The organism is Sphingobacterium shayense (assembly GCF_013179575.1).
GTDB classification, from domain to species: Bacteria; Bacteroidota; Bacteroidia; order Sphingobacteriales; family Sphingobacteriaceae; genus Sphingobacterium; species Sphingobacterium shayense.
Window position 1 is genome coordinate 1 of record NZ_JABMCQ010000007.1, and the last position, 57,671, is coordinate 57,671.

The following is a 57,671-nucleotide window of genomic DNA, read 5'->3' on the forward strand; positions in this document are numbered from 1 at the left end:
TGGAATCAACCTTGAAATACCGCCCTTTAGGTATTCGGTTTCTAACTCGATTATGTCGAGGACATTGTTTGGTGGGTAGTTTGACTGGGGTGGTCGCCTCCAAAAAGGTAACGGAGGCTTTCAAAGGTAAGCTCAGTACGCTTGGTAACCGTACGTGGAGTGCAATGGCATAAGCTTGCTTGACTGTGAGACCAACAAGTCGACCAGGGTCGAAAGACGGACATAGTGATCCGGTGGTTCTGTATGGAAGGGCCATCGCTCAAAGGATAAAAGGTACTCTGGGGATAACAGGCTGATCTCCCCCAAGAGCTCATATCGACGGGGAGGTTTGGCACCTCGATGTCGGCTCGTCACATCCTGGGGCTGGAGAAGGTCCCAAGGGTTGGGCTGTTCGCCCATTAAAGTGGCACGCGAGCTGGGTTCAGAACGTCGCGAGACAGTTCGGTCCCTATCTGTTGTGGGCGCTGGAAGTTTGAGTGGATCTGACCTTAGTACGAGAGGACCGGGTTGGACGAACCGCTGGTGAACCTGTTATGCCGCCAGGTGTACGGCAGGGTAGCTACGTTCGGAATAGATAAGCGCTGAAAGCATCTAAGTGCGAAACTAGCCACGAGATGAGACTTCCTTATAGGGTCGTTGGAGATTACGACGTTGATAGGCTATAGGTGTAAAGGTTGAGAGACCAAAGCCAAGTAGTACTAATAACCCGAAGCTTTCCACGCCGGTAGATTTCTGTTGTCTTCCTTCTTAACTTTTCTTTCAATGTTGTCATAGTTTTAAAGTGACCGAGAATGTTCTTTAAAACATAAAGATATTCAGGTGCCTATATCGGCGGTGTCTACCTCTTCCCATTCCGAACAGAGCAGTCAAGCCCGCCAGAGCCGATGGTATTGCCGTAACAGGTGGGAGAGTAGGTCGGTGCCTAATTTTATACAAAACCCCTTCAAGTAATTGGAGGGGTTTTTTTTGTGCCTTTTTTTGCTGATTAATCCTGCTGTTTTAAGCTAGCTTCCTCTACTTTTATATTAAGATTTTTACATGTCGGATCCATTTAAATGGGGTATCTTGTGTGATAAAACCGTTAGTTCTGAAAAGACAAAATCATGAGTAAAAAAGTAGCAATTTTGTTAATTATAATTTTAGTTATTGTCGGCGTTTTGGTGGCCTATCGAATAATTGATAATCGAAAGAAGACAGAGGCGCAAGGTGCCGCCGGAGGGAAGCGCAGTGAAGCAAAGGTATATGGAGTTGTCGTCCAAGGACAGCCATTTTCTGATTATCTCTCTTTAACTGGTTCTATTGAACCAAACGAAATTGTCACCCTTCGGTCCGAGATTTCAGGAATAATTGAAGAGCTGAGTTTCCAAGAAGGGACGATGGTTAGTGCTGGCCAAGTGTTGATTCGTATTAATGATGCTGAATTGCGTGCTCAGCTTGCCCAAGCGAACACACGAAATGAATTGGCTGGAGAGAATGAACGAAGAGCAAAGCTCCTTTTAGAAAAGCAAGCCATAAGCCAAGAAGAATATGACATAGCTAGTGCAGATTATAGAACGGCGCAGTCACAGATTAAATTGATCGAGGCTCAGCTTAGTAAAACGCAAGTTCGCGCTCCGTTTTCTGGAAAAGTCGGTTTAAGGAATATTTCCAAAGGCAGCTACATTACACCTACTACTGATATAGCACAACTGGTGAATATGAATAAGGTAAAACTTCAGTTTTCTATTCCAGAGAAGTATGCTAGTCGAGTTCGAAACGGTGTTACTGTAACATTCACGGTCCAAGAACAATCTCAGGAATTCGTAGCATCCATTTATGCGACTGAACCGGCCATCGACGCAAACACACGTACATTGCGGGTCAGGGCAATAGCAGACAACCATGATTACGCACTTATACCTGGAACCTTTGCCAATGTAATATTTCCACTTGAAACAATCGACGAAGGGCTTTTAGTTCCAGCGGAGGCGTTAGTCCCTGTACAAAACGGCAAGAAATTGTTTGTATTACAACATGGGATTGCAAGGGAAGTTCTTGTTGAAACTGGAGGGCGTACTGAAGCGAGTGTATTGGTTACAAAAGGTATTTCTGCGGGAGATACGATTTTAACATCGGGAGTAATGGCATTACGTGATGGAAGTTCAGTTGAAGTGGAGCTACGTTAAAATAGGAAAATATGAGTAGTTTATCGACCATAAGCATAAAACGTCCCGTTTTAGCAATTGTAATGAATCTAATGTTGATCCTATTCGGGATCATTGGTTACACATTTTTAGGTGTCAGGGAGTATCCATCGATTGATCCTGCACAAATATCCGTGCGGACAAACTATTCTGGAGCTAATGCGGATATTATAGAATCTCAGATAACGGAACCTCTTGAGAAATCTATAAATGCTATTGATGGAATTCGAAATATTTCTTCATCGAGTAATCAAGGGAGCAGCAATATTACGATTGAATTTAACTTGGGCAAGAACCTAGAAGAGGCCGCTAACGATGTACGGGATAAAGTGTCTGAAGCTCAAAGACGCTTACCCCAAGATATTGATTCTGCGCCTGTCGTATCCAAAGCAGATGCAGACTCCGAGCCAATCATTTCGATGACGGTCCAAAGCACCACCAAAAATGTCCTCGAACTCTCTGACTATGCAGAAAATGTAATTGCGCAACGTCTGCAAACCATACCTGGCGTTAGTTCCGTACAAATTTGGGGTCAACGCAAATATGCTATGCGCCTTTGGATTGATCCAATTCGGTTAGCCTCATACGGTTTAACTGTACTAGATGTTCGCGATGCACTAAATAATCAAAACGTTGAATTGCCATCTGGTAAACTGACTGGTGAAAATACAGAGCTTGCCGTCAAAACGGTGGGAAATTTAGCGACCGAAGACGACTTCAACAACATTATTATTAAAGTTGACAATAATCGAATAATTCGATTAAAAGATGTTGGGAATGCAGCACTGGAAGCTGAAAATTTCGAAACTAAGATGTCCGATTCCGGCTTCCCAATGGTAGCATTGGCAGTGATACCTCAGCCAGGGACTAATTATCTAGATATAGCTGAAAAGTTTTATCAGGAATATGATAAACTTCAAAATGATTTACCGGTTGGTTTTGAGTTGAATATTGCTATAGATAATACACAGTTTGTAAAACGTGCGGTTTTAGAGGTTGCTGAAACATTAATTATTTCAATTGTTTTAGTTGTACTTATTATTTATTTGTTTTTTAGAAATTGGGGAATCGCATTTCGGCCCTTACTTGATATTCCTGTCTCGCTAATTGCGACCTTTTTTATAATGTATCTTTGTGGTTTTTCAATAAACGTTCTTACATTATTAGCTATCGTATTGGCAACAGGGCTAGTTGTTGACGATGGAATTGTTGTTACTGAAAATATATTCAAAAAGGTAGAAGAGGGAATGTCTCCGATTGAAGCAGCGATTAAGGGCTCGAACGAAATATTTTTTGCTGTAATTTCAATTTCGATTACTCTAGCAGCCGTTTTCTTACCAGTAATATTTTTGGAAGGGTTCGTTGGGCGATTGTTTCGAGAGTTCGGCGTTGTTATAGGTGCTGCTGTTTTGATATCAGCGTTCGTTTCTCTTTCATTAACTCCTATGTTAAATGCTTATTTAATGAAGGGCGGTGAGCAAAAGAAGTCTGCATTCTATAATCGTACCGAACGATATTTTGTGGCGATGAATAGTGAGTATGAGAATTCTTTACGAGGGTTTCTAAAATTTAAATGGCTCAGCTTTGTCGTAATTATAGGATGTTTTGCTTTGATTTATGGATTTTATACTGTGCTTCCAAAAGAGACAGCTCCATATGATGATAGAAGTTATATAAGTTTACGTGCTTCAGCGCCGGAGGGGGTATCATATGATTACATGGATAGGTTTATGACGGAGTTAACCATGCTAATTAATGATTCTGTTCCTGAGAAAAAGGTCAACCTGGTTATCACTTCACCAGGGTTTGGTTCTGCTTCATCCAACAGCGGTTTTATACGACTCGGCCTTGTCGATCCGGATAAAAGGGAACGTGCGCAAGGAGAAATTGCTGATCACCTATCTACGCTTACTAAGCAGTATTCAGAGGCTCGCGTTTCTGTTTCCCAACAACCGACTATCGCAGTAAATCGGCGCGGAGGGCTTCCTATTCAGTACATCATACAAGCCCCCAACTTTCAGAGTTTGGAAGAGAAGATACCTTTGTTTATGAACGCGCTTGCTGAGGATAAAACCTTTTCGATTGTAGACGTTAATCTAAAATTTAACAAGCCGGAGGTTTATGTCTCTATCGATCGCGAGAAGGCGCAATCAATGGGTGTTTCTGTTTTAGACATAGCACAAACCTTACAAATGTCTTTATCAGGGCAACGTTTTGGCTATTTCATGATGAACGGTAAACAATATCAAGTAATGGGACAGTTCGATAAAAAAGATCGTGCCACGCCAATGGATTTAGCTGCCATTTTTGTTAAAAGTGATAATGGGCAGTTGGTTCAACTCGATAACATTGTTGAAATTGAAGAGCGGAGTAGCCCTCCACAGCTATACCATAATAACAGGTATATGTCGGCAACGGTGTCTGCAGGACTTGCGCCAGGGCGTAGTATGGATGAAGGGCTAAAGGTAATGGATGCCATTAAAGAAAAGGTTCTCGACGAAACTTTTACAACTGATCTTGGGGGTGAAGCGCGTGATTTCGTTGAGAGTGGATCCAATACTTTGTTTGCTTTTGGGTTAGCAGTTTTGTTAATTTTTTTAATACTTGCTGCACAATTTGAAAGTTTTATGGATCCGGTAATTATACTTTTGACAGTTCCGATGGCGGTAGGTGGAGCTCTTTTTTCATTGTGGCTGTTCGGGGAGACATGGAATATTTTTAGTCAGATTGGTACCATTATGCTTATCGGTCTAGTTACTAAGAATGGAATTCTTATCGTGGAATTTGCTAACCAGTTGCGAGATCAGGGCTATAACAAATATGATGCTGTACTCGCTGCATCCGAAGCAAGATTGCGTCCGATATTGATGACGTCATTGGCCATTGCGCTGGGAGCGTTACCGATTGCTCTTTCATTAGGTGCCGCATCAACTAGTCGTATCGGAATGGGAGTTGTTATCGTTGGTGGGACAATGTTTTCTTTGGTATTGACGTTGTATGTCATTCCGGCGTTTTATTTAATGCTCTCTCGTAATCGCGTGAAAAGAGTGGAATTTGAAAACTTGGAAAACTAGTTTATGAATAAATTATTATTAACAGGATTCTTTTTTGTTTTTGCCGTTATTCCTTTGTATTCTCAACAGGTTTTAACAATTGAAACTGCGGTTAAAATTGCGTTAGAAAATAATTATGATATTCGTTTATCAAAGAATGGATTGGAAGTAGCAAAGGAGAATAAGACATTCGGAAATGCTGGACTATTGCCAACGGTGACAGCGAATCTAACGCAAAGCAATAGCAGTCAGAATTCCACTCAAATTCAAAATACGGGCGTCGAACGCTCGCTCGATAATGCCAAGAATAATAGTTTAAGTTATGGGGTAAGTTTAGGCTGGACAATTTTTGACGGTATGGGAATGTTTGCTCGTTATGATAAACTTGAAGAACTTGAAAAACAAGGGCATCTCCAAGTAAAGCGACAGGTCTTAACTACGGTAGGGGATGTAATTACGCTTTATTATACGATTGTCGAGCAGAACAATCTACTGAGCGCGCTTGATTCGAGTATCCAAATATCAAAAGAGCGTCTTCGAACTGCGGAAAATCGTTTTTCAATTGGTAAAGCAGCTAAGCTGGAGGTACTGAATGTCCAGGTTAATTTAAATGAAGATATTTCTATGCGATTACGGCAAGCAGAAACTGTAAAAAACCTTAAGACGAATCTAAACAGTATCCTCGTCCGTGATCTTGATATCGATTTTGAAGTTGATAGAAATGTTAATATCGACGAAACTCTAGTTTTTAGTGAGCTTTATGAGAAAGCTAATAAATTTAATCCTGATCTTCAACTGATCTTACTAAATAGGAAAATAGCGGAATTGGATCTTAAGGTAACAAAAGCGTCTCGATACCCTACTGTAAGATTAAATAGTGGATATAATTTTTCTCAGTCTGAATCTAGTTTAGGCTTTGTGGCAAGTTCTAGGGCCCGCGGTCTGAACTATGGTGTGACAGCGAGTATGAATATTTTTGATGGATTTAACCAGCGCAGAAATGAGAAGATTGCTAAGTTGGACGTGGATAATGCCACTATTCAAGTGGAGCAACAACAACATTTTGTCCAGACTAATCTTAAAACAGCGTTTCAAACTTACTTGACTAATCTTGAATTGCTGAAACTTGAAGGTACAAATGAAGGAATAGCACGTCAAAATCTAGAAATTACATTAGCGAAATTTAATATTGGATCTATCAGTGCTATTGAATTCAGAGATGCGCAGGAGAATTTTATTGATGCTATTTCACGCTATAATGCTGCGCAATTACAGGCTAAACTTTCGGAGGTACAACTTAAAGAGTTAATCGGCGAAATCGATTTTTAGTAATTTTTTGAATTGATATTGGTTGATAATTCCTTAGTTGATAGCTTGTATCTTTTTTGTTAACAAAAAATTGAACAAACGTTTGCTTTAATTTTTTGTTTTTTTTTAGAGGTGAATACTATTATACTTGTATAAGCAAACACGAAAGTGATTCTTGCTTATAACCTTTTATAGTCTGTTTCTAGTAGTTGTAATCGGTTATCCCAATAGACTGTTTAGTTTGTTTTAAAATAGGTGATTTTAGAGGGGGCGCTTATTGTCGTCCCCTTTAATGTAAACGTTAAATTTATCTAACACATGGATTCAAATAGAAGAGATTTTTTAAAGAAAGCTACGCTTCTTTCAAGTGCTGCTATCACATTGCCGGCTATTAATAACGGAGCTTTAGCTTCGGTACCGACGTTTAATATGAGCGGGTATGCGGCTCCGAAAATCGAAAAAGTAAGGGTTGCTATCATTGGACTGGGAATGCGTGGCCCAGGAGCGGTCGATCGTATTTCTTATATTGAAGGAGCTGAAATAGTAGCGTTATGTGATAAACATGCTGATCGTGTAACTAAAGCGCAAAAAATTCTTACGAATAAAGGCTTGAAAGAGGCGAAGTCTTACTCAGGAGAAGAAGGATGGCAACAAATGCTAAAAGAGGTTGAATTAGACCTTGTGTATATTTGCACACCTTGGGCGTATCATGCGCCAATGGCTATTGCGGCTATGAAATCGGGATCACATGCAGTAACAGAAGTTCCAATTGGTTTAACTGTTCAAGAGTGCTGGGAGGTTATCAAAACATCCGAGGAAACAAAGAAACACTGTATGATGCTTGAGAATTGTTGTTATGATTTCTTTGAAATGTTAACATTGAATATGGCGCGACAAGGTATGTTTGGTGAGCTAGTTCATGCGGAAGGTGCATATATCCACGATTTATTGGATTTGAATTTCAATAAAAAAGGATATGATAATATGTGGCGATTACGTGAAAATATTAAAATGAATGGTAATCTTTACCCAACTCACGGTGTTGGTCCAATTGCTCAATGTTTAAATATCAATTGCGGCGATCGGATGACTCATTTAGTAGCAATGCAATCAAACGATTTTATGATGGGAGATACTGCTCGTGAGCTTGCTGCTAAAGACTCTTTTTACGAAGAGTTTGTTGGTAAAAAATATCGAGGCAATATGGACACGACGTTAATCAAAACAGAAAAGGGGAAAACTATTATGCTCCAGCATGATGTTACATCTCCGCGCCCATATTCTCGGATACATTTATTAAGTGGTACGAAGGGTTTTGCACAAAAGTATCCAACTGAAAATATCGCTTTTGGGCATTCGTTTATTAAAAAAGATGAGCTGGAGGGTTTGTACGATAAATATACACCTGAATTGGTGAAATTTATTGGACAGCAAGCTAAAGACGTTGGTGGTCATGGGGGTATGGATTTTATGATGGATTGGCGTTTAATCGATTGTTTACGTAATGGACTACCTTTAGATCAAAGTGTATATGATGGGGCTGCATGGAGCTCGATCGTGCCTTTAAGTTGTGAGTCCGTTGCCAAAAACAGTAAGTCGGTTAATATTCCTGACTTCACGAAAGGAGGCTGGAAAACTAATAAACCACATGATTTAACATTAAACGGTGGAGGTAATACCAAAATACGTGCTAAGGTTGTTAAAGGTCAAGGGAATCAATTGAACGTTGGCTAGGTCGGCCTTATTAAAATAAAAAAAAGTTCAGTAGTTTACTGGACTTTTTTTTGCTCAAAATTTTTCGACTATATTAGTGATATGATATCAACAACCTTGAAAATCGTTTTGGTAGGATCTGTGATCCTCGGATCCTGTCAATCGAATAGCAAGCAAAACCAAGAAACCATTTTTGCGAGTGATTCTGTCGCGGTCTGCCATACAGGACATATACCGTCTCGATTTACAAATATTTCCGACACTAGTTCTTATAATGTTGGAAAGGATGACATGAGGATGGTCCGAATTGTTGGAGGGAAATTTCAGATGGGATCTGCAAACTTCGCCGATGCACAACCAATACACGAAATAGAAGTATCCTCCTTTTTAATGGATGAACATGAAGTTACGAATGCTCAGTTTGCTAAATTTGTTAAAGAAACTGGTTATGTAACGCTTGCGGAAAGACCTTTAGACCCTAAAGAGTTTCCCGGTGTTGACCCTAAAATGTTGGTTCCTGGATCCGCGGTTTTTATGACACCTCAGAATGTGACATCTTTAAATGATCATTTGCAATGGTGGAGTTATGTGCCAGGAGCAAGTTGGAAGAATCCAGAGGGGCCCGAGAGCAACTTAAAAGGAAAAGATGCCCATCCTGTAACGCAGTTAGCCTATCAGGATGCAGAAGCATATGCAAAGTGGGCAGGCAAACGACTACCCACAGAAGCTGAATGGGAGTATGCAGCGAAGGCTGGTAAACATGTCGATGAAATGTATTATTGGGGAAGCGAAAAAAAGGAAAAAGGAAAATGGTTAGCAAATATATATCAAGGCACGTTTCCTACCAACAACACCACAGAAGATGGATTCGAGACAACTGCGCCGGTAAAGTCTTTTCCTTCCAATGCTTGGGGACTATATGATATGGAGGGTAATGTCTGGGAATGGTGTTCTGATTTTTACAGACCAGATTATTATGCGTTAAGCGATAAAATAGATCCAAAGGGACCGAAAGATTCCCATGATCCACAAGAACCCGGCGCTATAAAACGTGTGCAAAGAGGCGGGTCTTTTTTATGTAATGACCAGTATTGTGAACGATATAAAGCGGGAAGCAGGGGGAAAGGAGAACAAAATAGTCCAACAAATAATGTTGGTTTCCGCTGCGTGAAAGATCTAATAGAATGAAATTCACTGTAATGATATATTTAAGGCTCACAAATATGTGAGCCTTAAATATTCTATTAATTTAACAGGCATTTACTGCGCATTTAAGAACATTGATTTTTTCGATACAAGCTCGCGGAAATATGGATCTTGAAGATCGTCGATAAATCGAATTGCTTCTCCTGTAGATTTCATTTCTGGTCCTAATTGTTTATCCACTTCAGGAAATTTAGAGAATGAAAACACAGGTTCTTTAATAGCCCAGCCAGTTAACTTACGTTCAATTTTGAAATCTTTCAATTTGTTTACACCCAACATTACTTTTGTTGCAATGTTTATATACGGAACATCATATGCCTTCGCAATGAAAGGTACAGTACGCGATGCACGGGGATTCGCTTCTATAACAAACACCTTGTCGTCTTTAATTGCAAACTGGATATTTAAAAGCCCCTTTACATCAAGCGCTTTAGCAAGTTTAACAGAGTATTCCTCCATTTTATCTTGGACGCTTTGTGATAAGCTAAATGGTGGTAATACCGCTGAGGAATCCCCAGAGTGAATCCCCGCAGGCTCGATATGTTCCATCATCCCTATAATATGTACATCTTCTCCATCACAAATCGAATCTGATTCAGCTTCTTCGGCGCGATCTAAGAAATGGTCAATTAAGATGTGGTTTCCAGGAAGACTTTTAAGTAGGTTTACCACCGCTTTTTCTAGGTCTTCGTCATTGATTACGATACTCATACCTTGCCCGCCTAGTACGTATGATGGACGAACTAAAACAGGGTAGCCTACTTCGTTTGCTACCTTGATAGCTTCTTCGGCTGAAGTGGCGACGCCATATTTTGGATAAGGAATATCAAGTTCTTTTAGTAGATCAGAGAATCGTCCACGGTCCTCAGCTAAATCCATATTCTCGAAGGATGTACCGATTATTTTTACACCCAACGCTTCGAGTTGATTAGCCATTTTAAGGGCTGTTTGGCCTCCTAGTTGTACGATAACTCCTTCAGGTTTCTCTAATTCAACAATTTCGCGAACATGTTCCCAAAACACGGGTTCAAAATATAATTTATCAGCCATGTTAAAATCTGTTGAAACGGTTTCGGGATTACAATTCACCATTATCGCTTCATACCCTGCTTCTTTCGCCGCTATCAATCCATGTACACAAGAGTAATCAAATTCAATACCTTGCCCAATGCGGTTTGGTCCAGATCCTAATACAACGATTTTTTTTCTATCAGATACTACAGATTCATTTTCGTCTTCGAATGTCGAGTAGTAATATGGTGTTTGTGCCGGGAATTCCGCTGCACAAGTATCTACCATCTTATAAACACGATTAATTCCTAATTCTTTACGACGATTGTATACTTGATCTTCCGTTACATTACCTAATAACCAAGAAATTTGGGCATCAGAGTAACCCTTTTGTTTTAATGTGACAAAAAAGTCACGAGGTATATTATTTAGTTGGTATCTACGTAATTCTGTTTCGTATTGTACGAGTTCTTGAATTTGGACTAAGAACCATTTGTCAATTCGTGTTGCCTTTCTAATCGATTCTAATGGTACACCAAGTTCAAATGCATCTTTAATATGGAATAGGCGATCACCACTTGGGTGTTCAAGGCTATCCATAATTTCCTCTAAATTGCGAAGTTGTCGTCCGTCCGCGCCTAATCCCCAACGATTAGTTTCTAACGATTGACATGCTTTTTGAAGGGCTTCTATAAAAGTACGGCCTATCGACATTACCTCTCCAACTGCCTTCATTTGTAAGCCTAGTTCTTTATTCGCTCCCTTAAATTTATCAAAATTAAAACGAGGAATTTTTACGATAACGTAATCTAATGTAGGTTCAAAATATGCGGAAGTCGTCTTTGTAATTTGGTTTTGTAGCTCGTCTAGATTATATCCGATAGCAAGTTTCGCAGCAATTTTTGCAATCGGGTAGCCTGTCGCTTTGGAGGCTAACGCCGAAGAGCGAGACACACGTGGATTAATCTCGATTGCAATGATTTCTTCGTTTTCAGGATTCACAGAGAATTGAACATTACATCCCCCAGCAAAATTCCCTATAGAGCGCATCATGCGAATTGCTTTGTTGCGCATATCTTGGTAACATTTGTCACTAAGGGTCATACCAGGAGCTACAGTAATCGAGTCTCCTGTATGTATTCCCATTGGATCAAAATTTTCAATGGTACAAATGATAATTACGTTGTCATTTGTATCACGTAAAAGTTCGAGTTCAAATTCTTTCCATCCTAAAACGGCTTGCTCGACAAGTACTTCATGTGTTGGAGATGCGTGGAGACCTCTGTTTAATGCTGCATCAAATTCTTCTTTTTTGTGTACAAACCCGCCGCCTGTACCTGCAAGGGTATATGAAGGGCGAATAACAAGCGGAAATCCGATTTCTTGAGCTGCTTCTTTTCCTTCTAGAAAAGAGTTTGCTATTTTAGAAGTAGCAACACCCACTCCGATATCGATCATTAATTTGCGAAATTCCTCACGGTTTTCCGTCTTTTCGATGGCGGCAACGTCAACACCAATAACTTGTACATTGTATTCGTCCCACAATCCAAGATTGGAGGCTTCGATACATAAATTTAATGCCGTTTGACCACCCATGGTTGGCAGCACGGCGTCGATTTTTTGTTCTTTTAGAATGCTTTCGATGCTTTCACACGTAAGCGGCAATAAATAGACATGATCTGCAATAACCTTATCGGTCATAATCGTTGCAGGATTTGAATTGATAATGGATACTTCGATGCCCTCTTCTTTTAACGATAGAGCAGCTTGAGATCCTGAATAATCAAATTCACAGGCTTGACCAATAACAATGGGGCCCGAACCAATGATTAAAACGGAGTTGATGGAGGTGTTTCTAGGCATTATTCTTATTCAAAAAATTAATCTTCAGTGTCTTTTGTTGATCAAAGCGTCGAAAATTTGCCTTAAAATGGAGGGAATTCCGACTCCTTTGTCGGAGTGCAAAGTTACATTAATTTTATTAATATTTAGTGGATTATCTATAACTTTTAATATTTGTTTACCATTTTTTGATTCGAATGAATACAAAATCGTCAAAATTTCTAGATACCGATGTTTTTGCCACAGTTATCCCTTTTAATAAATGACAATCTCGTCGGTCATTAGATAGCCTCCTTTTGGGTTAGTCGCAATTACTTTAACGAATCGTGCCATCTGGGGCTTTACTAAATCCACCTGGAAAGTTTGAAATTGTAGTTTCGGATTCTCCGAGTTTCTATAATTTTTCACCACTTCGATTTCACGATAGTTTTTCCCGTTGTCGGATAAATAAACGTGAAACTCGTCAGGGAAATAGATACCTGGCCCAGGCAATTGCATAAAACGCATGCTTACCGATTTTATTTCTTCTCGACGTTCAAAGTCAACATAAGCATCAAAGTTTCCGACAAAGCCTTGCCATTGGAGATCATGGTAGGAGAGCCCTCCAAACTCTCCATTGGAGAGAGTAAACTCTTTTTGAGCAGCATAAACTTCCCATGGCGTGTTATAATGAATTTTTTTGTTTATCCCCTTGTGTATATCTAGCTTTATTTCTTCAATAGGACTAACTTGAACAGAGTCAATGAATGAGGCTGCTTTGATTGTACTTGTCGAACTCAATATGATAGGGTTCGTGAACGGAGTGTCGTCTGCAGTCGGTGTTGTTCCGTCAGTTGTGTAATATATTAAGGGGTTACTTTGTTCGGAAATAAGCGATACCGTGTTCGTCTTTTTTTCTTTGTCGAAAGTTACCGTGGATCTCACATTGTAGGAGGGGCGATAGTAGTTAACTTCAAGTTTTTGTAATATTTTATAATGTTCTTGAAGTCTGTGTCTAAAATCTAACCAACTCCGGTCCTCTTGATTGGTCCAATTTACTTCAGCGAGTGCGATAGCTCTGGGAAAGGCCATGTATTCGACTTGCTGATAAGTCGAAATATATTCGGTCCATAGGTTCGCTTGTGCGCCTAGAATATGTTTTGATTTGTCTTCGGGTAATCCATTAGGAATTGGATTGTAGGAATACACTTTATCTAAAGGGAGGAAACCTCCAATGGCTTCTGGTTGAGTTCGCGGATCTGTTTGGTAGCTGTCAAAATAAAGATATTCTCCAGGCGTCATTATTACATCGTGTCCCATGTTAGCCGCGTTCATACCTCCCTCTTCCCCTCGCCAACTCATAACTGTTGCCCCCTCGGATAGTCCGCCCTCTAATATTTCGTCCCATCCAATTAGTTTTCGTCCATTAGCTTGTAGGAAGTTGTCGATCTCTTTGATAAGGTAACTTTGCAGTTCTTCACCTGTTTTTAGCTTTTTTTCTTTTTTTAATGCTTGACATTTTGGACAGTTTTCCCAGTGTGTTTTGTTTGCCTCATCTCCCCCTATATGAATATAAGGTGATGGAAAAATATCTAGAACTTCGGTAAGAACATTTTTTAAAAACGTGTATGTTTCCGGGTTTCCTACACAGAATTCTGCCTGGGTATAGGCTTTTCCTGTACAAGATAATTCCGGGTATAGCGCAAGTACTTCTTCGGAGTGTCCCGGCATTTCGATCTCGGGTATTATAGTGACACCTTTCGCCGCAGCATAAGCAACAAGTTCTCTTGCTTGTTCTTGTGTATAGAATCCTCCGCTTGCATTTGGCGACCCCTGCTCCACATATTGGCGCCCATTGTTCCACCAGTCCTTCCACTTTGTGTGGGTGCGCCAGGCGGCTTTCCTGGTGAGCTCAGGATATTTTTTTATCTCTAATCGCCACCCAGCGCCATCGGTGAAATGCCAATGGAAATAATTGAACTTATAGAGAGCCATGATATCGATATACTTTTTTATAAAGCTTACTGGCATATAATGCCTAGAGACATCAAGATGAAGGCCGCGGTATTTAAATCGGGGACTGTCATCAATAGTAAGCTGAGGAAGGACATTCGCATTTTGCTCTAGTAAGCCGAGCTGCACTAATGTGTAGATTCCAGAGATCATTGCTTGTGTTTCACCAGCTTTGATTAAAATCCCAGATTCGTCGACTTGTAGTCTGTAGGCGCCGGGTTGTATTTTATCTTGGGGCGTTGCGGGAAATATTCGAATTCCAGTGTGGTGTTTTTTTCCTACTTTTTTTATCACTTCCACTTGAAGTGCGGCAATTTCGGGATAAGCGGAAAGTAGAGGTGCTAAATTTTTAAATTCTTCTGTTACATATATTGACATCGAAGACGAAATCTGTGTAGTTCCTACCCCGTATGTAATCTTATTTGGTTTCGGTATAAGATTCAATGCCTTATGTTGAGCTGTGATCGAAGAGGATATGAATATTGCGAGTAAAACAAGAATTAGATTACGCATAGCGGACACCAAATTAGTTGAGTTACAAATATCTTAATTTTTTATCAAAGGCAGTGAAGAGAATTTATGAGCATAGTTGAAAAATATGATAATGTAACTACAATCATACCTTCATGATATTAATGGAATAATGATTAACTTTGCACTATGATTGAACTACCTGTTATTCCAGTTACCCAAACTCAACGTAAACCCGATTGGTTACGCGTGAAATTACCGGTGGGTAAAGAGTATCGTCATGTACGTAATTTGGTTGACGAGCATAAGTTACATACCATTTGCGAAAGTGGTAATTGTCCTAATATGGGCGAGTGTTGGGGAGCAGGGACAGCAACTTTTATGATATTAGGAAATATTTGTACACGTTCTTGTTCATTCTGTGCGGTTGCGACAGGTCGTCCGTTAAGTGTTGACCTGGATGAACCTGCAAGAGTCGCAAATTCAGTAAAATTGATGCAAGTCAAACACTGTGTGATCACTTCCGTAGATCGTGATGATTTGAAAGATGGAGGATCTATTATATGGGCAGAAACCATTAACGCAATTCGTCGTGAAAGTCCGGAGACGACATTAGAAACTCTCATCCCTGATTTTAAAGGAAATTGGGAGAACCTAGAACGTGTGATCGCTGTTCGTCCAGAAGTCGTTTCGCATAACTTAGAAACGGTCAGAAGACTTACTAGAGAAGTGCGTATTCAAGCTAAATATGATCGCTCGTTAGAGTGTCTGCGTCGGATTTCTGACGCTGGGTTAAGAACGAAGTCAGGCATAATGCTTGGTTTTGGTGAAACAGAGGAGGACGTAATAGAGGCTATGCAAGATCTTTACGATGTAGGAGTTCATATTTTAACGCTTGGACAATACCTACAGCCGACTAAAGCCCATCATCCAGTGGTGGAGTGGATTACACCCCAGCAGTTTGAGAAGTATAAGCAAATTGGGCTTGACATGGGTTTTAAATACGTCGAGTCAGGACCATTGGTTCGCTCTTCTTATCACGCAGAGAAGCATCTATTTGATATGCAATAAAATTAGTTTAACAGTAAAAAAACGTCTCTTCATATTATTGAAGAGACGTTTTTTTTACTATTATAATATTGGATCTAATATTCATATACCGTCTCTCCCGCGATAACAGTTCGTAATGTTTTGATTGCCCTCAATTGCTCTGCAGGTGCTGTCATTATATCGTCCTCAAGCACTACGAAATCAGCGTCCTTACCCGGTTCGATACTTCCGCGCTTTTTTTCTTGAAAGCACGAAAAAGCAGCCCAAGTTGTCATCCCCCGGAGGGCCTGTTCTCTCGTAATAGCATTTTCTATTTGGAATCCTTGCTGTGGAAATCCTGTTTTATCAACACGTGCTACGGCCGCATGAAAACCGTAAAGTGGATTGAAGTGTTCAACAGGGAAGTCACTTCCTAGTGCAAGCTTGCCATATTGTTGTAAAAGATCTTTATAGGCGTAGGCCCCTTTCATACGTTCAGAACCAAGACGTTCCTCTGCCCAATACATGTCCGAAGTAGCGTGTGTTGGCTGTACAGAGGGAATAATATGAAATTTAGCAAATTTGCTGAAATCGCTAGGAGCTATAATTTGAGCGTGTTCAATACGCCAACGCCGCTTTTTACCATTTTTTAGATGCTTCCCATAGGTGTCTAGTATGAGTCTGTTAGCTGAGTCGCCAATAGCATGGGTATTTACTTGATAAGGGGAAGCGGCTAAAGTTTGTATTACTTTATCAAATTCTTCGGGTGTATGTAAGAGAAATCCTCGAGACGGGGCGTCATGGTAGTGGTCTAAAAGGCAGGCTCCACGTGATCCAAGAGCTCCATCCGCCATCAACTTGATAGATCTTATCGAGAGTCGATCGGTTTCGTAGAAACCATCATCAATTGCTCTTTTAATATTAGACGGATTTCCGGCAATCATAGCATAGTCTCTGATTTTTAACGAATCTTGCTGATAAAATTTTTTAAGCTGCTCGAGTTCTTCGAACGAAAGACCTGCATCTACGATGCTTGTTAATCCTACCGAAAAAAGCGAGTCTTGTGCTTTTCTTAGACTTAGCAAACGATCTCTTTCGTCGGAACCGGGGATATAACGTGAAACGAGAGAGATTGCGTTGTCAATCAGAATTCCAGTCAGCCGGTTAGTACTGTCTCTTCCTAAAATACCTCCCGATACGTTTTCGTTACTATCTAATTTCGATAGTTCAATTGCTTTGGAGTTTACTAGCGCAGCATGGTAATCCACACGAGAAATAAAGATTGCGGTGTTTGGGAAGTACTTGTCTAGACTATCTTTTGTAGGGAATTCATTTTCCTCCCATAAATTTTGATCCCAACCACCTCCGACCACCCAAGTTTTTTCAGGATTAGCTTGTTGATAAACCTTAAGCCTTCTAATTACTTCGTCGAACGATGCTGATCCATTTAGATCTACTTGAGCAAGTAAGTCGGCGAACATAAAAAAGTGGGCATGAGCATCGTAGAAGCCGGGGTATATGGGTTTTCCTAGTGCGTCTATACTTTCTTTTGCATTATATTTATTTTGAATACTTTCCGTACTCCCGATATCTACAAAAACACCATTTTTCACGGCAAATGCTTCAGCTTGTCGAAAAGCTGAATCTACCGTATATACTTTTGCGTTGTAGACAATAAGATCTACTTCTTTGTTTGTGGTACAGCCAATGATAAGTAATGGCAATAAAAGGAGTGATAGGTTTTGAATTCTTCTCATCCGACAATTGTTAAGTGATGTCTAAAATACGAAATAACTGTGATGTCCGTATTTTCGAGGTAAAGTATAAATAAAAAATCCTTGTCATAAAAGAAGGACAAGGATTTTTTATTCTGAAAAATCTATAAAGCGATTCTAGTAAGGATTGCTTTTTTAAAAAATTTAACAATATTCATCAAAAGCTGCAATCAAATTGTCTGCAATCATTTGTGCGGGACGACCTTCGATCATGTGTCTCTCTATCATATGAACCAATTTTCCGTCTTTGAAAAGGGCCATTGCTGGAGATGATGGAGGATAAGGTAACATATAATTACGTGCTTTATCGACGGCATCTTTTTCCATACCTGCAAACACCGTAACTAGTTTGCTGGGTTTTTTGCCATTTTCCACCGCGAATCGAGCCGCTGGGCGGGCGTTCGCTGCTGCGCATCCACAGACCGAGTTCACGACGACAAACACCGTGCCCTCCGCAGGTATTACTGCATCTACTTCATCGGCATTTTTTAATTCTTGGAATCCTGCGTCTACAAGCTCTTGACGCATCGGAGCTACTAAATATTCTGGATACATTTCGTTTTTTTTTAATGTCAAAAATTAATTAAAGTTGACTCAAGAAGGCAACCAACACAAAGGTAATGCTTTGTATTCCTTTAATCAATATCCGATCCTCAGGATTATGTCAGAATTCGTTAGAAAAGGCGCAAATTGTCTTTGAAATCAGGTAAGTAACGGTTATTTTTGTTATAGAAATAAATAAAATTATGACTACAAAAGAATCAACCTACGTACCATACAAAGTAAAAGACATAAGTCTCGCCGAATGGGGACGAAAAGAAATAGAATTAGCCGAAGCTGAAATGCCTGGTTTAATGAGCTTGAGAAAAGAATTCGGAACCGAAAAGCCGCTTCAGGGGGCACGTATCGCGGGATGCCTACATATGACGATTCAAACAGCCGTGTTAATCGAAACATTAGTTGCCTTAGGTGCGCAAGTTTCTTGGTCGTCTTGTAATATTTTTTCTACTCAGGATCACGCGGCTGCCGCGATCGCTGCTGCGGGGATCCCGGTTTATGCTTGGAAAGGTATGAATGAACAGGAGTTTAATTGGTGTATTGAACAAACTTTGTTTTTTGGACAGGAACGGCAACCGTTAAACATGATACTTGATGACGGAGGGGATTTAACTAATATGGTTTTTGATCAGTTTCCCGAACTAATTGACGGAATCCGTGGACTTTCCGAGGAGACGACAACGGGTGTCCATCGTTTGTATGAACGGATGAAAAATGGCACATTACATTTGCCCGCGATCAATGTCAACGACTCGGTTACTAAATCAAAGTTCGATAATAAATACGGATGTCGCGAATCACTAGTAGATGCTATCCGGCGTGCGACTGATTTGATGCTTGCCGGTAAAGTTGCCGTCGTTGCGGGTTATGGCGACGTTGGAAAAGGTTCCGCGGAGTCCTTACGCTCCGCAGGTGTGCGTGTAATTGTTACTGAAATCGATCCAATTTGTGCGCTTCAGGCTGCAATGGAAGGTTTTGAAGTCAAAAAAATGTATGATGCTATTAAAGAAGCGAATATCGTCGTAACCACAACAGGTAATAAAGATATTATACGCTCCGAACATTTCAAGTTGATGAAAGATAAAACGGTCGTATGTAACATTGGACATTTCGACAATGAAATCGATGTTGCTTGGTTAAACGAAAATTATGGTTCAAGCAAAGTCGAAATTAAGCCTCAAGTGGACAAGTATTCAATTGATGGTACAGATATTATTTTGCTCGCTGAGGGACGTTTAGTAAATTTAGGCTGTGCTACCGGTCACCCTTCCTTTGTAATGTCTAACTCTTTTACAAATCAGACGCTTGCACAAATTGAATTATGGACCAATCCAGATAAATACGACAAAAAAGTCTATACATTGCCTAAGTATTTGGATGAGAAAGTTGCTAGGCTGCATCTAGCACATATTGGTGTTGAGCTTGATACTTTATCGCAAGAACAAGCGGCCTACATCGGCGTAACGGTTGAGGGGCCTTATAAGGCCGATGCTTACCGGTATTAGTTCGCAAGAAATGATAAAACAAAAAAGGGCTTTACGTGGACTGTCCCAAAAAGTTAGACACTTTCTGAGGCGTTGCAACGTTCAAAAAGCCCTTTTTTGCTAAAGAAAATCGTTTGTCGCTTTTAATGCATTTGCAAACCTGTCTTCTCCTTGACCGGAAATGATTTTATATTCGGCACTTAGTGCTTTTAATTCCTGTATCCATATTTGCATGAAGTGTTCCCGTTGGTCGGGGAAATCTCGTAATGGATCGTCCTGCCAAGGCAAATCAATATCCATCAACAGGTATAAGTCATAAGTTCGTCTTTTGATTTCATCGGTAACCTCTGTAGGCGTATGACCGAAAAGATGGTCGCTCCAGATTTTTACCGTCAATATTGTTGTGTCACAGAACAAAATATGATTTGTAGAGCTTTCTAGCATTGCTTCTTCCAATGCGATTTGTCCATAAAACATATTTATTTCATCCTGCAGACTATAGTTATTGTTTAAATTTTGACAATAGTATCGTGCATACTCAGGGACACATAAGGATTTCTTTTGTGCTGCTAGTTGGTGTGCAACCGTTGATTTTCCAGTGGATTCAGGACCAACTATTGCGATTTTAATTGTTTTCGTTGTTGGCAAAATGCGTTTATCTTAGATGGGGTTCACGATGTTAATTGAGGATGAATATACAATTATAAGAAATGTGTTAACAAGATGCTCTATCAACGGGAAAAAAGGTGCTGAATTACTTTCCGTTCAGAATAGTATTTTAGAAGTCTATTTTAAAGAAATAAGGTGAATATTTTAGGTATATCCTGTGTGTAGGAAGGCAGGATAAGCTATTTGGAGAGAGTTGAATAAATGAATATTCGTCTATTGTACTATTTTGTTCGCGCAGTTGGTGCTAGCAAAAGATTCTGGTTTTGCTTTAAATCGGAATCCCATTCCGAGAATATACCCCATGGCTTCTTTTAAAGCAATATTAGATTCAAAATTTGGATTTGTATTGATATCTGCATGTACTTCTAGATCTACGTGATATCTTTCGAGTAGCGGGCACAGATCAAAAGCGATGTCAATAGATTTTTGAACTTCCGTAAGCATGCGTTCTTTGATTGTCATTCTATGACTGCTCCTGTCGCGGTGTATGAACATGAAGCCTCCTTTATGCTCGCGAAGGAAGACGATTACGGTAGCAAATTCAATAATACCCCGTTTGACTTGAGAGTCGGTACCGATATAAACTTTAAGTTGATTTCCTAAGCATGTTTCTTTTTTGATTATTTCTTCAACAGCGATGCTGATGGGATTGCGGATAATTTCTCCGTTGTAATGTTGCCAAATCATAGTCTATTTCTTTTAATATTAAAGTTATTGATAAATATTTCATGACGTGTTAATTGTCTGTTACCTTGATGTTATTATTTATAGTGCTTTATCCTTCTTTTTTACCATAAGCCAAGTCCCCTGCATCACCGAGTCCTGGGACGATATATGCTTTTGAGGTGAGTTCATTGTCTACTGCAGCGACCCATATATGTGCTTCTGGCAAAAAGGCTTGCACATGCTGGAGACCTTCTTCTGACGCGATTACGACCGCAATATGCAATTCTTTGATAGCGTAGTCAGCTAATATGTCCTTACAGCATAATACGAGACTACGTCCAGTAGCAAGCATGGGATCGGCGACGATAACAATTTTTTCATCGAGATTCGGTGTATTAGAGTATTTTTTTTGAATCTCCATTTCTCCACTTTTCTTGGTATGTCTGTATGCGGCCATGAAAGCGTTCGGTGCTCGGTCGAATACGCGTAACATTCCTTGGTGAAATGGTAAGCCTGCTCGGATAATGGTGGCTAAAACAGGTTGCTCTTCTAAAATATTGTGAGTTGCTGTTCCAAGAGGGGTTTCTACTGTTGAAGGTTTATAGCTTAAGGTCTTGCTAATTTCGTAGGCTATAATCTCACCTAATCGTTCGAGATTGTAGCGGAACCGCATACTGTCTTTTTGGATATTGACGTCCCGTAGCTCCACCATATAATGGTTTGCAATACTGTTCTCTTTTGTTAATATCGTTACCATAATATCGTGATTGAAGTGTGTTTTACGAATATACTAATTTTATGGATTAACTTTGGCGCCTTGTGTCCTTGAAATTTATCCTGCTGATAAGCCTTACTTATTAATACATACCAATTTTATCTGTTGTTTATATGCCGGGTGACCTGCTTGATAGACAGTGTAAGCAACCTTCTGTAGATTGCAAAGTCTATTTTTTTTAGTATTTTTGAGTCTGTTAAACCCCAATATATATGAAGTTTGAATTAACATCAGATTATAAACCCACCGGTGATCAACCCCAAGCTATTAAAGAATTAGTTGAAGGGGTGAATCAAGGGGAACGTTATCAGACGCTGTTGGGGGTCACAGGATCAGGTAAAACCTTCACCGTTGCTAACCTTATCCAAGAGACGCAGCGGCCGACCTTGATTTTGAGTCATAATAAAACCCTGGCGGCACAATTATATGGCGAGTTTAAACAGTTTTTCCCGGACAACGCGGTAAATTATTTTGTTTCGTACTACGATTACTATCAGCCGGAAGCGTTTATAGCGTCGTCAAATACGTATATAGAGAAAGATCTCGCTATCAATGAAGAGATTGAGAAGCTGCGATTGGCTACGACCTCGTCATTAATGTCGGGACGACGGGATATTGTAGTTGTGTCGTCTGTATCTTGTATTTATGGTATGGGTAATCCCGAAGATTTTTCGCGCTCTATCTTTCGTTTTGCTATAGGGATGACGGTGAGTAGAAATGCATTCTTACATCGTTTAGTAGAAATTCTTTATTCGCGAACAACGACGGACTTTAAGCGAGGGACGTTTCGCGTTAAAGGCGATGTAGTTGATATTTTTCCGGCATACCTGGACTATGCGTTCCGTATATCATTCTTTGGTGATGAGATAGATGAAATTAGTGAGATTGATCCGGTTTCTGGAAAAACAATTAATAAATTGGAAGACATTGCTTTGTTTCCCGCTAATTTATTTGTGACACCTAAAGAAAAATTTACTGAATCGATCTGGGAAATACAAGAAGAACTTGTCCAACGTAAAACTCAACTAGAAGAAGAAGGGCGGATGTTGGAGGCGAAACGTTTAGAGGAACGTGTGAATTACGATCTAGAGATGATGCGAGAGTTGGGATACTGTTCTGGAATTGAGAATTACTCACGTTTTTTTGATGGGCGTTCAGCAGGGATGCGACCGTTCTGTTTATTGGACTACTTTCCCGAAGACTATCTACTTGTTATCGATGAAAGCCATGTAACTTTGCCACAACTTCGTGCAATGTATGGTGGTGACCGCTCGCGCAAAGTGTCACTAGTTGAACATGGGTTTAGGTTGCCGGCTGCACTTGATAATCGCCCTCTCAATTTTTCAGAATTCGAATCGCTAACCAATCAAACAATATATGTGTCTGCGACTCCAGGGGACTATGAGCTACAGCAAACAGAGGGGGTGGTCGTTGAGCAGGTTATTCGTCCGACCGGGCTTCTGGATCCAATAATAGAAGTGCATCCTGCTGTTAATCAGGTAGACGACTTCTTAGAGGAAGTCGACAAAACGATTAAAGAAGGTGGGCGGATTTTGGCGACGACGCTTACTAAACGGATGGCGGAAGAACTTACTAAGTATATGAATCGGTTAAATGTAAAAGTAAGATACATTCATTCAGAAATAAAGACACTCGAACGTGTCGAAATTTTGAGAGGATTACGACTGGGTGAGTTTGATGTCCTTGTGGGGGTCAATTTATTACGTGAAGGTTTGGATTTACCGGAGGTAACATTGGTGGCTATTTTGGACGCTGACAAGGAAGGGTTTCTACGTTCATATCGGTCACTTATTCAGACTATTGGTCGGGCTGCCCGTAATGACAAGGGCAGAGTCGTGATGTATGCGGATAAAATTACGGATAGTATGCGGATAACGATCGAGGAGACTAATAGGCGACGAGAGAAACAAGTAGCTTACAATGAGGAACATGGTATTATTCCGCGAACAGTAGGAAAGACAAGAGAGGAAATTTTAGAGCAAACTTCGGTTGCGGATTTTAAACCAGCCGAAGCAAAGGCTTATATTGAACCTGATGCCGCCTCGTTGATCGCCTCTGATCCTGTAATGGATCACTTAAATAGCAAAGAACTAACAAAGGCGATTGAAAACGTGCGAAAACAGATGGATAAAGCTGCAAAGGAAATGGACTTCCTAGCTGCGGCAAAATTACGCGATGAAATGTTTGCTATGGAACAATTACATCAAGATAAATTTGGAATGAAATAACCTGTGTTATTTTTTTTCCTGATATAGAGTTTGTTTGTTGTGGATGACTGACCAACAATGATCTTGTTGAGTTATTTTATATTCATCAGAGGTATATAAATCGGAAGCCCTTTTGTCTAAAATGATGCTTTCCTCTTCCTCTTTGAGAAATAGTTCCGCTTTATGTCGAATGGAATCGATAAGCACAAATGCAGCTGTCTCATAATTGGCGCTCGTATCCGTTATGTTTAATGTGATGGTCCCTTCCCATGGACGAATACAATCTTCTTTTAATTTTGACCAAGTGTAACCCGCTGATATTAAACATCCGTTTTTGTCTTTCTCATTTCCTACTGTTATTGATGAGGGGGAGCCATTTTTGGATTCATCGTTCTTTTTTGCACCTTGGCACGAGCTTAATGCGTATATAAATAGGATAATGAACAAATATTTCATAAACTAGTCTTTAGTTATTTTATCGACATAAACCGTACCAATATCACGTAAGAGATTTTAAGCGAGGGTTGATTTTTAGTGTGTATTAGTCGGTTTTTAACGAAAACCTTGTTACATTTACACAAACCTCGTTAATTAGCTTAATTGTTATCAAATTATTAATAGGATGAAAAAACCGGTATTGGTTATTAAATTTGGATCGGCATCTATAACAACGAAAGACGGAGAAATCGATGAAAGAATTGTTCTTGAAATAGCACGACAGACTGCGCAATTACAAGACGCATATAATATCGTACTTGTCTCATCGGGTGCTGTCGCCGCCGGTAAACGGTTTTTAGTGAATTATGAAGGTACGTTGTCCGAGCGTAAAGCTGCTGCGGCAATTGGGAATCCCTTATTAGTACGTAAGTACAGTACATATTTTAAACCGTTTGGGATAGCTTTAGCACAGAGTTTGTGTGAACGCCAGCACTTTGCAAATAGAACGCAGTTCTTGCAGCTTAAGGACACTTACATGGAATTGTGGAAAAATAACATTATTCCAATTGCAAATGAAAATGACGTCGTCAGTAATAAGGAATTGAAATTTTCGGATAATGATGAATTGGCCACTTTAATTGCTGTCGGTTTTGATGCTGAACAAATTCTATTCAGCACATCTGTTCCTGGAGTCCTGGACGCTAAAGGTAAAGTTGTTCCTGAAATCAAAGTGATTGATAAAGACTCCTTTTCTTTGGTGCGTAAAGAAAAGTCCTCGGTCGGGCTCGGAGGGATGACCTCAAAACTCAATTTCGCACGCCTTGCCAATCAGATGGGGATCCGGGCCGTTATCTTTAGCATGCAGACACCGGAGGCAATTACTAAGGCAGTCAAAGGAGAGACGGGAACAGTATGCCATGCGTTGCCCAAGAAAGTGTCTTCACGGAACAAGTGGCTTGCTAGCGGAAGTCTGATTAAGGCTCTTGTTAAAATAGATGATGGTGCAGTACAAGCGATAAAAAATCGAAAGAGTTTGTTAGCGGTTGGAGTAATACATGTCAATCAGTCTTTCGATACTGGAGAAGTGTTTCAGATAGCAGATGAACAGGGAGCTATTATCGCGGTCGCGAAAGCGAAGATTGACGTTTTTGATCTTGATTCCATCCAAAAGAAAAAAAATATAGCTATTGCACATGCAGATAACATTGTGCTACTATGAGAATATTTAACGGGTAATGATAATTGACAGATATGAAAGATAATATTCAGGAAGAATTAGAAGCGACACGTGCAGCCAGTAGACAGCTTCGACAGTTGTCTAATGAGGTGCGACAGCAAATCTTAGTTGCAATTTCGGATGCGTTGAAAGCTGAGATGACAACTATTCTGGAGGAGAACAAGCGTGATTTGGAACGTATGGATCCATCAGATGCACGCTATGATCGATTGCTGTTTGATGAATCTCGTATAATTGGTTTGTCAAAAAGCATTTTGGAAATTGCGAATTTAGCGGATCCTACGGGAGTCTTACTTTCGAGCAAGGCGTTGGAGAATGGGCTAACCATTGAAAAGAAGTCGGTACCTCTGGGTGTTGTTGGTGTGATCTATGAATCCAGACCTAATGTTACAGTCGATGTCGCAGCGCTTTGCATTCGTTCAGGAAATGTTTGTCTGCTCCGAGGAGGCTCAGATGCCTATTTTACAAACAGCATATTGGTGTCAATTATACGGACGGTGCTTGCTAAATTTAATTTGGACAATAATATTGTACAGCTTCTACCCACCGATCGGGCCTTTGTGACGGAACTATTATTAGCTGTAAAGCATGTTGATATCATTATCCCTAGGGGGTCTCAAGGTCTCATTGACTTTGTTCGAGAGCACGCAAAAGTACCTGTGATTGAGACCGGTGCGGGCGTATGCCATACGTATGTTGAAAGTAGTGCCGATATCGAGCAAGCTGCCCGCATTGTAGCGAACGCGAAGATTTCAAGACCATCTGTTTGTAATGCGTTGGACACCGTGATAGTAGATGCTCCGATCATGGAAGATTTTTTGCAGATTCTTTACCCCTATTTCGAAGAAGTCAATGTCGAGGTTTACGCCGATGAACGTTCGTATGATGTACTTCAAAAGTTGGGTTATCCACGGTTGAGACACGCGGACACGGCGGATTTCGGGCGCGAGTTTTTATCGTTAGGATGCTCAATTAAAGTGGTCGATTCGTTCACCGAAGCGTTAGCGCATATTGAAGAACACTCTTCAAAACATTCTGAATGTATTGTATCCACGGATGCTCAAAAAGTTTCTATATTTATGGAGGCAGTTGATGCTGCTGCGGTGTACCATAATGCCTCGACGCGATTTACGGATGGAGGAGAGTTTGGTTTGGGAGCTGAAATTGGAATTTCTACACAGAAATTACATGCTCGGGGGCCTTTTGCATTGGAGAAACTAGTTACTGAAAAGTGGTACGTTAAAGGTACTGGACAAATACGCTAGGCATGGGAATACGATACGAAAAAGACACCATTTTAGATTGGGTAGATGAGATGGGGAAATTTCTCCGTCTACTTGTAGAGGAGTTTAACGCATTTTCTAGTCCAGTTGATTCGAAGAAATTAGAAGACGGTTATATGAATTTTTTTCAAAAAGATCGTGATTGGATGCACAATCTTTCTGAAGACGATTTACTTGTTTATGTGAATGCGAAACTTCACGATGGGCAAGTTCGATCGTTGGCTTTGCTTTTTTTATATGATGCAAAGTATTCTGGCGTAACTGGCGAAACGAAAAACGCATTGTTGAGAAAGACGAAATTATTGCTTAATTACGCATCTGAACGTCTAGGGCAGTTTTCTTTCGAAGATTACGGTATTATGGCAGATATCGAAAGTGAATTGGTAAAATAGGGATATAAAACTTTATTTTAATATTTCTCGTGCAATAACGAGCCGTTGAATTTCGGAGGTGCCTTCATATATTTGTGTGATTTTTGCGTCGCGCATCAACCGTTCAACATGATAGTCTTTCACGTAACCGTATCCTCCGTGGATCTGCACCGCTTCGATGGTGGTTTTCATTGCTACTTCGGAGGAATGGAGCTTGGCCATTGCCGCTTGTTTGGCATAAGGAAGCCCCTGGTCTTTGAGCCATGCGGCTTTATAGGTGAGCAACCGCGCTGCTTCTATTTCCACCTCCATATCTGCCAGTTTAAATTGAATTGCTTGATGTTCTGATATGGCTTTTCCAAACGTCTTGCGCTGTTTTGCATACCCCAATGCCAAATCGTAGGCGCCACTGGCAATACCTAATGCTTGCGCGGCGATCCCGATCCGTCCTCCATCAAGCGTTTTCATGGCGAACTTGAATCCAAATCCATCTTCGCCGATCCGATTCTCTTTAGGGACTTTTACATTATCAAAGTGAAGAGAGTGGGTGTCGGAGCTACGTATGCCCAGCTTGTTTTCTTTAGGTCCTGTGCTGAAACCCTCCATTCCCTTTTCTATAATCAATGCATTTATGCCGCGATGGCCTTTTTCTGGATGAGTTTGAGCAATAACAATGTATATATCGCCGTTTCCGCCATTTGTTATCCAGTTTTTCGTGCCATTTAGGATATAGTGATCACCTTTGTCTTCTGCTGTCGTGTTTTGTGACGTTGCGTCCGATCCCGCTTCCGGTTCCGAGAGTGCGAATGCACCTAACTTCTGTCCCCGAGCGAGTGGTGATAGAAATTTCTCCTTTTGGTATTCTGTTCCAAATTCTTGCAAGCCGTATAAAACTAAAGAATTATGCGCCGACATTATGACGCCTAGTGATGCGTCTATCTTTGATATTTCTTCGATCGCTAACACGTAGGAAAGTGTATCAGTTTGGCTACCGCCATATTCTTCTGTTACCATCATACCCATAAAGCCCAATTCGGACATTTGAACGATTTGTTCCCTCGGAAATAAAGCCTTTTCGTCCCGTTCAATTGCTCCTTTAAATAGTGTCTGCGCAAAATTACGTGCACTGTCCTGAATAAAAAGGTGTTCTTCGTTTAAATTGAAATTCATATTCGATGTTTACTAAGGTTACACATCAAACATACAAAAAATATTTAATTTACTATGCTGACATAGTAAATTAAATGTAACCTTTTTCGAAAAACAAGATTTAGCATTTTGAAAAGTCAAATAATCTACTAAATTTGTAGAGTATATAATTTAGTAACCACAAAAATAATAGAGATATGAGTTTAAGATTAGGAGATACGGCGCCGAATTTTCAGGCCGATACATCAATTGGACCAATCGATTTTTATGAGTTTATTGACGGTGGTTGGGCGGTATTGTACTCTCATCCATCAGATTACACGCCGGTGTGTACTACTGAGCTAGGTCGTACTGCACAGCTTAAATCAGAATTTGAAAAACGTAATACCAAGGTTTTGGCTCTTAGCGTGGATTCAGTCGAAGATCATTTAGGTTGGATTAAAGATATTAATGAGACGCAAAATACAAACGTTGATTTCCCAATTATCGCAGACAAGGATCGTAAAGTCGCAGAATTGTATGATATGATTCATCCCAATGCGTCTGCAACCGCTACGGTCCGTTCAGTATTCGTGATCAGTCCAGATAAAAAAGTTAAATTGACACTTACTTATCCAGCCTCGACCGGGAGAAACTTTAACGAAATCCTCCGTGTAATCGATTCACTCCAGCTTACAGAGGATTATTCCGTTGCAACTCCTGCTGACTGGAATGATGGAGAAGACGTTATTGTTGTTCCTGCGATCAAGACAGAAGATATACCTGCAAAATTCCCGAAAGGATACAAGGAGGTCAAACCGTATTTACGTGTTACTCCGCAACCAAATAAATAAGATACGAAGCATTAAAAAGGCCATCTAATTTAAATAGATGGCCTTTTTAATGCTAGTGTATTGTACATAGTTTAATATACCTTTACTAAGTATATAAAGTCTTGTATCTTTTTGACCTGTTCTGTTCGTGATAGGTTGTTAAGGAGATTTCGGTTACTTAGTGTTACATTGCCGCGAAGAGAGTCTTCAGGGATGTCATTCAGAGTTTCCATTAGAGCTTTGGTTTTTATAGCGAATGCAGCGCCGTCAATTCCTTTTTGTTTACCGCTGATGATACCAATTACGTTTCCGTCTTTGTCCAGAACTGGTCCTCCGCTGTTACCCGGGTTAACGGGGATTGAAATTTGATAAGCGACGGTATCTCCTGCGTAACCCGTTGCTGAACTAAGGTAGCCCTGACCATAGACCGCTTCGTCTCTTGGGAAACCAATTGTGTAGATATCTTCACCTAAATCAGAATCTTTTTTCTTGAATGTGTAAGGGAGCGCCTTTAATGATTTGAACGTTGAATCATTGATATATAAGATAGCAATATCTTTTTCTTCGTTAGTATAAATGATATCGGCCTTATACGATTCTCCTTTATGGTTTTGCAGGTGTACAGAATCTGCTCCCGTAATGACGTGGTAGTTAGTAGCAACATAACCATCTCTTGTGATGGAAAATCCCGTCGCGCCGTAATGCGATGGTTCGTTACTGTCATTCGTGCTATTCATGTTTTTAATCGCGGCACTCTGAGCATTTACGTTGCGTTTCACAGAATTCATGTCCCTGCGTAATGCGCTATAATCTGACGTCGCTTTTCTTAGATTCGAATAGTATCCTGTCAACCACAGCGTGGAAAAAACGGACACAATTGCAATTGAAGCTGCAACCGCTGCGTTTAACTTTAGTTTATCCCAAAGTGATACGATGATAGAAGGCCTCTTTGGCGTGTCTTGTTTGTGGTATACCTGTGCAGTATTTTCTAGACTATTTTTAAAATTAGCACGATCATCTGCATGTTTAAAGGTTTCTAGAAAAGAGAGGTGCTCAGTATACAAATTTGCGTGCGCCGGGTTTGTTTTGCAATATTCCTCAAAGCGAAGACAATCTTGCGCGGTAAGTTCTCCACGTAGGTAGGCATCTGCCCATTCTATAAATTCTTTTTGACTTAAAACCTTCATTATTTCTACTGTTCGATAATCTACTTCTTAAAAAACGATTTTTTTAACCGTTGAAGACACTTATATTTTTGTGTTTTGGCATTATCCGTGTTGGTATACCCAAATTTTTCACAAATATCATTCATGGATTTATTGCCAATATAAAAGTCATATAAGATAGTTTTACAAGGTTCCCCCAGACCATTTAATGCCTCTTCCATATGCGCAAAATTAGCTTCCATAGCTTCGTGTTCTTCGACAGCCTCCTCTGCAATAAGTGCCTCCTCATGTTGTTCTTCAACAAGTTCAACGTTGTATTTGGATGCTCCTCGAGTAAGTTGTTTTAGCCATAATCGGCGAGAGACCGCATATAAGAAAGTTTGTAATTTACTACTAAGTTCAAAGTTCGTGTTAATAACTTTGTCATACAGTACCATTACAGTTTCTTGAAAGATATCTTGAGCTTCTTCTCTGCTTCCACGATTATTGACAATCATCTTTTCAATGGGAGGGTAATATAGTCTGTAGATGTGATCGATCGACATGCTATTGCCACTCCTGATACCACGAATGATCGCTAAATCAATATCATTGTTCTCCTTACTCACTTATTAATACCTTTTTAATCAAATAGTAACCTTCGTTTGTAGGTGTTTTTATACTTTTATTTTTCTCGAATCTGTTTCCGATGCTCAATATATGCCCCCACAATCTAAACAGTTCGCTTATGGAACAACTTGTTTGTTTTTTGAATAAGGCATCTTGCATTCTTGTTAATGGAAGATGGTCGATCTTAGAAATCAAAAGTACTAATTAAATATCGATCTCTGTATAGTGCCATTCGCTAAAAAAGTTATATGAAGCACGACAATTTGAGGTTTAGAAAGACTTGATTCCGCTTCGGAAAGCGGGATGTGGTGCTAAGATGTCTTGGATCATTAATTATTTTATAAATTAGCCGTTATGAAAATTAAGGTAGGATTTGGATTTGATGTTCACCAAATAAAAGAAGGGCATCCTTTTATTGTAGGCGGGGTAGACTTAGAACATCATGCTGGGGCATTTGGACATTCGGATGCCGACGTATTGGTGCACGCCATTTGTGACGCTATTTTAGGGGCCGCAAATATGGACGATATCGGACATCATTTTCCGAATACCGATATGCGATGGAAGGGGGTTAGTAGTCTAGTCCTGTTAGAGGAATGTGTGCGATTGATAACTCAGAAAGGATATGAATTAGGGAATATCGATGGGATGTTGTGTTTAGAAGCGCCAAAAATTAAACCTTATATCCCTGCAATGAAAGAGAAAATTGCAAGAGCCGCAGGGCTAGAGGTGGAAGATATTTCTATCAAGGCTACGACTAATGAAACCATGGGTTTTATTGGACGAGAGGAGGGTGTTGTTGCATACGCAGTATGTCTTATTCAGAAAGGTTAACATCAGTGTGCCGAGGTTTATAAGGGTGTTTTTCGCTTCGACAGAAGTTCCTGTGTTAGCATGAAGAGTAGTTTCGATTGGTTGTCACTTTGGAAAAAGACCTGCGCAAGTGACTACTACCGGTTTTGTATTACCGTCTGTCGGAACTTTCTTGAATGCAAAAGCGTCGAATGGCGATTGAATATAGTTTCTTAATTTTAAGGTGCTTTGATGTGGTCCGTTATGGAAGAGTTTTAGTTAATATGGAGTGAAACTTTGAAGAAATTCGAAAACTTACGCACATAGAATATTACCTTTGTGGCTGATATGTAGACGTGCCACTAAAAGATTACATAGCTTTCGTTGTTAAAAAGTAGATGTTTGGCACGTAAACTGTTGGAATAGAATCGAAAAATTACCGATGGATTTATCCTAGGTAATAATATTGTATTTTTATTGATATGAAGAGAGAATCGAAGCAGAAAAAGTTGACAGAAGAAGATATCAAACGCTTTACTAGAAACTTTTGGAAAATATTATTCGGAATTGTCGCTGTTGCTGTGCTGTTTATTCTAGCGGTCCGAATCGGCGTTTTCGGCAAGCTACCTTCGTTTGAAGAATTAGAGAATCCAAAAAGTAATCTTGCCTCTGAAGTATTGTCGGATGATCTAACAGTATTAGGAACCTATTATAAACATAACCGTTCAAATGTCAAATATTCGGAACTCTCACCACATTTGGTCGAGGCTTTAATTTCTACCGAAGACAAGCGTTTTTATAATCATTCGGGTATAGATTATTCGAGAACAATTACGACGGTGTTTCATACGCTTATGGGGAATAAGCAAGGGGGGAGTACCATTACGCAACAACTTGCATTAAATCTCTTTTCAGAAAAACGTGAGCGAAATACCTTGAAGCGAATAATGCAAAAATTTCAGGAGTGGATCACCTCCGTTCGATTAGAACGTAGCTATACGAAAGAAGAGATTATCACCATGTATTTTAATACGGTTGATTTTGGCGCTTATAATACATTTGGTATTAAGTCTGCGGCCCGGACGTATTTTAATACGACTCCTGATAAGCTGCAACCGGAAGAGGCTGCAATATTAGTGGGTATGTTGAAAGGTACATATTTATATTCGCCAGTAAAATTCCCCGAGCGAGCGTTAGCGAGAAGGAACCAGGTCTTAAATAACATGGGGAGTCAAAATTATTTGACTGACGAGGAATTGGAGAAAGCGAAAAGTACTCCTATTAATTTGAAGCTGAACGTTTCTAATTATGGGGAGGGGCTAGCTCCGTATTTTCGTGCAGTATTGAAAGGCGTAATAAAAGACGAATTCAAACGGTTATCTATAACTAAGGCTGATGGGACACCATACGATTTGGATCGTGACGGACTGAAAATTTATACGCCGATCAACTACGCGATGCAAGAACATGCCGAAGCCGCTCAAAAAGAATGGATGATGAAATTGCAGCGTGATTTTGATAGACAATATAAAAATAGCGATCCCTTTAGAGGTAAAAATGCGAATTTGTTAGTTACAGGAATGCGCAGATCGGACCGTTATAGGATGTTAAAAGATGATGGTTTAACAGAGGAGCAAATAAAAGCAGAATTTCAGAAAAAGGTGCCGATGTCTGTGTTTACCTATAAAGGTAATATTGATACGATGATGTCTCCAATAGATTCGATACGTTATAATAAATTGTTTCTACGGAACGCCGTAATGTCTATGGAGCCGAAAACGGGGCATATTAAAGCTTGGGTTGGAGGCGTAGATTTTGAACACTTTAAATTTGACCATGTTAAACAAGCGGAACGGCAAGTCGGTTCAACTGCAAAACCATTTACTTATGCTGTAGCTATTGATAACGGTTATTCACCATGCTATACGGTGCCTAATCACTCAAGGGCGTATGGGAATTGGGTGCCGCGAGGTACAGCACAAGGGGGGGATCCAATCACGATTAAAAATGCATTAAAATATTCTCAAAACTTTGCGTCCGCTTTTATCATCAATGAGGTACAAGCTGCTAATGTTGCTGCGTTGACGAAGAAAATGGGAATCACTTCCAATGTGCCGAGTTATCCTTCTATCGCACTGGGTGCGTATGAGGCTTCCGTGTTTGATATGGTTGGCGCCTACTCAGCTTTTGTTAATCATGGTACATGGATAGAGCCAACGATGATCTTACGTATCGAGGATAAAAATGGAGCACCAATCTACGAAAAAACGCCAAAGGTCGTCAAAGCGATCAACAGCGAGTCGGCGTATATTATGGTGGATATGTTGAAAGGTGTAATTGATGGTGGTACAGGTTCTCGCTTAAGGCGCGCTGAATACGGAGGATTGACCAATCCAATGGGTGGGAAGACGGGAACAACAAATGATAACTCCGATGCTTGGTTTATAGGTATTACTCCTGAGCTTGTTACGGGTATTTGGACGGGAGCGGAGGACCGAGGTATACGGTTCCACAGTATGGCTCTTGGGCAAGGTGCTCAAGCTGCACTTCCAATATTTGGGCTATACATGAAACGGATCTACAACGACAAAAGCCTCCACTATACGCAAGATGATTTCCCTCTCCCTCCTGGTGGTCTGACTAAGGAAATTGATTGTAGTAAATATGTGAAGTTTTATGGAACGCCGACGGAAGAGGTCGAGTTAAATGATGATCGATTAGGGTTTTAGATACTTTAATCCTTAATATTAATTGCCGGGCAGGAAATTTTCACGAAATTTGATGCTCGGCATTTTTTATAGTTTATGAACACACAACCATTCGATTATAAAGAAGAATTAAAGAAGATCCCTCATCGTCCGGGAGTGTATCAGTATTTTGACAAGGAAGATACTCTTATATATGTCGGTAAAGCAAAGAATCTACGTAATCGGGTAGGGTCATACTTTGTGAACGACAACAACCTGAATAGTAAAACTAGGGTGCTAGTTCGTAAGATTAATCGAATCGCTTTTACGATTGTAGATACGGAGATTGATGCATGGTTACTGGAAAACAATCTAATTAAGAAGCATAAGCCTCGCTATAACGTCATGTTGAAGGACGACAAGACTTATCCTTGGATCGTTATCAAGAATGAACATTTTCCTCGTGTTTTCTGGACACGTCAATATATCAAAGATGGTTCCCGGTATTATGGACCCTATGCGTCGGTAGGAATGATGCATATTGTCCTAGATATGATAAGAGAACTATTTCCCTTACGTACTTGTAATTTGAATTTGGCTCCCCAAAACATAGCTAAAGGGAAATATAAGGTATGTTTGGAATATCAGATCGGAAATTGCAAGGGCCCCTGTGAGGGATATCAGTCTGAAGAAAATTATGCCCAGAATCTTTCGGATATAAAGGATATTCTAAATGGAAAGATTGGCGTTGTTACCGGACGATTGAAACAGCAAATGAATGAGTCGATAACGGCACTTAATTTCGAAGCAGCCCACCAGTATAAAACCAAGCTTGACAAACTTGGGAGCTATCAAAGCAAATCTACTGTTGTGAGTTCTTCCATTAATAATGTGGACGTATTTAATATTGCTTCTGATGAGAGTTATGCATTCGTCAATTACTTAAAGGTGGCGCATGGCGTTGTGATACAAACGCAAACTTTGGAAATGAAACGGAGACTTGATGAATCGGAGTCCGAATTGCTAAGCTTAGCCATACCAGAGATAAGAAGTCGGTTTAAAAGTACATCCAGAGAGATAATAGTGCCTTTTGATATCGATATTCAAGGGAATGATGCGCTTAAGTTTACAATTCCCAAAGCCGGGGAAAAAAAGAATCTGCTGGACTTATCATACAAAAATGTGGCTTACTTTAAGAAAGAAAGAATGCTACAATACGAAAAGTTGAATCCGGATGTAAAGACGGATAGAATTCTCAACCAGATGAAGAAAGATTTGCGACTTAACGTTGTACCCCAGCATATTGAGTGTTTTGATAACTCGAATATACAAGGAAATTACCCTGTGTCTGCAATAGTCGTGTTTAAAGATGCAAAACCATCTAAGAAGGACTATCGGCATTTTAATGTAAAAACCGTTGTGGGCCCGGATGATTATGCGACTATGGAGGAAGCGGTTTTTAGACGTTACAGGAGATTATTGGACGAAGGAGGAGAATTGCCTCAACTGATTATTATAGATGGAGGTAAAGGACAATTGGGGGCCGCCTTAAAGAGTTTGCGGCTACTCGGGATAGAAAAGAAGGTTACGGTGATCGGAATTGCAAAGCGTCTTGAAGAACTGTATTATCCCGGTGATCAATACCCGTTGTATCTCGATAAGAAGTCTGAAACATTAAAGATTATCCAACATTTACGGGATGAGGCACATCGGTTTGGGATAACTTTTCACAGAAATCAAAGAAGCAAAAAGACTTTTGTCTCTGAATTGGAGAATATTCCAGGTATCGGCAAATTGTCAGTTGATAAATTGCTACGTACTTTTAAATCCACAAAAAAGGTAAAAGAAGCACCAGATGAAGAGTTGCTAAAAGTGCTTAACCCAAAGCAGGTCAAAGCACTTCGATCATATTTTGGTGATTAATCTTCGTAACCAAATTGTTTTAAATAATTTTTCTTGGAACGCCAATCGGGAATAACTTTTACGAAAAGCTCTAGAAATACCTTACCACCGATAAACTCCTCGATGTCTTGGCGCGCATAAGTGCCTACTTTTTTGATCATGCTACCAGCCTTGCCAATGATGATGTTTTTTTGTGAATCACGTTCTACAATAATCTCGCCTGCAATTCTTGTAATAGTAGGCTCTTCTTTATAGGAAGTTATGACTACTTCTGTACTATAGGGGATCTCTTTGTCGTATAGCTTAAATATTTTCTCACGAACCATTTCAGCAACAAAAAAGCGCATATTTTTATCGGTCAGCTCGTCTTTTTCGTAATATGGGGCGTGTACAGGTAGTTTCTCCTTAATATAATCTAATATTCCCTCAACACCATAGTTTAAAAGTGCCGAGATCGCAAATACAGCGTCGGGATTGAGTTTTTCTTTCCAGAATTCAATTTTTTCTCTAACTTCCTGTTCACTGGAACGGTCTATTTTGTTGATGAGTATAGCGACTGGAGACGATGTTTTACGTAGTTTTTCGATCACGTCGTTTTCATCATATTTTTCGTGTATGTCAGTCACAAATAAAATTACATCGGCATCAATTAATGACCCTTGAACAAAATTCATCATCGATTCTTGTAGAGAATAGTTCGGTTTTATTACGCCGGGGGTATCTGAAAACACAATTTGATGCTCTTCATCATTTACAATGCCGATTATTCGATGCCGCGTAGTCTGGGCTTTTGGTGTTATGATTGACATCTTTTCACCTACTAATGAGTTCATTAGTGTGGATTTACCTGCGTTAGGCTTTCCGATGATGCTTACGAATCCTGCTTTGTGCGACATTTTATCTTTCTTTTTATTTGGAATACAAAGAAACAAATAATATCTTTGTGCTCCAATTAAACGGAATGTTATCTTGCGTTACAATGTTAAAAACGCAATTTTTTATATAAAGATATATTGCGGGGTGGAGCAGTTGGTAGCTCGTCGGGCTCATAACCCGAAGGTCATCAGTTCGAGTCTGGTCCCCGCTACTAAAAGAGCTAAGCGCGAGGCTTAGCTCAAGGGCATTTGAAAATACATTGCGGGATGGAGCAGTTGGTAGCTCGTCGGGCTCATAACCCGAAGGTCATCAGTTCGAGTCTGGTTCCCGCTACTAAAAGAGCTAAGCGTGAGGCTTAGCTCGAAGAAATTAAAATTACATTGCGGGGTGGAGCAGTTGGTAGCTCGTCGGGCTCATAACCCGAAGGTCATCAGTTCGAGTCTGGTCCCCGCTACTTTGGGAAACACCATGCAATGGTAGTTTCCCTTTTTTATGCCTGTAAAAACCTGTGGACGAACTGTTGCCATCTAACCAAAGTACGTTCGACAATCAACAAAAAACCTCTTTGAGGTTTATCCGACTCAGCCTGACAACCGGTACTATAGACTATTCGAAAATGACTGTACGAAATCGACATTTTCTTCGGGATATAGTGTTTTGAACAACCGCTCTCTTTTCGTAAGTTTCTGCTATCAGATAGAAAAAATCCAAGATGACATCAGGTCTGCTTTTATCAATTTCAATTTGATTGTTCGAAAGAATTGAAATTGCCCACCTAGTCAAAACCATCTTTTCTATAAAGCTCACTTCTATAGTTGAAGTCTTTGTTTTAACCCTAGTATCTTTGACGATGTACTGCTCAGCTCTAAAGGAAACTCGGTCTTGATGAAATTCACCTTTACTGGATCGGATTGAAATCTCAGGCGGTGCTTTTATCTAGCGGATTCAATAGTGTTTTCGGACAACTAACACGGGTCTGGGGCATTAACGGTATATCTGAGCTGGCAATGCTTGCAGATATAACGGTGGTTTACTGGATGCGTAATTGCCCTCCTTTCATCAGATCCTGAAAAGGGATAGACCAGCTCGTTAATTTTAGATGGTTCCAAGTGGGTTTTGCATTCGCTCCCACTTTAGATGGGGGGCTGCTGTTTAAGATTTCAATGGTCTTTCCGCCCCTCGAAATAGGCTGGTGTATAAGGATTCGGTCAAACAATGGAATGCCGATTTGGAAAGAGGGCTTTTCCGAGGTAAGGGCCTTTACATCAAATAGGCCCAACGCAGACATGACATACCAGGCGCCAAGTTGCCCTTGGTCTTCATCTTGGCCGTACCCGTAACCATGGATCCCGTCTAAGCCGTAAAACTCGTTGCAGATGGCGCGTACCCAATAGTGGGTTAAGTCCGGTCGGCCTGAAAAATGGAAAAGCCAAGATATGTGCAGGTTGGGCTGATTGCCATGGTTGTATAAGCTATTTATGCCTGCAAAGGCATCGATCTGCGTGCCCCCACCGAAGATATTTTTACGGGCTTCGCGAAACACGCTATCAAGACGATGGTTGAATTTCTGCTTCCCTATCTTCTCCACGAGCCTTTCAATCTGGTGAGGAACATAAAAAGTATATTGCCAGGCATTGCCTTCTTGGAAACCCCGCCAAGGCTGATACGGGTCGAAACTGGCTAAGAATTTTCCGGAGCTATCACGGGGCCGAATGAATTGGGTTTCGTCGTCGTAGAGCAATTCCCAACCCCGCGCGAGCCGTTTAAAAAGGTTTGCGTCGTTGTTTTTTCCTAAGGCTTTTGCGAACACTTCTGCTGCTGATGCAGCGAATGCATATTCTAAAGTGTGAGATGCGCCAAATGGAGACCCCGCGGTCATCAGTTCCGGTAAGCCTGTAGTGTCTTCCTGAAAAGGCGAATAGCCACGCTCAACAAATACGCCTACATCCATTTTACCAGCGCCCAAGCGACGGTCTTTACTAGTCAGCTCATTCTTGCGAACGGCGTCGTAAGCTAAAGCTACGTCATAATCGCGGATGCCTACGTTGTAGGCAGCAGCTATTGCAAGTCCTGTGAAGTTCGTTCCCACCCCTGAGACATAACGGCTGTTGGCGATCCCATCGCCCAGCCAACCTGCGTCTTTATAGACAAGCAACTGGCTCTGTATCCAGTCGTTGTAATATTCGGGATAAACTAGGGCCCAGAGTTGAGTTAGGTTCCAAAAGGCTCCCCAAATTGCATCGGTATTGTAGTGTTGATGCTTCGGCTTGCCGTTTACGTCTGTCGGAATGCGCCCCACTTTCCCGTCATTTTTTGGGTAGAAGCCGTTTGCATCGCTAGCTAGTCCCCTTCCTAACAGGGCATGGTAGAGTCCGGTATAAAACTTGATGCGGTCAGTTTCTGACCCACCGCTAACCTGAATCCGATTTAGATATTGATTCCATGTCTGATTGGCCTTTTTTTTGGCCTGATCGAAGTTGACGTCTTGTGCCTCAGCCGTCAGGTTATACTGGGCATTGGCTATTGATGTATATGATAAGCCAATTTTTACTTCTATAGCTAAAGGTTGCGAATTGAAGTACCGTAGGTAAAGCCCAGAACCTTTACCTGACTGTTTCCGTTGGTCTGCATATATGCCCTGGTCATTGAACGTACCAACAGCTTGGGGCGATTGATCAAGGTGTGCGTAAAAATACATTTTAACCGTTGCTCCATGCTGATATTTGTTGACGTATACGGGATTGGTTTCTATGAAACCGAAAATATTACCGTCTTGGTAGGTTACCTGTGCATCTACAACTGGACCGCTCTCGCCCAGTTGGTGTCCTACGTCAAAAATAAGCTGGGCGGTATCGTTAGCCGGAAAAGTATATCGATGGAAACCCACGCGCTGTGTGGCGGTAAGTTCTGCTAAGACGTGATAATCCTTAAGACGCACCCTGTAATACCCTGCAGTTGCTAGTTCATCCTTTTTATCAAAACGAGAGCGGAATCCCGTACCGGGATCTTCTGACGATCCGGGTGCGGTTTGAAGTGTTCCGGTTGTTGCTGCTAGCAATAAGCCGCCAATCTGAAACTCGTGAAAGTTGGCAAAACCTTCAATCGACGCATGCCTGTCATCATAGCCTACTGCTTCCCAGCCCGATTTGTTTCCTGTGGTCCCATCGGTACTCGGTCCCAATTTGGCCATGCCAAAGGGAACAGCGGCCGGTGTGTAAAAGAAATACCGACTATGGGCTGAACCGATATTTGGGCGAACCAATGCCGTCAGGTCGTTTTGTGCAAGTGAGGGGTGCCAAAGCGCCACAACCAATAAAAAGAAAATGAAAGCTGGATTAAAAAAATGTCTACGCTTATTAATCATAAATAACGAATATAATGAACAGGGCTAAGATAAAAATAATAAACAATGTACATACATATAGTTTTGTTAAAATCGAAACCTTTTAAGATGAAAATGTCGATTATAGTTCAGTGTACTTACTTTTAGTTGCAAATAACACATTGAGGACGATAATATGTAGAATTAAACTTATGTTTCTATAGGGTTTATTATATATTTGTATATACATATAGCCGTTGCTGAAAGCGAAGCCTGAATTTTACTTTTTGTTTATAGCTTACTTGCCGGAAGCAATCGATCTTAAATAATACGCATTAGATGAAAAAAAAGATGTTTTTTAGCATAGTTGGTTTAACGGTTTTCGCCATCACTTGTCAGAATCCGACGAATAACAACGATCAGGTACTGGCGGAACAAATTTTAGCGGATACCAGTTTGGTGCAGGTAGACCGTTTAGCACGTGCTACGATACGCGAGGGATTTAATGCTGGAAGTGGCTATTCGCAGATCTGGGCGCGTGATCTAAATAGTTTTATCGAAACTGCTATCGATGAACGGAGTACGGAAGAAATACGAAAAGCAATTCTGCTCTTCTTCGCCTTGCAGCAGGAAAATGATGAGATGGTAGATGGGTATGTAATCAAAGCGGATTTTACCTGGAACGACGATAACCCTTATTATTCGGCAGTCGCACCGGACCATGTGGGTTTTAAAAATACAGTCGAAACCGATCAGGAAACGTCCTTGATTCAACTTCTGGGAAAATATGTATTGAAGTCGGGTGACAAGCAGATCCTTAACGAAGTAGTTGCTGGCAGAACGGTGATGAATCGTGTGGAGGGCATGATTGATTACCTTTTGAAAGAACGGTATAACGAAAGTTACGGACTGCTTTGGGGAGCCATGACAGCCGATTGGGGTGATGTACAGCCTCTGGACGATTTTGGTTGTGATTGGAATGAATTATCGCATAAGGCTATTGATGTATACGATAACGCGATGATGATTATTGCGTTGGACTACCTGATATCGTTGACAGATGATAAGGATCAGCGGCAAAAATGGATAAACTTAAGGCAGGTTTTCTTTGACAATACGCGCTTGCACCTTTGGGACACAGCGAAGCAGAAATTCATCCCCCATCTTTATCCAGGCGATAGCCCGCTCCCCGAGGGGTTTGATGAAAATCAAATACATTACCATGGAGGAACGGCGGTCGCTATCGAAGCTGGTCTGCTGAGCAGGGAGGAAATTGCCCACGTGAACCGACAAATGGTCGAGAATGTCAAGTTATCGGGTATGCCGAGCATTGGTTTAACAGTATATCCAGCATACCCCGAAGATTTTTTTAAAGGTTGGATGGCGAAACCTTATGCATACCAAAATGGCGGAGACTGGACCTGGTTTGGCGGGCGCATGGTGCAGCAATTGATCAAGCATGGTTTTGTTCAAGAAGCATACGACGAGGTCCGTCCCATGATCGATCGTGTGGTTATAAACCAGGGTTTTTACGAGTGGTATGCTAAGGGTAATATTCCAAGTGGCTCTGGTAAATTCAAAGGCGCTGCTGGAGTCCTGTCGACCACCATCTCTTACTTTCATGACTGGGCAAATGAAGTCCAAGGAGAAAGAAGCGCACACAAAGCATCGAACTGAACAAACTATTACCAACTTAGGTCCACTGCACATTCAGGCTGCGGTTAAATCACCTTGCAAGACCATCCGAAAGCAGTAAGCGCGCGAACGATATGAATACGACATTTTTGAGGTATCATTGTTCTCGCCCGGTGGGATTATTGAAATTGAATCCGTTGCTGTCGTAGGTAAAACCGTATATTGGAGAAAAGCTATTATGCGGTTAGTCCAAAGCATGATTTAGGAGCAGTCAAGATCAATTCTGCTGCACCCACAAGAATGGTTGTTTTACCAAGGCATTTACTTTCATAAGAAAGTCAAAACTTATAGAGACACTGATGTTTTAGTATTTCGGTTCTGTGGTTGAGTTGATTAATTTGAATGACAAAACGATATGCGGAGTCAAATGGTTTTAGCCATGGTTTTTAATTAAATCCATTTTATATTCAACGCGTATAATCAACTATTTTATCGTAACTTTGTGGGCTTGAATAAAAAGTAAGTTGCCGTGAGGTAACGTATATTAATACCGAAAACAGTTATGGCAAATATAGTTGCAATTGTTGGTCGCCCAAACGTTGGGAAATCAACCTTATTTAATCGTCTTACAGAAAGTAGAAAAGCGATCGTCGACGATTTTAGTGGCGTGACGCGCGATCGCCACTACGAAACCGCCGAATGGATCGGAAAGAAATTTACAGTGATTGATACTGGTGGGTTTGTCCATGGTTCTGATGATATTTTCGAGGAAGCTATTCGGGATCAGGTGCATATCGCCATCGAAGAAGCATCGGTTATAGTTTTTATGGTTGACGTAACAACGGGGATTACGGATCTTGATGACGAGATCGCAGATTTATTACGAAGAAGCTCTAAACCTGTTTATGTTGCAGCGAATAAGGTTGACCATGCTAAGTTGCATCACGACTCCGCAGAGTTCTATGCATTCGGATTAGGTGAAATTTTTAATATATCGTCCGCTACTGGATCAGGAACGGGCGAATTGTTGGATGCGGTCGTGTCACATTTTCCAGAGCAAGGAGAAGAGGAAGAAAATACTCTTGCGAAAATTACAATCGTCGGACGCCCGAACGTTGGTAAATCATCTCTCACAAATGCTTTGCTTGGTGTCGATAGAAATATCGTAACAGATGTTGCTGGTACAACACGCGATTCAATACGTATACATTACAATCAATTTGGACATGAGTTCTTAATGATCGATACAGCAGGTATGCGTAAAAAGGGTAAAGTAAACGAAGACATCGAGTTTTACTCTGTTATGCGTACGATTAAAGCTTTGGAAGATTCAGATGTTGTTATCTTAATGCTAGATGCTAACGACGGAATTGAAGCGCAGGATATTAATATCTTCCATTTAGCAGAGAAAAATAAAAAGGGCATCGTTATAGTAGTTAACAAATGGGATACTGTTGAAAAAGATCACAAAACTGCCAAAGAATTTGAAACACGAATTAGGGAAAAGATAGCGCCTTTTAACGATGTGCCAATTGTGTTTACTTCTGTCACCGAAAAACAACGTATCTTCAAAGTCGTTGAAACTGCTTTAGAGGTATACGCTAATAAAGTTAAGAGGATTTCGACATCGAAATTGAATGACGTGATGTTGTCGATTATCGAAAATTACCCGCCACCAGCGACTAAAGGGAAATATATTAAGGTAAAATATGTAACACAATTACCTGGTCGTACTCCTATGTTTGCATTTTTCTGTAACCTGCCGCAATATATCAAAGATCCATATAAGCGTTTCATCGAAAATAAGATTCGTGAACACTTTGATTTCAATGGAGTACCTATTCAAATATATTTTAGACAAAAATAATCTGAGTATCTTTAATCTTTATGGAAAACAATCTTGTTCTTTATAATACTTTAACTCGAAAAAAGGAAAAATTTGAACCGCTTAATGGCCCGTTCGTCGGTATGTACGTTTGCGGTCCTACAGTTTATAGTGATGTTCATTTAGGTAATTGTCGAACTTTCGTGTCTTTTGATATGATATTTCGATACTTATTGCACCTAGGCTATAAGGTACGCTATGTGCGAAACATCACAGATGCGGGACATTTGGAGGGAGATCGAGATGAAGGTGATGACAAGTTTGCTAAGAAGGCAAAATTAGAACAATTAGAGCCGATGGAAATTGTTCAGAAGTATACACTGGGCTTCCACGAAGTATTGCGTCTTTTTAATACGTTACCACCAAGCATTGAACCGACAGCTACTGGTCATATATCAGAGCAAATTGAGATGGTTCAGCAGATTATTGACAATGGTTATGCCTACGAAAAGAACGGCACGGTATATTTCGACGTAGAAAAATATACTAAGAATCACGACTATACTATACTGACAAATCGTAAACTTGACGATCTTTTAAATAATACTAGGGAATTGGGAGGGCAGGATGAGAAGCGCGGGCGTCTGGATTTTGCATTATGGATTAAAGCTAAACCAGAACATATTATGCGTTGGCCAGCCCCTTGGAGTTCGGGGTTTCCAGGTTGGCATATTGAGTGCTCAGCGATGAGTAGCAAATACCTAGGGGCTCAATTTGATATTCACGGAGGGGGCATGGATTTGGCGGCTACCCATCATACCAATGAAATCGCTCAGTCAGAGGCCTGCAATCATGTTCATCCAGCGAAATATTGGATGCATACTAATATGTTGACTGTAAATGGTGCTCGAATGTCAAAGTCGGCAGGTAACGGATTCTTGCCTCATGAATTATTTACAGGCAATCACGAACTACTTAAACAGGGCTTTTCTCCGATGTCGGTACGTTTCTTTATGATGCAAGCGCATTATCGCAGCACGCTTGACTTTTCGAATGAAGCGCTGATTGCTGCAGACAAAGGCTATAAAAGGCTAATGAGCGCTGTCGGCTTACTCGAAAAAATTAATCCAAGTGGTAAAGGAAGTGGCGAGTTTGATTTACCTGCACTCAAAACACGCTGTTACGCCGCAATGGATGACGATTTTAATACACCTGTGTTAATTGCAGAGCTTTTCGAAGCAGTTCGTTTTATCAACGCAGCTTACGACGGTAAGGCGGCTATCGATGGAGCAACTATTTCGGCGTTAAAGGAATTTATGCACGTTTTTGTTTCAGACATTTTGGGATTGAATGAGTCCCTGGAAGGTACGTCCACGGATAATATGGACGATTTGATGCAAATCATTATAAATATCCGAAATGAGGCTAAGAAAAATAAAGATTTTACTACGTCGGATCGTATTCGTGAAAACCTTAATGCTATCGGTGTTCAATTAAAAGATAGCAAAGATGGTACACTTTGGAATAAGATTTGATTATACGACGCAAATTGAATTAAATGAAGTTTACTAAAGTCCAGTTGTCGCTCGCATTATTTTGTATGCTATTTTTACGGGCATCGGCACAATTACCAGATAAAGTTGGAAGCCTCATTACTGCAGATCGAAATGCAGCGAATCTTTCCAAAAATACAAGTCCGCATGAGGCTTTAATGTCAATTGTTGATAAGAATTCTACTTTATATGTTCCATCTCCTGTTAATGCCTTAGATTATTTGAATAACCGTCCCAATATTCCTGACGTAATGAGTTGGACTCCCAATTTTGCGCTTGTGTCTAAGAGTTTGGAATGGGGAGTAACCTCAGGACGTATGGAATTTCAAAAGATAGGCGTGATAAAAAGATATGGACAATATCTGACGATCTGGAATCGGGATAGAAAAGGAAATTGGAAAATCCATCTGCGCGCTGAAGTGGAGAATTTTGGGAAAGGGCCGAAATCCGATTTCATCTTTTATGAACCGGATGATTCTTGGTACCTAAAACATCGTTCTAAAGTGCGTCTGCAGCAGCGGGAAGAAGTCGTCACGCAAAGTGATGTACTGTTCTCTACTATACTCAAAGCCAACAACGAAACAGCGTTCAACGAATTTTTATCTGATGATGTTCGTTATTATTATCCTTGGGAGGAAGAGATTGAAGGGAAAAAGAATGTACTGGCTTTTTTAAAGAAAAAACGAATTGAAATCACAACCGATCCTTCTGGAGTGGGACGGGCTTATAGCGGCGAGTACGCCTATACGTCCGGCACGGCTACAGTGCGCTCCAAAGAGAAGGTTGTAAAGTTCAACTACGTTCGCGTTTGGCAACTTAAGGACGATTATCAATGGCGTGTAATGATCGAGATGATGTTCGAACGCTAGAAATGATATAGATCCAATTTTTAAAGTGACTAGAATAATAAAAATGTTTTTGCTATTAATTTAGGAGGAGCATTTTTTTTTGATCCAATTTTTTTAAGGGTACCTATTTACTTTTGGTCAAAAATTCTATTTTATCTTTGAAACCTAATCACTCGTTCCTATTTCGGATATACAAATACCTTCTTATGCCCGAAAATTGTGCTAGCCCGGTTGAAATGACGACACAAAGTCTGGCGGGGAGAAGTGATAAATAACAAATAAAAAAACAGATCCTTAGGTTATCTTAGCCCAAGGATCTGTTCATTATAAACTGTTGAATGTATCTAATTCTTCGCTAACGAATCATCTTTCGTAGTCCATAGCTTTAGTTCATCGCATTTGTAAAAATCTTCGTTGATATCGATGAAGGTGTTTTCCTTTCGCTGTTCAAACCATTCACTCAGTTTACGATTTATTTTATCTTGTTTTGCGGCCTCCTGTATCTTGGCAAAATCTTGTTCAAGACTTGCTTTATGGGGTGCTACACGCGACTTAAGGTACATGAATTTGTAGAGTTCATTTCCTGTTTGGTCCTTAGATATGAAAGATTTAGAATATTCGCCAACCTTTAGTGGATCGATCGCAGTGAATGATTCACGATCCAACTGATCCATCGGCAGCAACCCGGAGCCATCTTGTGGATTACGGATCATACCGCCGGAATACTTCGTTTCTTCACTCTCAGAGTACAAGGAAGCAGCAGCATGAAAACTTAATTTACCTGAATTTACCTTGTCGTAGATACTGTCGATCTTAAGTTTAGCGCGCTCTAGACTGGCGCTCGTTGGTTTAGATTGGATTAGTACATGGCGTACGTTTACTTCTTCCCCTCTACGTTGTAATACCTGCATGAAGTGGAATCCGTATGTGGTTTCAAACACAGGAGAAATCTCCCCTTCTTTAAGTTTAAAAGCCATCGCTGAAAACTCTTTAACATAGCGTTCCCGCGTTGCAAATCCGAGTTCCCCACCAGACACGGCAGAACCCTTGTCTTCGGAGTATAGGCGAGCGACTGTTCCAAAATCTGATCCATCCAATACTTGCTTTCTAAATCCTTCCGCTTTTAGTCGGTATTGTTCTTTTTCTTCCTTGGTTAGAACGGGTTTAATAACAATCTCTCCAATTTCAACTTCTGTATTAAAGTAGGGTAGACTATCTTGGTTCAATCCCTCAAAGTAACGTTTCACCTCTTGAGGAGTGACGTTAATAGTTGAGACGATATTCATTTGCATACGTTGCGCTTTCAATTGTTCTGCAATATTGGGACGCATCTCTTCTTTGTACTGTAATAAAGAGCGGTTTAAAAATTCCTCAAGGCGCTCTTTACCTCCCGCCTGCCGAACCATGGACTGCATTCTTCGGTTAAGATCATCATCTACTTCGGATTCAGAAACCTCAATTGAATCTATTATTGCTTGCTGGGATAATAATTTCTGAGTGACGAGTTGCTGTAACATGTAGCATTTTACTTCTTCGTTAGCCGGTTGCCCCTGTACTAAATATTGAGCATATTGCTGCTCAACATCAGATTGTAGGATAATGCTTGAACCTACTGTTGCTACGACACGATCAACCAATTTTCCTTGACCCTTTGCTGTTTGAAAGAAGCATACAGTTGCGATCATCGCCCCAACTAAATATATATATTTTCTCATCATTTATCTTCTACTTTACTCATCGCAAAATTACTAGAAATAATGGGATTTCCCTTTGTTCGACCATTATAATTTCGCGATTATTGACCAGATTCAAATGTACTAAATCTTTGCGCGCTAAATTATTAAAAACATATTTATATGACGTTACTTTAACCATATTTAACGTGTTGGAATCCCCTAACTGGGTAGTTTATAAATTCATTGATTTTGTTGGTATTATAATTGGGTGAATATTGCGTACCTTGGAAATGATTCTGAAGAGTAGCTAAAATATCAAAAAAAATATGAAAGCAATTATAACTTTACTAATAGGATGTATGTTTTTTAATGCTGTAGCGCAAAAGATCCCTATGTTTATTGGTACGTATACTAATAAGGGAAGTCAAGGGATATATTTTTATCAATTCGATCTTAGTAATGGAGAAGCGACTATGTATTCCAATACCACGAGTGAGGATCCTTCGTTTTTAGCACGTTCTGCGGATGGAAAGTCGTTGTACGCCGTAAATGAAAAAGGGGACAGTACGGCCGCGCTTTCATCATTCGCTTTTGACGACGATGCACTTTCATTTGTAAATGCTATACCCACTGGGGGGACCTATCCATGCCACGTAGCAGTTAGCAAGCGTTACCCGATCGCCATAGTATCCAATTATGGAGGAGGTTCTCTCGCGCTGTTCAGTATCGAGGAGAACGGAGCTCTTGGTGATAGAGTTCAGCTGATTGAACAAGTTGGCTCAGGCCCGAATAAAGATAGACAGGAATCTTCTCACGTACATTCAGCATTCTTTAGTCCGGATGAAAAATTTGTGTATGTACAAAATTTAGGAACCGACAAGGTCACCGTTTATAGAGTAGAAAAAAAAGGAACCTCTTTTTCCTTAGTTGAAGATAGTGTAATTGATACCCCTGCTGCAGGTGGTCCTCGTCATATCGCATTAGACAGTAAAGCTAAGAATCTTTATGTGCTTCTGGAAATGAGCGGAATGATTGCACATTATCAAAGAGAAAAGAAAGAGTGGATACGGGTTGATACAATATCGATTAATAAGGATGACTTTACCGGTAAAAATGGTGCTGCTGAGATAAAACTATCATCGGACGGTGAATATGTGTACGCGAGCAACCGAGGCCAGGCGAATAGCATTGCTCAATTTGCTGTAGAAAAGGATGGTAAATTGACAAAGTTGAATGTTTATTCGACAGGAGGGGAAGGACCTCGTAATTTTAATATCACTCCCGACGGACATTACTTACTCGTTGCAAATCAAAATTCGGATAACATTGTGGTATTTCAACGAGACATCGAAACAGGCGTGTTAAAAAATTTGGAAAAAGATATACAAATTGCAACACCCGTTTGTATCGTCTTCTAATAAGGGAATCAAGTTATACACGCTAGTAAAAAAGTTGATTTTTTTTTGCTATTTCGTCTCAGATTCGGTCGTTGCAATATTCGAATCTCCATCTGTGTCGGGGGGTAGATTATCTGGGGTACTTTCCAATTCATGCGTATCCTCGTTATACATTCCATGCAATTCATCAACGATGGTTCCTTTCCATAAGGGAATATCTGTAAAATAGGCAGCTCGTCCGATCATGTGTGCTGCAACTGGTGCTGTAATGATAAGGAAAAATATAATGGCAATCGCCTTGGTCGTTACCGAGACATCAGGAAACATGATCGCTGCGCAGATCAACAGTAGCCCCACGCCGAGTGTAGAGGCCTTAACGGTCACGGATAGGCGCAAGTAAAAGTCAGGCATGCGGAGAATTCCGATGGAGGCGAATAAAATAGAAAGAGCGCCGGCAGTGCTTAAAATAGCTAATATAATCTCAATCATCTTTTTGTTTTTCTATATAATAAGAGAATGCAACTGTTCCAAGAAATGCAATGAGTGCAAGAATTATTGCCACATCTAATAATACTTTTTGATGTGTACGAATGCTATACACAGTGATAATTCCAATACCAATAGTAATAATAAGGTCGAGGGCAATTACTCTATCCACAACAGCAGGGCCACGAAACAGTCGGATAAATACCAACATTACCGATATGGCGAGAATTGGGAGTATAACGTAGTCAAAATAGGCTTCTAATGTAATCATCGTAAAATAGATAAAAGTCTTCTCTCCAATCCGGTTTTAGTTTGTCTAACGAAAGTTTCTGGATCGGTGAGATACATGACGTGAATATAAATTGCCTTTTTGTCTTCACTTACATCTAATATAAGTGTTCCGGGAGTCAATGAAAGCATCGTGGTCAACAAGTTAATTTCGAAATCAGTTTTTGCGTTAAGCGGATATTTGACGATTCCTGGTTTGAAAAAATAGCGTGGTGTTATCACATCAAATGCGACCTGTATGTTTGCTTTTATCAGTTCAAATAAAAAGTAAAAAAGGAAACTTATCACTTTGGGTACTCGGTAGAAATAACGTTGATCGGTTTCAGTTCGGCTCATGATCCATAGCGTAAAGAATCCTAGTAGAAAGCCAAATAGAAAATTGGTATAATACATGGAACCTGTGAGGGCTACCCAAATCCCGGATAGCAAAAGGTTCATTAAAAAATACTTTATCATGAGTTATTTAATTTTGTTGCCCAATACCGCTTCGACGTACGCTGATGTATCTATCAGTTGAGAGGAAATCCGATCCGCTATTTGCACAATCGTCTCTGCATTGAGTCCAATATATAAAGTCGTTAGGCCTAATATACCGATAGGAAATACCATTAAAATTTTTCTATAGAGCGGCAATGGCTCGAAACGATCATCTATCTCGTGTTCATTTTCAGGTAGCTTCCAGAAAACTTCCGACCACATTTTCGCAATAACATACAGTGTCACAAAGCTACCTACGATTAACCCGAATACATAGAAATATTGTTCCTGGGTGAATGCTTCCTGAAAAAGATAAATTTTAGGCCAAAATCCTGATAATGGCGGGATCCCTACAAGCGAAAATAAAACAATGGCGATAAGTAAGGATATTTTCGGATAGTCCCGGTATAGACCGCCGAGTTTATTCATATCCATTGTGCCGCGAAGCTGACGGATCAAGCCGGCAATGAGGAACATATTCGTTTTTACAATGATGTCATGAACAAGGTAGAAAATAGTCCCCATGAGTGCAACCTTACTAAACATCGCAATACCGCCAACCATAAAACCAATGTGGCACACGATCAAGTAGGAAAACAATCTTCGAATATTTGTTTTGTTCAACGCCCCGAATGCCCCGGTAATAATCGTAAAAACGGCGATTATTAGGAGTAGGTTACGTGTGAACTCGTCAGGAATAAATATTAAACTAAACACGCGCAACATCGCATAGATGCCTACTTTGGTCAGCAGTCCACCGAAGGTTGCGGCCACAGCCGAGGGGGGAGTGTGGTAAGAAGATGGCAGCCAATAATATAAAGGGAATACAGCGGATTTGATCCCGAATCCAATAATGAAGAAGCAAGAAGTAATACCTATTAGAGATTTATTATGTACTGCTTGTATCTTCAGGGATAAATCGGCCATATTCAGCGATCCTGTTAGCCCGTACAGAATCCCTATACCTGTTAGAAAGAAAGTAGAGGCTAATATATTCATAGCCATGTATTTTACAGCCCCTTCAAGTTGCGCCTTCCTGCCTCCTAGTGTCATCAATACAAACGAAGAAATGATAATCACTTCGAAAAACACATAGAGGTTAAATATATCGCCGGTTAAAAATGCGCCTTGAAGTCCCATAATTAGGAAATGAAATATCGGGAAATATCCGTAGAGCATACGTTGACGGCTCAACCCAACAGACGAAAATAGGGATACCGCTAATGCAGCAATTGAAGTTAAAAGTACAAGTGTCACACTCAACATATCTGCTACAAAGACTATTCCGAATGGGGCATCCCAATTGGCGGCATTCATGGTGAGAATTCCACCATCATATACCCTGCTGAATAAACGGATTGCCACGAGTAGCCCTATAATACTCCCGCCGATGCTTAAGTAACGTTGCGTAATGGTTTTACGCCAGAATATCAACTGAATGATAGCGACGAAAAGCTGTACAAATATGGGAGCTAAAATATGGTTGTCTATCATATATCTTCTTCTTCAGGGGTATTCAGGTTATCCAAATCATCGGAATCTACTAACGCGTATACACGTTTCAATAGCACGATAGCAAAAGATGTAAGGCCAAAACTTATCACAATTGCGGTTAAGATCAGTGATTGTGGAATGGGGTCGGCATATATTTCTTGAAATACTTTGTATGCTTCGTCGATAACTGGAGGATGACCTTTGGTTATTTTGCCAACTACAAAAATTAAAACATTTGTGCCGGTTCCTAAAAGCATAATACCTAACAAGAGTTTAACCATGCTACGGCGCAGGATTAGGTAAACCCCAGCAGAGTAAAGTAATCCTAAAACTAAAACTAAAAGTAATTCCATTTTATTCTTCGAGCGCTATGGTAAATAAAATTGTTAATACGACACCGATCACCACGAAATATACTCCAAGATCGAAAAATAATGCAGTACCAATCATCCCTATAACTGGAATCGGCTCCTCGAACCATAAACCCGTCATGGCGGGTAAACCGAAAAGTAGAGGTAACACGACGCTTATCGCTGCTATTCCCAAGCCTATCGGAATGAGTGAGAGGGGTTTATATCTAAGAATCTTCATTGTAGCCTCGGTTCCATTTGCGAAACTATGAAGGACAAAAGCTATTGAAGCTACTAATCCCCCTACAAAGCCCCCTCCAGGATAATAATGCCCCCGAAGAAGTAAGAAGAACGAAAATAGCAACAATATGGGAAGTAGATATCGTGTCGCCGTTTGTAATATTGCACTTTTCATTTGAATTGTTGTTTTGTCCCTTACATCGTAAGAGAATAGTTTTTTATTTATTTCGCCCTACAAATAATAGCTACTCTTTTTCTGAGGATTTTAATCGTAAACGAATTAAACTGTATACTCCTAATGCCGATATTGCTAGAACAACTGTTTCGAACATCGTATCGATTCCTCGAAAATCAACCAAGATTACGTTAACTACATTTTTTCCTTTAGCCAGCAAGTATGCATTTTCTCCGTAGAAATCACTCACCTCAGTGGTATTCGGTTCATATAATATGCGTAAAGCAATCATTGCAAGTATGGCACCAAATCCTAGCGCCAATATTGCATCTCGTACCAGTACCTTCCTCGAGGTGAGATTAATAAATGGTGGTAATTTGTAAAGCACCAACACAAATAAAACAGTTGTCAGCGTATCAATTGTAAACTGTGTCATCGCTAGGTCAGGCGCGCTATAAAAAACAAAAAGTAGACAGACGGCATAACCAATGACACTAGTCGACACTACAGAAGTAAGTCTCGATTTGGTTGTGACAACAATATATAGCGCTCCTAAAAGAATCAAGGTGATGCCGACTTCATACCAGGATAAAGGTGTTAGTTGGTCAAAGTTGATATAAATAGGGCCGCTTAACCATAGTTTATAACCCAGAAGTAGTTCTGCTGCTAAAATGATCCGAAAATGATATGAGCGAAGGAAGCCATTGTGAAAAAGATCGGTATACCATTTTGCAAATATCGTCAGGCGATCTGTTACACGTTCAAATACATACCGTGCAGAGAACTTGTCCGCTCTCTCGAGCGCTGCTAATTTGGTTTCACTTGGCTTGTTAAATAGATATACTACAGTTCCCGCGGCTAACGTAGTTAAACTTAGGATCAGAACGGTATTCAGCCCATGCCATATTTTTAGATGAAGATTGGTTTCCTGTCCTGCAATAGCATTGGCAACCTGATGAGAAAAATAGTCGCCGGTTATTGAAGGAAAAATTCCGAAAATGATTCCTAATATCGCGAGAATTAAAGGCGTGATCCACATAGAAATTGGCGGGAGGTGTGTTTGTTCGTATTCTTGAGGTAAAGCGCCTGTGAAAGGTTTTATTCCAGCCATGAAACCAGCAGCAACGAGCCCGATATTAGTGGCAACAGCAAGCGCGGTTAACCAAATTTGCCAGTTTTGTTGATAATGTAGCGTTGCCTCATAGATAAGATCTTTGCCGATAAAGCCAAATGTAAAGGGCAATCCGGCACTAGAGAGGGCAGCTAATAAGGCAGCTATAAATACCGGTTTCAGAACTTTTCGTAGGCCACTTAATTTGGTGATGTCACGAGTATGTGTTTCATGATCGATGATACCCGTCACCATAAATAGAGTCGCTTTATACAGGGCATGGACGAGTATGAATACACTTGCTGCGATGAGAGCTTCAGTTGTACCCATTCCAAGAAGGAACGTAAGCATGCCTAAGGCGGCAATCGTCGAATAAGCTAAAATTGCTTTAAGATCAGTTCGAAATAAAGCATGGATAGCAGCCATAAGCATGGTGAAGCCTCCTACAATCATTAAAGTTGTATTCCAATATTGTGTATTCCCCAACGCAGGAGTGAATCGAGCGAGTAGGTAAATTCCTGCTTTTACCATTGTCGCGGAGTGTAAATATGCCGACACGGGAGTCGGAGCTTTCATTGCTCCAGGTAACCAGAAATGAAATGGAAATTGTGCAGACTTGGTAAAAGCCCCCATAAATAGTAAACCTATTACAACAGGGTACAGTCGATGATTTATTAAAACTTCACGGCGAGAAACAAGATCACTAATAATATAGGTGTCAGCAATGTTACCCATCAGTATTAAACCGGCGAGTAAAAAGAAACCTCCCAGTCCAGTAATGCTTAGAGCCGTGATCGCACTATTTCTCGAATCTTTATTATCGTTGTTGAAGCCAATCAGAAAAAACGAACTAATACTTGTTAGCTCCCAAAATACAAACAGGCTCAATATGTTATTGGACAAAACGACACCGAGCATGGCGCTCATAAACAAAAGTAGGTATCCAAAGAAACGATCGAAATAAGGATGCCCTTTGAGGTAGCTCCGTGCATAGAAGAATATCGCAGACCCAATGCCTGTTATCAGGAGTGCAAATAGGAGAGAGAGTCCATCTAGTTTGAAGTCTAGATTTAATCCTAGCGATGGAACCCAATTAACATGCTGCAGATAGTTACTTCCTAAAACAACAGCGGGAAGCTGAAGTAGATAATATAAAAATAATATTACAGGGATTAATGGAAGTAAAATGCTCCATTTCGTCTTAATAAACTTGCCAAAAGGAATAAGAAGGCTCGATGTTATTAGTCCTGTTAAAACAGTAAATAGCATGCAGTATTAATAATGTAATTAATTTGGAAATGCTATAAAAATACGAATTTAATTATAAATCACGCGTATTTCTCTTGTGTGAATTTGTTTTTTTCCTTTCAGGAAACTTGCTGTTTTTGAATTTTCCGGTTATTATAAGTTTTTGAGGGAGCTCGTGAAGGTGTTTGACAATCGGTATAATGAATATTATCTGCCATATGAAAACGCAACAGGACGGAAATATAAATTCCATCCTGTTGTGTTTATTGTATCAAGAGATTAATTTTATTTAGTTTTTATCTTTTCGGCCCCTTCAATAATGGCATCTACTACCGTAGGGTCTTGCAAGGTGGAGGTGTCACCGAGATTTTGTATTTCTCCCTCTGCAATCTTACGTAGGATACGCCGCATTATTTTACCAGACCTGGTTTTTGGTAAGTCGGAAACAAATTGAATGATATCAGGTTTTGCGATGGCACCGATCAGGCGAGTGATTGTCTGTAAAATATCTTTGCGCGTACTGTCCTCATCGATATGATGATTTGCAATCACATAGGCATAAATCCCTTGTCCTTTAACTGGGTGTGGATAGCCTACAATTGCTGATTCAACTACATCAGAGTGCATGTTAATAGCATTTTCAACTTCTGCTGTACCAATACGATGCCCAGACACATTTAAAACGTCGTCCACACGCCCTGTAATCTTGTAATATCCTTCTGGGTTTCGGTAAGCACCGTCGCCTGTAAAATATTTGTTTTCGTAAGTGGCGAAATAGGTTTGTTTACAGCGTTCGTGGTCTCCCCATGTTGTGCGTAACATTCCTGGCCACGGAAACTTGATGCAGAGATTGCCCGAAACATCATTACCCTGGATCTCATTTCCATTCTCATCCATCAAGCATGGTTGAACTCCAGGTAACGGTAACATTGCATATCCAGGAATGGTCGGTGAAATTCCCGCTATTGGAGCGATCAGAACTCCGCCGTTCTCGGTTTGCCACCAGGTATCAGCAATAGGCGCTTTGCCTTTACCAATTTTTTCATCATACCAGTGCCACGCTTCCTCATTAATCGGCTCTCCAACTGATCCTAATTTAGTGATGCTACTCAAGTCTTTGCCGTCAAGAAATTCATCTCCAAAAGCCATTAAAGACCGTATTGCCGTAGGCGCAGTATAAAGCGTGTTGACCTTATATTTGTCAACGATATCCCAAAGACGTCCGGCGTCGGGGTAGGTCGGTGTGCCTTCAAACATGAGCGAAGTAGCACCTTGTGAGAGTGGTCCGTAGACAATGTAACTATGCCCTGTAATCCATCCGATATCTGCGGTGCAAAAATAAACTTCGCCAGGCTGATATTGGAAAACATTGGAAAAGGTATAACCAGTGTATACCATATATCCGCCGGTAGTATGAACCACTCCTTTCGGTTTTCCTGTCGAGCCCGATGTGTATAAAATAAACAAAGGGTCTTCTGCATCCATTTCTTCGGCGGGACATGCTGGATTACCTTGTGTTTCAACTTTTTTGATTTCATCTTCCCACCATACGTCACGACCCTTAATCATTGAAATAGGTGTGCGGGTTCTGGTTAACACGATGACCCGTTCAACAGATTTGCATTGCATAAGCGCATCGTCAACGATCGATTTCAACTCCAGCACTTTTCCTGCTCGGTATCCTCCGTCTGACGTGACAACGAGTTTACATTCTGCATCTATAATCCGGTCTGCGATCGATTGTGCCGAAAAGCCTCCAAATACGACAGAGTGAATTGCTCCAATACGTGCGCACGCTAGAACGGCAATGACTAATTCGGGAACCATCGGCAAGTATATGCATACGCGATCTCCCTTTACTACACCGTTGTTTTTTAAAACATTCGCAAACGTTTCTACTTTGTTAAGTAATTGTTTGTATGTAAGTATACGGTGGGCTTCATTAGGATCGTTTGGTTCCCAAATAATAGCAGGCTTATCTCCCAAGTTATACACATGACGATCAAGGCAATTTTCAGTGATGTTTAATTTACCACCTTCAAACCATTTTATATTCGGTTCGGTGAAGTTCCAATTTAATACATTCGTCCATTTTCTTTTCCAAAAGAAATTTTCAGCAATTTCTCCCCAGAAAGCTGATGGGTTTTCGACACTATATTTGTACGCGTCTTGATACTCTTCGAAACTTTTAATTTGTAGGTTCATTTGTGGGTAACACTATTTAATATTTGTAGTTATTCAATACGGACATCATTTTATTA

Annotated in this window: 42 protein-coding genes, 3 tRNA genes and 2 rRNA genes; 25 read left to right on the forward strand and 22 right to left on the reverse strand. The window is 40.4% G+C overall.

Features of this window, described 5'->3' with window-relative positions; translation table 11 throughout:
- From HP439_RS01875 to HP439_RS01905, 7 genes are all read left to right on the forward strand, one after another.
- Positions 1-722 (forward strand): 23S ribosomal RNA (locus tag HP439_RS01875); the annotation flags it as partial.
- Between the two features lie 93 nt (positions 723-815).
- A 5S ribosomal RNA gene (gene rrf, locus HP439_RS01880) occupies positions 816-927 on the forward strand.
- 176 nt (positions 928-1,103) lie between these two features.
- Positions 1,104-2,165, forward strand: a complete 1,062-nt coding sequence (locus tag HP439_RS01885; RefSeq protein WP_172388654.1) for an efflux RND transporter periplasmic adaptor subunit — start codon at positions 1,104-1,106, stop codon at positions 2,163-2,165.
- Positions 2,166-2,176: 11 nt separating this feature from the next.
- The gene (locus HP439_RS01890) at positions 2,177-5,257 is read left to right on the forward strand and encodes an efflux RND transporter permease subunit (RefSeq protein WP_172388655.1); all 3,081 of its coding nucleotides are present in this window, start codon (positions 2,177-2,179) and stop codon (positions 5,255-5,257) included.
- Between the two features lie 3 nt (positions 5,258-5,260).
- Positions 5,261-6,565, forward strand: coding sequence for a TolC family protein (locus tag HP439_RS01895; RefSeq protein ID WP_172388656.1), 1,305 nt, complete (start codon positions 5,261-5,263; stop codon positions 6,563-6,565).
- Positions 6,566-6,862: 297 nt separating this feature from the next.
- Entirely contained in the window at positions 6,863-8,278 is a 1,416-nt protein-coding gene (locus tag HP439_RS01900; protein WP_172388657.1) for a Gfo/Idh/MocA family protein, read from the forward strand.
- Positions 8,279-8,359: 81 nt separating this feature from the next.
- Positions 8,360-9,445 (forward strand): formylglycine-generating enzyme family protein, encoded by a 1,086-nt coding sequence (locus tag HP439_RS01905; RefSeq protein WP_172388658.1) that lies wholly within the window; start codon positions 8,360-8,362, stop codon positions 9,443-9,445.
- A gap of 72 nt (positions 9,446-9,517) precedes the next feature.
- Here HP439_RS01905 and carB read toward each other — a convergent pair whose 3' ends face one another.
- Complete coding sequence (gene carB, locus HP439_RS01910; RefSeq protein ID WP_172388659.1) at positions 9,518-12,337, reverse strand: carbamoyl-phosphate synthase large subunit; 2,820 nt, start codon at positions 12,335-12,337, stop codon at positions 9,518-9,520.
- Positions 12,338-12,571: 234 nt separating this feature from the next.
- The gene (locus HP439_RS01915) at positions 12,572-14,821 is read right to left on the reverse strand and encodes a glycoside hydrolase family 20 protein (RefSeq protein ID WP_172388660.1); all 2,250 of its coding nucleotides are present in this window, start codon (positions 14,819-14,821) and stop codon (positions 12,572-12,574) included.
- A 147-nt stretch (positions 14,822-14,968) separates the two neighbouring features.
- Here HP439_RS01915 and lipA point away from each other — a divergent pair, with 147 nt between their 5' ends.
- Positions 14,969-15,850, forward strand: coding sequence for a lipoyl synthase (lipA, locus tag HP439_RS01920; RefSeq protein ID WP_172388661.1), 882 nt, complete (start codon positions 14,969-14,971; stop codon positions 15,848-15,850).
- A gap of 74 nt (positions 15,851-15,924) precedes the next feature.
- Here lipA and HP439_RS01925 read toward each other — a convergent pair whose 3' ends face one another.
- Positions 15,925-17,565, reverse strand: a complete 1,641-nt coding sequence (locus tag HP439_RS01925) for an amidohydrolase (protein WP_172388662.1) — start codon at positions 17,563-17,565, stop codon at positions 15,925-15,927.
- A gap of 162 nt (positions 17,566-17,727) precedes the next feature.
- Positions 17,728-18,138: a BrxA/BrxB family bacilliredoxin gene (locus HP439_RS01930; RefSeq protein ID WP_172388663.1), complete on the reverse strand. Its 411-nt coding sequence runs from the start codon at positions 18,136-18,138 to the stop codon at positions 17,728-17,730.
- A gap of 191 nt (positions 18,139-18,329) precedes the next feature.
- On the opposite strand from HP439_RS01930, the gene ahcY reads away from it, so the two are divergent.
- Positions 18,330-19,646, forward strand: coding sequence for an adenosylhomocysteinase (gene ahcY, locus HP439_RS01935; protein WP_172388664.1), 1,317 nt, complete (start codon positions 18,330-18,332; stop codon positions 19,644-19,646).
- Between the two features lie 99 nt (positions 19,647-19,745).
- Here ahcY and HP439_RS01940 read toward each other — a convergent pair whose 3' ends face one another.
- The 3 genes from HP439_RS01940 to upp all read right to left on the reverse strand — a co-directional run bounded on the left by HP439_RS01940 (position 19,746) and on the right by upp (position 21,717).
- Positions 19,746-20,273, reverse strand: coding sequence for an AAA family ATPase (locus HP439_RS01940; RefSeq protein WP_216657740.1), 528 nt, complete (start codon positions 20,271-20,273; stop codon positions 19,746-19,748).
- Between the two features lie 234 nt (positions 20,274-20,507).
- The gene (locus HP439_RS01945) at positions 20,508-20,981 is read right to left on the reverse strand and encodes a ribonuclease H-like YkuK family protein (RefSeq protein ID WP_172388665.1); all 474 of its coding nucleotides are present in this window, start codon (positions 20,979-20,981) and stop codon (positions 20,508-20,510) included.
- Positions 20,982-21,069: 88 nt separating this feature from the next.
- A complete protein-coding gene (gene upp / locus HP439_RS01950) occupies positions 21,070-21,717 on the reverse strand; it encodes a uracil phosphoribosyltransferase (RefSeq protein ID WP_172388666.1) in 648 nt (215 codons plus the stop codon).
- Between the two features lie 230 nt (positions 21,718-21,947).
- On the opposite strand from upp, the gene uvrB reads away from it, so the two are divergent.
- Positions 21,948-23,984 (forward strand): excinuclease ABC subunit UvrB, encoded by a 2,037-nt coding sequence (uvrB, locus tag HP439_RS01955; RefSeq protein ID WP_216657741.1) that lies wholly within the window; start codon positions 21,948-21,950, stop codon positions 23,982-23,984.
- Positions 23,985-23,990: 6 nt separating this feature from the next.
- Here the strand turns inward: uvrB and HP439_RS01960 are convergent, their stop codons facing one another.
- On the reverse strand, positions 23,991-24,419 hold the full coding sequence (locus HP439_RS01960; RefSeq protein ID WP_172388667.1) for a hypothetical protein: 429 nt from the start codon (positions 24,417-24,419) through the stop codon (positions 23,991-23,993).
- Between the two features lie 166 nt (positions 24,420-24,585).
- Between HP439_RS01960 and proB the strand changes: the two genes are divergently transcribed.
- Genes proB through HP439_RS01975 form a run of 3 tightly spaced genes read left to right on the forward strand, consistent with a single transcriptional unit; the run spans position 24,586 to position 27,313 of the window.
- Positions 24,586-25,620 (forward strand): glutamate 5-kinase, encoded by a 1,035-nt coding sequence (proB, locus tag HP439_RS01965; protein WP_172388668.1) that lies wholly within the window; start codon positions 24,586-24,588, stop codon positions 25,618-25,620.
- 32 nt (positions 25,621-25,652) lie between these two features.
- On the forward strand, positions 25,653-26,903 hold the full coding sequence (locus tag HP439_RS01970; protein ID WP_172388669.1) for a glutamate-5-semialdehyde dehydrogenase: 1,251 nt from the start codon (positions 25,653-25,655) through the stop codon (positions 26,901-26,903).
- Positions 26,904-26,905: 2 nt separating this feature from the next.
- Positions 26,906-27,313: a hypothetical protein gene (locus HP439_RS01975; RefSeq protein WP_172388670.1), complete on the forward strand. Its 408-nt coding sequence runs from the start codon at positions 26,906-26,908 to the stop codon at positions 27,311-27,313.
- 12 nt (positions 27,314-27,325) lie between these two features.
- Here HP439_RS01975 and HP439_RS01980 read toward each other — a convergent pair whose 3' ends face one another.
- Positions 27,326-28,462, reverse strand: a complete 1,137-nt coding sequence (locus HP439_RS01980; protein WP_172388671.1) for an acyl-CoA dehydrogenase — start codon at positions 28,460-28,462, stop codon at positions 27,326-27,328.
- A 176-nt stretch (positions 28,463-28,638) separates the two neighbouring features.
- On the opposite strand from HP439_RS01980, the gene HP439_RS01985 reads away from it, so the two are divergent.
- On the forward strand, positions 28,639-29,274 hold the full coding sequence (locus HP439_RS01985) for a peroxiredoxin (protein WP_172388672.1): 636 nt from the start codon (positions 28,639-28,641) through the stop codon (positions 29,272-29,274).
- A gap of 71 nt (positions 29,275-29,345) precedes the next feature.
- On the opposite strand, the gene HP439_RS01990 is transcribed toward HP439_RS01985, so the two are convergent.
- Together HP439_RS01990 and HP439_RS01995 are read right to left on the reverse strand one after the other, a co-directional pair.
- Positions 29,346-30,440: a S1C family serine protease gene (locus tag HP439_RS01990; RefSeq protein WP_172388673.1), complete on the reverse strand. Its 1,095-nt coding sequence runs from the start codon at positions 30,438-30,440 to the stop codon at positions 29,346-29,348.
- A gap of 20 nt (positions 30,441-30,460) precedes the next feature.
- Complete coding sequence (locus HP439_RS01995) at positions 30,461-31,027, reverse strand: RNA polymerase sigma factor (RefSeq protein WP_343043500.1); 567 nt, start codon at positions 31,025-31,027, stop codon at positions 30,461-30,463.
- Positions 31,028-31,382: 355 nt separating this feature from the next.
- On the opposite strand from HP439_RS01995, the gene ispF reads away from it, so the two are divergent.
- The 3 genes from ispF to uvrC all read left to right on the forward strand — a co-directional run bounded on the left by ispF (position 31,383) and on the right by uvrC (position 36,430).
- Positions 31,383-31,862, forward strand: coding sequence for a 2-C-methyl-D-erythritol 2,4-cyclodiphosphate synthase (ispF, locus tag HP439_RS02000; RefSeq protein WP_172388674.1), 480 nt, complete (start codon positions 31,383-31,385; stop codon positions 31,860-31,862).
- 440 nt (positions 31,863-32,302) lie between these two features.
- Positions 32,303-34,549, forward strand: a complete 2,247-nt coding sequence (locus tag HP439_RS02005; RefSeq protein ID WP_172388675.1) for a transglycosylase domain-containing protein — start codon at positions 32,303-32,305, stop codon at positions 34,547-34,549.
- A 75-nt stretch (positions 34,550-34,624) separates the two neighbouring features.
- Positions 34,625-36,430, forward strand: coding sequence for an excinuclease ABC subunit UvrC (gene uvrC, locus HP439_RS02010; RefSeq protein ID WP_172388676.1), 1,806 nt, complete (start codon positions 34,625-34,627; stop codon positions 36,428-36,430).
- Here uvrC and era read toward each other — a convergent pair.
- On the reverse strand, positions 36,427-37,305 hold the full coding sequence (era, locus tag HP439_RS02015; protein WP_172388677.1) for a GTPase Era: 879 nt from the start codon (positions 37,303-37,305) through the stop codon (positions 36,427-36,429). The two genes, uvrC and era, sit on opposite strands and share 4 nt — an antisense overlap.
- Before the next feature lie 118 nt (positions 37,306-37,423).
- On the opposite strand from era, the gene HP439_RS02020 reads away from it, so the two are divergent.
- The 3 genes from HP439_RS02020 (at position 37,424) to HP439_RS02030 (ending at position 37,739) form a co-directional block, all read left to right on the forward strand.
- Positions 37,424-37,496: transfer RNA gene (locus tag HP439_RS02020), tRNA-Met, on the forward strand.
- A gap of 49 nt (positions 37,497-37,545) precedes the next feature.
- Positions 37,546-37,618 (forward strand) — tRNA-Met (locus HP439_RS02025).
- Positions 37,619-37,666: 48 nt separating this feature from the next.
- Positions 37,667-37,739 (forward strand) — tRNA-Met (locus HP439_RS02030).
- Between the two features lie 576 nt (positions 37,740-38,315).
- Here HP439_RS02030 and HP439_RS02035 read toward each other — a convergent pair.
- Complete coding sequence (locus tag HP439_RS02035; protein ID WP_172388678.1) at positions 38,316-40,649, reverse strand: GH92 family glycosyl hydrolase; 2,334 nt, start codon at positions 40,647-40,649, stop codon at positions 38,316-38,318.
- 297 nt (positions 40,650-40,946) lie between these two features.
- On the opposite strand from HP439_RS02035, the gene HP439_RS02040 reads away from it, so the two are divergent.
- The 4 genes from HP439_RS02040 to HP439_RS02055 all read left to right on the forward strand — a co-directional run bounded on the left by HP439_RS02040 (position 40,947) and on the right by HP439_RS02055 (position 46,489).
- Entirely contained in the window at positions 40,947-42,284 is a 1,338-nt protein-coding gene (locus tag HP439_RS02040; protein ID WP_172388679.1) for a glucosidase family protein, read from the forward strand.
- A gap of 520 nt (positions 42,285-42,804) precedes the next feature.
- Positions 42,805-44,109, forward strand: a complete 1,305-nt coding sequence (der, locus tag HP439_RS02045) for a ribosome biogenesis GTPase Der (RefSeq protein ID WP_172388680.1) — start codon at positions 42,805-42,807, stop codon at positions 44,107-44,109.
- A gap of 20 nt (positions 44,110-44,129) precedes the next feature.
- Positions 44,130-45,602, forward strand: a complete 1,473-nt coding sequence (gene cysS, locus HP439_RS02050) for a cysteine--tRNA ligase (protein ID WP_172388681.1) — start codon at positions 44,130-44,132, stop codon at positions 45,600-45,602.
- Positions 45,603-45,625: 23 nt separating this feature from the next.
- The gene (locus HP439_RS02055; protein WP_172388682.1) at positions 45,626-46,489 is read left to right on the forward strand and encodes a DUF4440 domain-containing protein; all 864 of its coding nucleotides are present in this window, start codon (positions 45,626-45,628) and stop codon (positions 46,487-46,489) included.
- Between the two features lie 323 nt (positions 46,490-46,812).
- Here the strand turns inward: HP439_RS02055 and HP439_RS02060 are convergent, their stop codons facing one another.
- Positions 46,813-48,186, reverse strand: a complete 1,374-nt coding sequence (locus HP439_RS02060; protein WP_172388683.1) for a peptidylprolyl isomerase — start codon at positions 48,184-48,186, stop codon at positions 46,813-46,815.
- A 284-nt stretch (positions 48,187-48,470) separates the two neighbouring features.
- On the opposite strand from HP439_RS02060, the gene HP439_RS02065 reads away from it, so the two are divergent.
- The gene (locus HP439_RS02065) at positions 48,471-49,562 is read left to right on the forward strand and encodes a lactonase family protein (protein WP_246229172.1); all 1,092 of its coding nucleotides are present in this window, start codon (positions 48,471-48,473) and stop codon (positions 49,560-49,562) included.
- 48 nt (positions 49,563-49,610) lie between these two features.
- Here the strand turns inward: HP439_RS02065 and mnhG are convergent, their stop codons facing one another.
- The 8 genes from mnhG to acs all read right to left on the reverse strand — a co-directional run bounded on the left by mnhG (position 49,611) and on the right by acs (position 57,615).
- Complete coding sequence (mnhG, locus tag HP439_RS02070; protein ID WP_172388684.1) at positions 49,611-50,030, reverse strand: monovalent cation/H(+) antiporter subunit G; 420 nt, start codon at positions 50,028-50,030, stop codon at positions 49,611-49,613.
- Positions 50,023-50,298 (reverse strand): monovalent cation/H+ antiporter complex subunit F, encoded by a 276-nt coding sequence (locus tag HP439_RS02075; protein WP_216657742.1) that lies wholly within the window; start codon positions 50,296-50,298, stop codon positions 50,023-50,025. The genes mnhG and HP439_RS02075 overlap by 8 nt, the downstream gene beginning before the upstream one ends.
- Positions 50,295-50,771 (reverse strand): Na+/H+ antiporter subunit E, encoded by a 477-nt coding sequence (locus HP439_RS02080; protein WP_172388685.1) that lies wholly within the window; start codon positions 50,769-50,771, stop codon positions 50,295-50,297. Before HP439_RS02080 ends, HP439_RS02075 begins: the two co-directional genes overlap by 4 nt.
- A gap of 3 nt (positions 50,772-50,774) precedes the next feature.
- Complete coding sequence (locus HP439_RS02085; RefSeq protein ID WP_172388686.1) at positions 50,775-52,286, reverse strand: proton-conducting transporter transmembrane domain-containing protein; 1,512 nt, start codon at positions 52,284-52,286, stop codon at positions 50,775-50,777.
- Entirely contained in the window at positions 52,283-52,639 is a 357-nt protein-coding gene (locus tag HP439_RS02090; RefSeq protein WP_172388687.1) for a Na+/H+ antiporter subunit C, read from the reverse strand. Before HP439_RS02090 ends, HP439_RS02085 begins: the two co-directional genes overlap by 4 nt.
- Before the next feature lies 1 nt (position 52,640).
- Positions 52,641-53,051 carry a Na+/H+ antiporter subunit B gene (locus tag HP439_RS02095; RefSeq protein WP_172388688.1) on the reverse strand — a complete coding sequence of 137 codons (411 nt, stop codon included), beginning with the start codon at positions 53,049-53,051 and terminating at the stop codon, positions 52,641-52,643.
- Positions 53,052-53,121: 70 nt separating this feature from the next.
- On the reverse strand, positions 53,122-55,431 hold the full coding sequence (locus HP439_RS02100; protein WP_172388689.1) for a putative monovalent cation/H+ antiporter subunit A: 2,310 nt from the start codon (positions 55,429-55,431) through the stop codon (positions 53,122-53,124).
- Between the two features lie 264 nt (positions 55,432-55,695).
- On the reverse strand, positions 55,696-57,615 hold the full coding sequence (gene acs, locus HP439_RS02105; RefSeq protein WP_172388690.1) for an acetate--CoA ligase: 1,920 nt from the start codon (positions 57,613-57,615) through the stop codon (positions 55,696-55,698).
- Positions 57,616-57,671 lie beyond the last annotated feature (56 nt).

Bases quoted from the DNA above. Each gene is read 5' to 3' on its own strand.
- HP439_RS02040 (WP_172388679.1), top strand. From the start codon at position 40,947: ATGAAAAAAAAGATGTTTTTTAGCATAGTTGGTTTAACGGTTTTCGCC.
- HP439_RS01990 (WP_172388673.1), bottom strand. From the start codon at position 30,440: ATGAAGGTTTTAAGTCAAAAAGAATTTATAGAATGGGCAGATGCCTAC.
- cysS (WP_172388681.1), top strand. From the start codon at position 44,130: ATGGAAAACAATCTTGTTCTTTATAATACTTTAACTCGAAAAAAGGAA.
- der (WP_172388680.1), top strand. From the start codon at position 42,805: ATGGCAAATATAGTTGCAATTGTTGGTCGCCCAAACGTTGGGAAATCA.
- acs (WP_172388690.1), bottom strand. From the start codon at position 57,615: ATGAACCTACAAATTAAAAGTTTCGAAGAGTATCAAGACGCGTACAAA.
- uvrB (WP_216657741.1), top strand. From the start codon at position 21,948: ATGAAGTTTGAATTAACATCAGATTATAAACCCACCGGTGATCAACCC.
- ispF (WP_172388674.1), top strand. From the start codon at position 31,383: ATGAAAATTAAGGTAGGATTTGGATTTGATGTTCACCAAATAAAAGAA.
- HP439_RS01930 (WP_172388663.1), bottom strand. From the start codon at position 18,138: ATGTATCCAGAATATTTAGTAGCTCCGATGCGTCAAGAGCTTGTAGAC.
- lipA (WP_172388661.1), top strand. From the start codon at position 14,969: ATGATTGAACTACCTGTTATTCCAGTTACCCAAACTCAACGTAAACCC.
- era (WP_172388677.1), bottom strand. From the start codon at position 37,305: ATGTCGCACAAAGCAGGATTCGTAAGCATCATCGGAAAGCCTAACGCA.
- HP439_RS01985 (WP_172388672.1), top strand. From the start codon at position 28,639: ATGAGTTTAAGATTAGGAGATACGGCGCCGAATTTTCAGGCCGATACA.
- carB (WP_172388659.1), bottom strand. From the start codon at position 12,337: ATGCCTAGAAACACCTCCATCAACTCCGTTTTAATCATTGGTTCGGGC.
- HP439_RS02075 (WP_216657742.1), bottom strand. From the start codon at position 50,298: ATGATTACATTAGAAGCCTATTTTGACTACGTTATACTCCCAATTCTC.
- proB (WP_172388668.1), top strand. From the start codon at position 24,586: ATGAAAAAACCGGTATTGGTTATTAAATTTGGATCGGCATCTATAACA.
- HP439_RS02090 (WP_172388687.1), bottom strand. From the start codon at position 52,639: ATGGAATTACTTTTAGTTTTAGTTTTAGGATTACTTTACTCTGCTGGG.
- HP439_RS02005 (WP_172388675.1), top strand. From the start codon at position 32,303: ATGAAGAGAGAATCGAAGCAGAAAAAGTTGACAGAAGAAGATATCAAA.
- HP439_RS01980 (WP_172388671.1), bottom strand. From the start codon at position 28,462: ATGAATTTCAATTTAAACGAAGAACACCTTTTTATTCAGGACAGTGCA.
- HP439_RS02080 (WP_172388685.1), bottom strand. From the start codon at position 50,771: ATGATAAAGTATTTTTTAATGAACCTTTTGCTATCCGGGATTTGGGTA.
- HP439_RS02095 (WP_172388688.1), bottom strand. From the start codon at position 53,051: ATGAAAAGTGCAATATTACAAACGGCGACACGATATCTACTTCCCATA.
- HP439_RS02035 (WP_172388678.1), bottom strand. From the start codon at position 40,649: ATGATTAATAAGCGTAGACATTTTTTTAATCCAGCTTTCATTTTCTTT.
- upp (WP_172388666.1), bottom strand. From the start codon at position 21,717: ATGGTAACGATATTAACAAAAGAGAACAGTATTGCAAACCATTATATG.
- HP439_RS02100 (WP_172388689.1), bottom strand. From the start codon at position 55,431: ATGCTATTTACTGTTTTAACAGGACTAATAACATCGAGCCTTCTTATT.
- uvrC (WP_172388676.1), top strand. From the start codon at position 34,625: ATGAACACACAACCATTCGATTATAAAGAAGAATTAAAGAAGATCCCT.
- HP439_RS01975 (WP_172388670.1), top strand. From the start codon at position 26,906: ATGGGAATACGATACGAAAAAGACACCATTTTAGATTGGGTAGATGAG.
- HP439_RS02060 (WP_172388683.1), bottom strand. From the start codon at position 48,186: ATGATGAGAAAATATATATATTTAGTTGGGGCGATGATCGCAACTGTA.
- HP439_RS01945 (WP_172388665.1), bottom strand. From the start codon at position 20,981: ATGATTTGGCAACATTACAACGGAGAAATTATCCGCAATCCCATCAGC.
- HP439_RS01905 (WP_172388658.1), top strand. From the start codon at position 8,360: ATGATATCAACAACCTTGAAAATCGTTTTGGTAGGATCTGTGATCCTC.
- HP439_RS01970 (WP_172388669.1), top strand. From the start codon at position 25,653: ATGAAAGATAATATTCAGGAAGAATTAGAAGCGACACGTGCAGCCAGT.
- HP439_RS01890 (WP_172388655.1), top strand. From the start codon at position 2,177: ATGAGTAGTTTATCGACCATAAGCATAAAACGTCCCGTTTTAGCAATT.
- HP439_RS02065 (WP_246229172.1), top strand. From the start codon at position 48,471: ATGAAAGCAATTATAACTTTACTAATAGGATGTATGTTTTTTAATGCT.
- HP439_RS01895 (WP_172388656.1), top strand. From the start codon at position 5,261: ATGAATAAATTATTATTAACAGGATTCTTTTTTGTTTTTGCCGTTATT.
- HP439_RS01925 (WP_172388662.1), bottom strand. From the start codon at position 17,565: ATGAGAAGAATTCAAAACCTATCACTCCTTTTATTGCCATTACTTATC.
- ahcY (WP_172388664.1), top strand. From the start codon at position 18,330: ATGACTACAAAAGAATCAACCTACGTACCATACAAAGTAAAAGACATA.
- HP439_RS01960 (WP_172388667.1), bottom strand. From the start codon at position 24,419: ATGAAATATTTGTTCATTATCCTATTTATATACGCATTAAGCTCGTGC.
- mnhG (WP_172388684.1), bottom strand. From the start codon at position 50,030: ATGATTGAGATTATATTAGCTATTTTAAGCACTGCCGGCGCTCTTTCT.
- HP439_RS01885 (WP_172388654.1), top strand. From the start codon at position 1,104: ATGAGTAAAAAAGTAGCAATTTTGTTAATTATAATTTTAGTTATTGTC.
- HP439_RS02085 (WP_172388686.1), bottom strand. From the start codon at position 52,286: ATGATAGACAACCATATTTTAGCTCCCATATTTGTACAGCTTTTCGTC.
- HP439_RS02055 (WP_172388682.1), top strand. From the start codon at position 45,626: ATGAAGTTTACTAAAGTCCAGTTGTCGCTCGCATTATTTTGTATGCTA.
- HP439_RS01900 (WP_172388657.1), top strand. From the start codon at position 6,863: ATGGATTCAAATAGAAGAGATTTTTTAAAGAAAGCTACGCTTCTTTCA.
- HP439_RS01915 (WP_172388660.1), bottom strand. From the start codon at position 14,821: ATGCGTAATCTAATTCTTGTTTTACTCGCAATATTCATATCCTCTTCG.